Origin of the sequence: Pseudomonas sp. SM4, assembly GCF_051913165.1 — a bacterium.
GTDB lineage: Bacteria > Pseudomonadota > Gammaproteobacteria > Pseudomonadales > Pseudomonadaceae > Aquipseudomonas.
Genome location: NZ_JBODOE010000017.1, coordinates 57,090 through 112,807, shown reverse-complemented (window position 1 = coordinate 112,807; position 55,718 = coordinate 57,090). Strand labels below are relative to the sequence as shown.

The 55,718-nt window shown below is 59.2% G+C and carries 55 protein-coding genes and 4 tRNA genes (2 of these 59 cut by a window edge); 24 read left to right on the top strand and 35 right to left on the bottom strand.

Translation table 11 applies throughout. The features are described from left to right. The 3 genes from ACQ4MY_RS26015 to ACQ4MY_RS26005 form a co-directional block, all read left to right on the top strand. On the top strand, positions 1–74 hold the end of the coding sequence (locus ACQ4MY_RS26015) for a class I SAM-dependent rRNA methyltransferase (RefSeq protein WP_440096919.1). 943 nt of this gene lie to the left of the window's left edge; the window shows 74 of its 1,017 coding nt (coding positions 944–1,017); its start codon lies off the left edge, out of view; the stop codon is at positions 72–74. A gap of 198 nt (positions 75–272) precedes the next feature. Then, positions 273–3,224, top strand: coding sequence for a DUF748 domain-containing protein (locus ACQ4MY_RS26010; protein ID WP_440096918.1), 2,952 nt, complete (start codon positions 273–275; stop codon positions 3,222–3,224). Beyond that, complete coding sequence (locus ACQ4MY_RS26005) at positions 3,224–3,520, top strand: DUF2845 domain-containing protein (protein ID WP_158831281.1); 297 nt, start codon at positions 3,224–3,226, stop codon at positions 3,518–3,520. Before ACQ4MY_RS26010 ends, ACQ4MY_RS26005 begins: the two co-directional genes overlap by 1 nt. Positions 3,521–3,965: 445 nt before the next feature. Here ACQ4MY_RS26005 and ACQ4MY_RS26000 read toward each other — a convergent pair whose 3' ends face one another. Together ACQ4MY_RS26000 and ACQ4MY_RS25995 are read right to left on the bottom strand one after the other, a co-directional pair. Next, entirely contained in the window at positions 3,966–4,316 is a 351-nt protein-coding gene (locus ACQ4MY_RS26000) for a BON domain-containing protein (RefSeq protein ID WP_008078478.1), read from the bottom strand. 309 nt (positions 4,317–4,625) lie between these two features. Beyond that, positions 4,626–5,042 (bottom strand): pilin, encoded by a 417-nt coding sequence (locus ACQ4MY_RS25995; protein WP_008078482.1) that lies wholly within the window; start codon positions 5,040–5,042, stop codon positions 4,626–4,628. A gap of 225 nt (positions 5,043–5,267) precedes the next feature. Here ACQ4MY_RS25995 and pilB point away from each other — a divergent pair, with 225 nt between their 5' ends. The 5 genes from pilB to yacG are packed head-to-tail and all read left to right on the top strand — an operon-like array spanning position 5,268 to position 9,879. After that, a complete protein-coding gene (gene pilB, locus ACQ4MY_RS25990; protein ID WP_008078484.1) occupies positions 5,268–6,968 on the top strand; it encodes a type IV-A pilus assembly ATPase PilB in 1,701 nt (566 codons plus the stop codon). A 2-nt stretch (positions 6,969–6,970) separates the two neighbouring features. Further along, positions 6,971–8,188: a type II secretion system F family protein gene (locus tag ACQ4MY_RS25985; RefSeq protein WP_440096917.1), complete on the top strand. Its 1,218-nt coding sequence runs from the start codon at positions 6,971–6,973 to the stop codon at positions 8,186–8,188. A gap of 1 nt (position 8,189) precedes the next feature. Next, positions 8,190–9,062, top strand: coding sequence for a prepilin peptidase (locus ACQ4MY_RS25980; RefSeq protein ID WP_440096916.1), 873 nt, complete (start codon positions 8,190–8,192; stop codon positions 9,060–9,062). Next, the gene (gene coaE / locus ACQ4MY_RS25975) at positions 9,059–9,682 is read left to right on the top strand and encodes a dephospho-CoA kinase (RefSeq protein ID WP_158829410.1); all 624 of its coding nucleotides are present in this window, start codon (positions 9,059–9,061) and stop codon (positions 9,680–9,682) included. The genes ACQ4MY_RS25980 and coaE overlap by 4 nt, the downstream gene beginning before the upstream one ends. After that, positions 9,679–9,879 (top strand): DNA gyrase inhibitor YacG, encoded by a 201-nt coding sequence (gene yacG, locus ACQ4MY_RS25970; RefSeq protein WP_007909902.1) that lies wholly within the window; start codon positions 9,679–9,681, stop codon positions 9,877–9,879. The genes coaE and yacG overlap by 4 nt, the downstream gene beginning before the upstream one ends. Before the next feature lie 6 nt (positions 9,880–9,885). Here the strand turns inward: yacG and ACQ4MY_RS25965 are convergent, their stop codons facing one another. Both ACQ4MY_RS25965 and ACQ4MY_RS25960 read right to left on the bottom strand, forming a co-directional pair. Beyond that, complete coding sequence (locus tag ACQ4MY_RS25965) at positions 9,886–10,101, bottom strand: hypothetical protein (protein ID WP_440096914.1); 216 nt, start codon at positions 10,099–10,101, stop codon at positions 9,886–9,888. A 65-nt stretch (positions 10,102–10,166) separates the two neighbouring features. Then, positions 10,167–10,856, bottom strand: a complete 690-nt coding sequence (locus tag ACQ4MY_RS25960; RefSeq protein ID WP_045122962.1) for an energy-coupling factor ABC transporter permease — start codon at positions 10,854–10,856, stop codon at positions 10,167–10,169. 179 nt (positions 10,857–11,035) lie between these two features. Here ACQ4MY_RS25960 and ACQ4MY_RS25955 point away from each other — a divergent pair, with 179 nt between their 5' ends. The 4 genes from ACQ4MY_RS25955 to ACQ4MY_RS25940 all read left to right on the top strand — a co-directional run bounded on the left by ACQ4MY_RS25955 (position 11,036) and on the right by ACQ4MY_RS25940 (position 13,773). Next, positions 11,036–11,662, top strand: a complete 627-nt coding sequence (locus ACQ4MY_RS25955; protein ID WP_008078503.1) for a DUF1780 domain-containing protein — start codon at positions 11,036–11,038, stop codon at positions 11,660–11,662. Beyond that, on the top strand, positions 11,659–12,186 hold the full coding sequence (locus ACQ4MY_RS25950) for an MOSC domain-containing protein (protein ID WP_440096913.1): 528 nt from the start codon (positions 11,659–11,661) through the stop codon (positions 12,184–12,186). The genes ACQ4MY_RS25955 and ACQ4MY_RS25950 overlap by 4 nt, the downstream gene beginning before the upstream one ends. A 51-nt stretch (positions 12,187–12,237) precedes the next feature. Beyond that, a complete protein-coding gene (locus ACQ4MY_RS25945; RefSeq protein WP_122599719.1) occupies positions 12,238–12,411 on the top strand; it encodes a DUF3094 domain-containing protein in 174 nt (57 codons plus the stop codon). A gap of 63 nt (positions 12,412–12,474) precedes the next feature. Then, positions 12,475–13,773 (top strand): NAD(P)/FAD-dependent oxidoreductase, encoded by a 1,299-nt coding sequence (locus tag ACQ4MY_RS25940; protein ID WP_159815266.1) that lies wholly within the window; start codon positions 12,475–12,477, stop codon positions 13,771–13,773. Between the two features lie 179 nt (positions 13,774–13,952). Here the strand turns inward: ACQ4MY_RS25940 and ACQ4MY_RS25935 are convergent, their stop codons facing one another. From ACQ4MY_RS25935 to rluD, 8 genes are all read right to left on the bottom strand, one after another. Beyond that, complete coding sequence (locus tag ACQ4MY_RS25935; RefSeq protein ID WP_440096912.1) at positions 13,953–15,578, bottom strand: methyl-accepting chemotaxis protein; 1,626 nt, start codon at positions 15,576–15,578, stop codon at positions 13,953–13,955. 163 nt (positions 15,579–15,741) lie between these two features. After that, positions 15,742–15,818, bottom strand: a tRNA-Pro gene (locus ACQ4MY_RS25930). Positions 15,819–15,915: 97 nt separating this feature from the next. Continuing rightward, positions 15,916–15,991 (bottom strand) — tRNA-Lys (locus ACQ4MY_RS25925). 5 nt (positions 15,992–15,996) lie between these two features. Further along, a tRNA-Pro gene (locus ACQ4MY_RS25920) sits at positions 15,997–16,073 on the bottom strand. A 9-nt stretch (positions 16,074–16,082) separates the two neighbouring features. Further along, positions 16,083–16,158 (bottom strand) — tRNA-Asn (locus ACQ4MY_RS25915). Positions 16,159–16,455: 297 nt separating this feature from the next. Then, the gene (gene clpB / locus ACQ4MY_RS25910; RefSeq protein WP_440096911.1) at positions 16,456–19,020 is read right to left on the bottom strand and encodes an ATP-dependent chaperone ClpB; all 2,565 of its coding nucleotides are present in this window, start codon (positions 19,018–19,020) and stop codon (positions 16,456–16,458) included. Between the two features lie 129 nt (positions 19,021–19,149). Next, complete coding sequence (gene pgeF, locus ACQ4MY_RS25905; RefSeq protein WP_440096910.1) at positions 19,150–19,872, bottom strand: peptidoglycan editing factor PgeF; 723 nt, start codon at positions 19,870–19,872, stop codon at positions 19,150–19,152. Next, a complete protein-coding gene (gene rluD / locus ACQ4MY_RS25900) occupies positions 19,869–20,831 on the bottom strand; it encodes a 23S rRNA pseudouridine(1911/1915/1917) synthase RluD (protein ID WP_008078515.1) in 963 nt (320 codons plus the stop codon). The genes pgeF and rluD overlap by 4 nt, the downstream gene beginning before the upstream one ends. 151 nt (positions 20,832–20,982) lie before the next feature. On the opposite strand from rluD, the gene ACQ4MY_RS25895 reads away from it, so the two are divergent. The 4 genes from ACQ4MY_RS25895 (at position 20,983) to ACQ4MY_RS25880 (ending at position 25,287) form a co-directional block, all read left to right on the top strand. After that, a complete protein-coding gene (locus tag ACQ4MY_RS25895) occupies positions 20,983–21,999 on the top strand; it encodes an outer membrane protein assembly factor BamD (protein WP_008078517.1) in 1,017 nt (338 codons plus the stop codon). A 126-nt stretch (positions 22,000–22,125) separates the two neighbouring features. Further along, on the top strand, positions 22,126–22,368 hold the full coding sequence (locus ACQ4MY_RS25890) for a PP0621 family protein (protein WP_440096909.1): 243 nt from the start codon (positions 22,126–22,128) through the stop codon (positions 22,366–22,368). Continuing rightward, complete coding sequence (locus tag ACQ4MY_RS25885; RefSeq protein WP_440096908.1) at positions 22,358–23,944, top strand: sensor histidine kinase; 1,587 nt, start codon at positions 22,358–22,360, stop codon at positions 23,942–23,944. The genes ACQ4MY_RS25890 and ACQ4MY_RS25885 overlap by 11 nt, the downstream gene beginning before the upstream one ends. Next, positions 23,941–25,287, top strand: coding sequence for a sigma-54-dependent transcriptional regulator (locus ACQ4MY_RS25880; RefSeq protein ID WP_440096907.1), 1,347 nt, complete (start codon positions 23,941–23,943; stop codon positions 25,285–25,287). The genes ACQ4MY_RS25885 and ACQ4MY_RS25880 overlap by 4 nt, the downstream gene beginning before the upstream one ends. Positions 25,288–25,376: 89 nt before the next feature. Here the strand turns inward: ACQ4MY_RS25880 and thiO are convergent, their stop codons facing one another. From thiO to ACQ4MY_RS25845, 7 genes are read right to left on the bottom strand one after another with little or no spacing between them, the layout of a single operon-like run. After that, positions 25,377–26,477, bottom strand: coding sequence for a glycine oxidase ThiO (gene thiO, locus ACQ4MY_RS25875; protein ID WP_440096906.1), 1,101 nt, complete (start codon positions 26,475–26,477; stop codon positions 25,377–25,379). Positions 26,478–26,534: 57 nt separating this feature from the next. After that, positions 26,535–26,936 carry a type IV pilin protein gene (locus tag ACQ4MY_RS25870; RefSeq protein WP_158829396.1) on the bottom strand — a complete coding sequence of 134 codons (402 nt, stop codon included), beginning with the start codon at positions 26,934–26,936 and terminating at the stop codon, positions 26,535–26,537. A 15-nt stretch (positions 26,937–26,951) separates the two neighbouring features. After that, entirely contained in the window at positions 26,952–30,035 is a 3,084-nt protein-coding gene (locus tag ACQ4MY_RS25865; RefSeq protein ID WP_440096905.1) for a pilus assembly protein, read from the bottom strand. Continuing rightward, a complete protein-coding gene (locus tag ACQ4MY_RS25860) occupies positions 30,022–30,498 on the bottom strand; it encodes a pilus assembly PilX family protein (protein ID WP_008078532.1) in 477 nt (158 codons plus the stop codon). Before ACQ4MY_RS25860 ends, ACQ4MY_RS25865 begins: the two co-directional genes overlap by 14 nt. A 10-nt stretch (positions 30,499–30,508) precedes the next feature. Then, positions 30,509–31,222 carry a PilW family protein gene (locus tag ACQ4MY_RS25855; protein WP_440096904.1) on the bottom strand — a complete coding sequence of 238 codons (714 nt, stop codon included), beginning with the start codon at positions 31,220–31,222 and terminating at the stop codon, positions 30,509–30,511. After that, on the bottom strand, positions 31,219–31,668 hold the full coding sequence (gene pilV / locus ACQ4MY_RS25850) for a type IV pilus modification protein PilV (RefSeq protein WP_440096903.1): 450 nt from the start codon (positions 31,666–31,668) through the stop codon (positions 31,219–31,221). Before pilV ends, ACQ4MY_RS25855 begins: the two co-directional genes overlap by 4 nt. After that, complete coding sequence (locus tag ACQ4MY_RS25845) at positions 31,665–32,135, bottom strand: GspH/FimT family pseudopilin (protein WP_440096902.1); 471 nt, start codon at positions 32,133–32,135, stop codon at positions 31,665–31,667. Before ACQ4MY_RS25845 ends, pilV begins: the two co-directional genes overlap by 4 nt. A 130-nt stretch (positions 32,136–32,265) precedes the next feature. Here ACQ4MY_RS25845 and ACQ4MY_RS25840 point away from each other — a divergent pair, with 130 nt between their 5' ends. Further along, a complete protein-coding gene (locus ACQ4MY_RS25840; protein ID WP_008078536.1) occupies positions 32,266–32,820 on the top strand; it encodes a GspH/FimT family pseudopilin in 555 nt (184 codons plus the stop codon). Here the strand turns inward: ACQ4MY_RS25840 and ispH are convergent. The 6 genes from ispH to murJ form a co-directional block, all read right to left on the bottom strand. Then, positions 32,792–33,736, bottom strand: coding sequence for a 4-hydroxy-3-methylbut-2-enyl diphosphate reductase (ispH, locus tag ACQ4MY_RS25835; RefSeq protein WP_440096900.1), 945 nt, complete (start codon positions 33,734–33,736; stop codon positions 32,792–32,794). The two genes, ACQ4MY_RS25840 and ispH, sit on opposite strands and share 29 nt — an antisense overlap. 206 nt (positions 33,737–33,942) lie before the next feature. Further along, complete coding sequence (fkpB, locus tag ACQ4MY_RS25830; RefSeq protein ID WP_174245140.1) at positions 33,943–34,380, bottom strand: FKBP-type peptidyl-prolyl cis-trans isomerase; 438 nt, start codon at positions 34,378–34,380, stop codon at positions 33,943–33,945. Positions 34,381–34,387: 7 nt separating this feature from the next. Continuing rightward, the gene (lspA, locus tag ACQ4MY_RS25825; protein WP_007909836.1) at positions 34,388–34,900 is read right to left on the bottom strand and encodes a signal peptidase II; all 513 of its coding nucleotides are present in this window, start codon (positions 34,898–34,900) and stop codon (positions 34,388–34,390) included. Next, positions 34,893–37,724 carry an isoleucine--tRNA ligase gene (gene ileS / locus ACQ4MY_RS25820; protein ID WP_440096899.1) on the bottom strand — a complete coding sequence of 944 codons (2,832 nt, stop codon included), beginning with the start codon at positions 37,722–37,724 and terminating at the stop codon, positions 34,893–34,895. Before ileS ends, lspA begins: the two co-directional genes overlap by 8 nt. Before the next feature lie 13 nt (positions 37,725–37,737). Further along, on the bottom strand, positions 37,738–38,676 hold the full coding sequence (gene ribF / locus ACQ4MY_RS25815) for a bifunctional riboflavin kinase/FAD synthetase (RefSeq protein WP_008078544.1): 939 nt from the start codon (positions 38,674–38,676) through the stop codon (positions 37,738–37,740). A 129-nt stretch (positions 38,677–38,805) separates the two neighbouring features. Beyond that, entirely contained in the window at positions 38,806–40,344 is a 1,539-nt protein-coding gene (murJ, locus tag ACQ4MY_RS25810; protein ID WP_008078545.1) for a murein biosynthesis integral membrane protein MurJ, read from the bottom strand. 252 nt (positions 40,345–40,596) lie between these two features. On the opposite strand from murJ, the gene rpsT reads away from it, so the two are divergent. Beyond that, positions 40,597–40,869 (top strand): 30S ribosomal protein S20, encoded by a 273-nt coding sequence (rpsT, locus tag ACQ4MY_RS25805; RefSeq protein ID WP_003228351.1) that lies wholly within the window; start codon positions 40,597–40,599, stop codon positions 40,867–40,869. A 211-nt stretch (positions 40,870–41,080) separates the two neighbouring features. Here rpsT and ACQ4MY_RS25800 read toward each other — a convergent pair whose 3' ends face one another. The 5 genes from ACQ4MY_RS25800 to rplU form a co-directional block, all read right to left on the bottom strand. Further along, positions 41,081–41,548: a CreA family protein gene (locus ACQ4MY_RS25800; RefSeq protein ID WP_008078546.1), complete on the bottom strand. Its 468-nt coding sequence runs from the start codon at positions 41,546–41,548 to the stop codon at positions 41,081–41,083. Between the two features lie 10 nt (positions 41,549–41,558). Next, positions 41,559–42,677 carry a glutamate 5-kinase gene (proB, locus tag ACQ4MY_RS25795; protein WP_053123978.1) on the bottom strand — a complete coding sequence of 373 codons (1,119 nt, stop codon included), beginning with the start codon at positions 42,675–42,677 and terminating at the stop codon, positions 41,559–41,561. A gap of 123 nt (positions 42,678–42,800) precedes the next feature. Continuing rightward, positions 42,801–44,024, bottom strand: coding sequence for an Obg family GTPase CgtA (cgtA, locus tag ACQ4MY_RS25790; RefSeq protein WP_008078548.1), 1,224 nt, complete (start codon positions 44,022–44,024; stop codon positions 42,801–42,803). A gap of 193 nt (positions 44,025–44,217) precedes the next feature. Beyond that, complete coding sequence (gene rpmA / locus ACQ4MY_RS25785) at positions 44,218–44,475, bottom strand: 50S ribosomal protein L27 (protein ID WP_003176049.1); 258 nt, start codon at positions 44,473–44,475, stop codon at positions 44,218–44,220. 34 nt (positions 44,476–44,509) lie between these two features. After that, on the bottom strand, positions 44,510–44,824 hold the full coding sequence (gene rplU, locus ACQ4MY_RS25780; RefSeq protein WP_003176051.1) for a 50S ribosomal protein L21: 315 nt from the start codon (positions 44,822–44,824) through the stop codon (positions 44,510–44,512). Between the two features lie 239 nt (positions 44,825–45,063). Between rplU and ACQ4MY_RS25775 the strand changes: the two genes are divergently transcribed. From ACQ4MY_RS25775 to ACQ4MY_RS25765, 3 genes are all read left to right on the top strand, one after another. Further along, a complete protein-coding gene (locus tag ACQ4MY_RS25775; RefSeq protein WP_007909817.1) occupies positions 45,064–46,032 on the top strand; it encodes a polyprenyl synthetase family protein in 969 nt (322 codons plus the stop codon). A gap of 145 nt (positions 46,033–46,177) precedes the next feature. Further along, positions 46,178–46,519 carry a zinc ribbon domain-containing protein YjdM gene (locus ACQ4MY_RS25770; protein ID WP_008078556.1) on the top strand — a complete coding sequence of 114 codons (342 nt, stop codon included), beginning with the start codon at positions 46,178–46,180 and terminating at the stop codon, positions 46,517–46,519. 207 nt (positions 46,520–46,726) lie between these two features. Then, complete coding sequence (locus ACQ4MY_RS25765; protein ID WP_008078558.1) at positions 46,727–46,984, top strand: PA4570 family protein; 258 nt, start codon at positions 46,727–46,729, stop codon at positions 46,982–46,984. Between the two features lie 119 nt (positions 46,985–47,103). On the opposite strand, the gene ACQ4MY_RS25760 is transcribed toward ACQ4MY_RS25765, so the two are convergent. The 3 genes from ACQ4MY_RS25760 to ACQ4MY_RS25750 form a co-directional block, all read right to left on the bottom strand. Further along, positions 47,104–47,721, bottom strand: coding sequence for an FKBP-type peptidyl-prolyl cis-trans isomerase (locus tag ACQ4MY_RS25760; protein WP_008078561.1), 618 nt, complete (start codon positions 47,719–47,721; stop codon positions 47,104–47,106). A gap of 122 nt (positions 47,722–47,843) precedes the next feature. Further along, the gene (locus tag ACQ4MY_RS25755; RefSeq protein WP_008078563.1) at positions 47,844–48,149 is read right to left on the bottom strand and encodes a DUF6482 family protein; all 306 of its coding nucleotides are present in this window, start codon (positions 48,147–48,149) and stop codon (positions 47,844–47,846) included. 134 nt (positions 48,150–48,283) lie between these two features. Next, a complete protein-coding gene (locus ACQ4MY_RS25750; RefSeq protein WP_008078565.1) occupies positions 48,284–48,772 on the bottom strand; it encodes a TIGR00645 family protein in 489 nt (162 codons plus the stop codon). Positions 48,773–48,935: 163 nt separating this feature from the next. Between ACQ4MY_RS25750 and ACQ4MY_RS25745 the strand changes: the two genes are divergently transcribed. Continuing rightward, positions 48,936–50,765, top strand: a complete 1,830-nt coding sequence (locus ACQ4MY_RS25745) for a hypothetical protein (protein WP_440096897.1) — start codon at positions 48,936–48,938, stop codon at positions 50,763–50,765. A 51-nt stretch (positions 50,766–50,816) separates the two neighbouring features. Here the strand turns inward: ACQ4MY_RS25745 and ACQ4MY_RS25740 are convergent, their stop codons facing one another. Continuing rightward, positions 50,817–51,134 carry a PA4575 family protein gene (locus ACQ4MY_RS25740; RefSeq protein WP_008078570.1) on the bottom strand — a complete coding sequence of 106 codons (318 nt, stop codon included), beginning with the start codon at positions 51,132–51,134 and terminating at the stop codon, positions 50,817–50,819. A 309-nt stretch (positions 51,135–51,443) separates the two neighbouring features. Next, positions 51,444–53,882, bottom strand: coding sequence for a Lon protease family protein (locus ACQ4MY_RS25735; protein WP_008078572.1), 2,439 nt, complete (start codon positions 53,880–53,882; stop codon positions 51,444–51,446). Between the two features lie 301 nt (positions 53,883–54,183). Here ACQ4MY_RS25735 and ACQ4MY_RS25730 point away from each other — a divergent pair, with 301 nt between their 5' ends. Continuing rightward, positions 54,184–54,672, top strand: coding sequence for a DUF3015 domain-containing protein (locus tag ACQ4MY_RS25730; RefSeq protein WP_007909797.1), 489 nt, complete (start codon positions 54,184–54,186; stop codon positions 54,670–54,672). A 264-nt stretch (positions 54,673–54,936) separates the two neighbouring features. After that, on the top strand, positions 54,937–55,718 hold the 5' portion of the coding sequence (locus ACQ4MY_RS25725) for an Lnb N-terminal periplasmic domain-containing protein (protein WP_440096896.1). Its footprint extends 1,072 nt past the window's final position; only the first 782 of its 1,854 coding nucleotides appear in the window; the start codon lies at positions 54,937–54,939; its stop codon lies beyond the right edge, outside the window.

The window sequence follows — 55,718 nt, the reverse complement described above, 5'->3', positions numbered from 1 at the left end:
TGATGACCCCAGGCGCCGACTTCCCGTCGAAGGATCAGCAACCACCGCTGAAAACCCTGATCCTGCAGCTATAACTACCCTGTGGGAGCTGGCTTGCCAGCGATTGCGGTGGGTCAGTCAACAAAGTCGTCGACTGGTATGCCCTCATCGCTGGCAAGCCAGCTCCCACATGGGTTCTGTGTTTTGAGAAGAATCTGAACAATCCTGCAGCACGGCTGTTACTTCGGAACCAGAATCGCGTGCCATACTCCAAGGCACTCCGATTCAGACAGATGAAGCCGCACATGCCCAAAGGATTGATTCGCGCGATTGGCGCCTTGTTGACTGCTCTGGCCCTCTACAGCCTGCTGGGGTTTCTGATTTTGCCGGGCATTGCCCTGCGCTTGGCCAACCAGCAACTGGCCAACTACGCGACCGTGCCTGCGCATATCCAGCGCATCGAGCTCAACCCGTTCAGCCTTGAGGTCACCCTGTGGGGTCTGGTCATTGGCGAGCCGGGCAAGGAACAGGTCGGCTTCGATCGTCTGTACGCCGACTTGCAAATCGACAGTCTGTGGACCAAAGCCCTGCATCTGGCCAACATCGAACTGGACAAACCCAAGAGCGAGATCCTTTTCGCCAAAGACGGCAAGCTCAATCTGCTCGGCCTGTTCAAGGTTCCGGCCAGCGAGCCCGTTCCCGCCGACCCGAACGCCAAGCCCTTCCCGCTGCGCATCGACAACATCAAACTGGCCGGCGGCGTCGTGCATTTTCAAGATGTACGTCCCAGCGAGCCCATCGAATTCCTTTACGACGACTTGAGCTTCGAGCTGAAAAACCTCAGCACCCTGCCCGAAGACAGCGCCGACATGACCCTGGTCGCCATCGGCCCGGCCGGCGGCCGAATCGACTGGAGCGGTAATTTCAGCCTGATCCCGTTCACCTCCGAAGGCACCCTGAAAGTCACCGACGGCAAGATGAAAGCCTTCTGGCCGTACGTGCGTGACTCGGTGCCGCTGGTTCTCGAAGACGGCGTGATCAGTCTCAGCACCGAATACAAACTCAATCTGTCGAAAGAAACCGAACTGCTGCTCAACAACGTCGCCGTCAGCATCGCGCCGTTCGCTATCAAGGCCCCAGACGGGCGGCCGTTGGCGAAACTCGAACGCCTGGACGTCAGCGAAACCTCCGTGGACCTGGCCAAACAGCAAGTGGTAGTCGGCAAGATCCGCAGCCAGAAACTCGAAACCTGGGCCGCACTGGAAGCCGACGGGCAACTGGACTGGCAGAAACTCTTCGCCAGCCAGCCATCGAAACCGGCGGCCAAAGCCGCTGCCGAACCGGCCAGCACACCGGCAGCCGCGGACTCGCCGAAGGCTGAACCGAACGCCCCGAGCAAACCTTGGCAGGTGCTGCTCAAAGACGTGCAATTGCGCAACTACACCGTCCATTTGGCTGATCGCTCGGCGAATCCGCCTGTGGCGCTGGATATCACGCCGCTGAACGTCGATCTGGAGGGTTTCGACAGCCTCAACGGCTCGCCCTTCAAGCTCAAGCTCGACAGCGGGCTGGGCAAGCAAGGCAAGATCAGCGCCGACGGCACGGTCAACCTCGCCCCGGTCAACGCTCAGCTCAACGTGAAAACCCAGGACATCGACCTGCGTGTCGCGCAGTCCTACATCAACCCGTTCATTCGCCTCGAACTGCGCAGCGGCATGCTCGGCAGTGACTTGAAGGTCAACCTCAAGAGCACCGAGCCACTGGCCCTCAGCGTTACCGGGCGGGCGCAGATCGATCAACTGCACACCCTCGACACCCTGAAAACCCGCGACTTCCTCAAGTGGCAGCAAGTGGTGGTCGAAGGCCTGAACTATCAACACGGCGACAGCCTGTCGATCGACAAGGTCAATCTGTTCCAGCCGTATGTGCGGTTCATGATCAACGATGACCGCACCACCAACATCGACGACTTGCTGATCCCGCAACCGGCCGACAGCGGTGCGAAAACCACGGCGGCAAAACCGGTCAGCAACGACAAACCGCTGGGCATTCACATCGGCGGCATCGCGATCAATGACGGCTCGGCCAACTTCGCCGACTTCAGCCTGACACCGAATTTCGCCACCGCCGTGCAGCAACTCAACGGTCAGATCGGCACCATCGACAGCCGTCAGGCAAAACCGGCCAGCGTCGACATCAAGGGCAAGGTTGACCGTTATGCGCCCGTGACCATCAAGGGTGCGGTCAATCCGTTCGATCCGATGGCCAGCCTCGACATCGCCACCAGTTTCAAACGCGTCGAGCTGACCACCCTGACCCCGTATTCCGGCAAGTTTGCCGGTTACCGCATCCGCAAGGGCCGGCTCAACCTCGACCTGCATTACCTGATCACCAAAGGCCAGCTCAAGGCCGAGAACAAAGTGGTGGTCGAGCAATTGCAGCTCGGCGAAAAAGTCGACAGCCCGGATGCCGTGAGCCTGCCGCTGAAACTGGCGATTGCCCTGCTCAAGGATGTCGACGGCAAGATCTCCATCGAACTGCCGGTGACCGGCGACTTGAACAATCCGCAGTTCAGCGTGATGCCGATTGTCTGGCAGACCCTGCGCAACCTCATCGTCAAAGCCGCTGCCGCCCCTTTCAAAATGATTGGCGGACTGATCAGTGGCGGTGGGTCGGAAGACCTTGGCACCGTGTCGTTTGCCCCGGGCTCCAGTGAACTGAGCAAGGATGCCGAAGCCGCGCTGGTCAAACTGTCCCAGGCACTCAAGGAGCGTCCGGCGCTGCGCCTGGAAATCGAAGGCACCGCCGCCAAGAGCAGCGACGGCCCATTGCTCGCCGAGCAACGTCTGGAGCGTGAATACCAGTACAACTACTACAAAATGCTCCAGCGCCGCGGCGACAAAGTGCCGGCTCAGGCGTCCCTGATTGAAGTGCCGGACAGCGAGAAAGGTCCGCTGCTTGAAGGCATCTACCGCACCCGCCTGAAAACCCAGCCACCGGCCGAATGGAAGGATCTGGGCAAGGAGGAACGCACGGCGAAGATGCGCGAAGGCGTGATCCAGTTCTGGAGCAGCAGCGATGTGTTGTTACGTCAGTTGGGTCAGGACCGTGCCAGCAGCATCAAGGATTATCTGGTCGACAAAGGCCAATTGGCAGACGACCGCGTGTACTTCATCGACGCCAACCTTGGCGAGGCCGAAAGCGATGGCCGCGTGGTGACGCAAATGCATCTGGATGCCGAATGATGAAACGCCATTGGCTGGCCGCGCTGACACTGACCTTCGCTACCGGCCATGCCGTGGCGTCCGACACGCTGCGCTGTGGCAGCCAATTGATCAGCCTCGGCGATCGCTCCAGCGAAGTCCTGCAAAAGTGTGGCGAACCGGTCAGCCGCGATGTGTTGGGCTACAAGCGCAGCGCCAATCGCCGCGAGGAGTTCCAGGTCGAGGAATGGACGTACGGGCCGAGTAACGGCATGTACCAATACCTGCGCTTTGAAGGCAATCGCCTGCGGCAGATCAACAGCAAACGCGGTCACTGAAAAGATCAAATATCGCAGCCTGCGGCAGCTCCTACAGGGAAACGCATTCCAATGTAGGAGCTGCCGAAGGCTGCGATCTTTTGCTTCTGAAATAGAACAGGCCCCGACACAAGTTCCGGGGCCCGTAATGTGGACGTACGGGCCTAGCAACTGCATGTACCAATACCTGCGCTTTGAAGGCAATCGCCTGCGGCAGAAACGCGGTCACTGAAAAGATCAAAAGATCGCAGCCTGCGGCAGCTCCTACAGGAAACGTATTCCAATGTAGGAGCTGCCGCAGGCTGCGATCTTTTGCTTTTAAGAAATAGAACAGGCCCCGACACAAGTGCCGGGGCCCGTAATGGTCACATCCGTGTGACCGTTCGCATGAACTCTAAAGTTGCGGCAGACGTATGGCTCGGCCCGTCTGTCGCACCTTCTCCCGGTCCAGGCGAGAAGTCATGCCTTACTCGGCTTTCAGGCCATCAGCGGAGACCGCTTTGACGCCTTTGATTTTCTTGGCGATCGCAACAGCTACGTCTTTCTGCGAATCGGTAACTGCAGTAGTCGACGACAGCGACACAACGCCTTTGTTGGTTTCTACTTTAATGTCGGTGCCTGGAATGCCTTTTTCGGTAACCAGGTCAGCTTTGACTTTGGTGGTGATCCAGGTATCGGAAGTAGCTTCTTTAGCTTGGGTAACTTCACCAGCAGCCAAAGTCATTGGAGCAGTCTGAGTGGTTTGGGCGAATGCGCCGGAAGCCATGGTCAGGGTCAGCGCGGTAGCAGCAGCGGCAGTGATAGCGAACTTCTTCATACGAGTAACTCCTGTTTTTCTGGAAAGTCTGCTGCGTGTCTTGTCAGCAGGGTTACCAAGGTAGTTGCGAACGCTGTGCCAACTTTTGAAAATCGATAATTACCTTATAAATCAATAAGATATGAATTAGTTAAATTTTCGAAATCATGCATTTTGCATGACCTCCGGTTTATCTACATGCAAGTTACGGTTTTTTGGAAAGTTCCTAACACGCTGAAAATATTGAAGCTTTTGTGAAGCACCAGACAATAGAAAATGCCCCGACAGTGCGGGGCATTTTTTCTACAGCTACAGACTGCCGCCGTGTGGTTACACCCCAGGGCAACTGGTGGTTGTGTAGTCCTTGGAGCCGGAGAACTTGCAAGTCCAGCCGGTGGTGGCGCTACGGGTCAGGGTGACGGTTTGACCCAATACCGGCGCTGGCGCGTTGAGCAAGGTACAGGTAATGGTGCCCGTCCCATCGGCGACCTTCCCGGCTGCGGTCAAGGTGCAATTCTGTGTCGCGGCGGTCCCGGCGTTGACGTTGGTGAGGCTCGGATCGGTCGACCCGGCATTGATGACGTCCTCGAAATTGACTTTGAGCGCCGACGCCTCGGCGATCCCTGCGGTGACCTTGGCCCGCGCCTGATACTTGGAATACTGCGGCAAGGCGATGGTCGCCAGAATACCGATGATCGCCACAACGATCAGCAGCTCGATCAGAGTAAAACCTTGTTGTTTTTTCATAGACACGCTCCATGCATGAGTCGAAATCTCATGATCTGCAAAGGACGCAGCATAGCCCATGCCAATGCCTTCAGGCCCCAGTCATTGGGCGCCCACCCGCTGCCGCGCCCTTTCCTACAACCTCTAACCGCACTATCTGACACTTTTTGTCACCTGCACCCGACGTGTTTGGCGCTGTCACTTGACTAGGCTATAAGTCATGAACTGCAAGCGTGCGGAATCCCCATGAATGACATCGCTCTGAGCGGTCTGGCCAAGCAATTGGTGCAGGCCGAACTGCTCACGGAAAAAAGTGCCCAGCAAGCCTGGCAGCAAGCCCAGCGCAATCGCCTGTCGCTGGTCAGTTACCTGGTGCAGAACAAGCTGGTGAAAGGCTGGCAGGTGGCCGAGATCGCGTCGGAGCATTTCGGCATGGCGTTTCTCGACCTCAACTGCCTCGACAAAGAAACCCAGCCCAAAGGCCTGGTCAGCGAAAAACTTGTGCGCCAGCACCACGCGCTACCTCTGTGGCGGCGTGGCAACAAACTGTTCGTGGGGATTTCCGACCCGAGCAATCATCAAGCGATCAACGACATCCAGTTCAGCACCGGCCTGAGCACCGAAGCCATTCTGGTGGAGGACGACAAACTCACCGATGCCATCGAAAAATTCTTCGACACCCACGCCTCCGGCATCGAAGACATGGCCGATGTCGACCTCGACGGCCTCGATGTCGAATCCATCGACGACAGCAAACAGGACGCCATTGGCGGACTCGACGCCGACGATGCGCCGGTGGTGCGCTTCGTTCACAAGATGCTGCTGGATGCGATCAAGAGCGGCTCGTCCGACCTGCACTTCGAACCCTACGAAAAAAACTACCGGGTGCGGATGCGCACCGACGGCATCTTGCGCGAAGTGGCCAAGCCACCGGTGCAGTTGGCAGGACGCATCGCCGCGCGCCTGAAAGTCATGGCCAGCCTCGACATCTCGGAACGGCGCAAGCCCCAGGACGGGCGGATCAAGATGCGCCTGTCGAAGAGCAAGTCGATCGATTTCCGGGTCAACACGCTGCCTACGCTGTGGGGCGAAAAAGTGGTGATCCGGATTCTCGACCCGTCCAGCGCGCAGATCGGCATTGACGCCCTCGGTTATGAGCCGGCACAAAAAGACTTATACATGGCCGCGCTCAAGCAGCCGCAGGGCATGATTCTGGTCACCGGCCCCACGGGCTCGGGTAAAACCGTGTCGCTGTACACCGGCCTGAATATCCTCAACACCGTCGACATCAATATCTCCACCGCCGAAGACCCGGTGGAGATCAACATGGAAGGCATCAACCAGGTCAACGTCAATCCCAAGCAAGGGCTCGACTTTGCCCAGGCCCTGCGCTCGTTTCTGCGACAGGACCCGGACGTGATCATGGTCGGTGAGATCCGCGATCTGGAGACCGCCGAGATCGCGATAAAGGCAGCGCAAACCGGTCACCTCGTGCTCTCGACCCTGCACACCAACAGCGCGGCGGAAACCCTCACACGCTTGCATAACATGGGCATTCCCGGGTTCAACATCGCCACTTCGGTCAGCCTGATCATTGCCCAACGGCTGGCGCGCAAACTCTGCAGCCATTGCAAAAGGCCGATCGAGATCCCCCGGGAAACCCTGATCAAAGAAGGCTTCCCCGAGGAACGCATCGGCCATTTCACGATCTACGAGCCGGTCGGTTGCGATCATTGCAACGGCGGATACAAGGGTCGCGTGGGGATTTATGAAGTGGTGAAAAACACACCTGAGCTGCAACGGCTGATCATGGCCGAAGGCAACTCGCTGGAAATCGATAGTCAAATGCGCCGCGACGGCTTTGATGACCTGCGCACCTCCGGCTTGCACAAGGCCATGCAAGGCATCACCAGCCTTGAAGAAATCAACCGGGTCACCAAGGACTGAACATGGCGGTCAAGGCAGCGAAAATGAATGTCTATGCCTGGGAAGGCACGGACAGGAAAGGCAGCAAAATCACCGGTGAGTTGAGCGGGCAGAACCCCGCACTGGTCAAGGCGCAACTGCGCAAACAGGGGATCAACCCGGGCAAGGTGCGCAAGAAATCGGTGTCCTTGCTGAGTCTCGGCAAACGCATCAAGGCCCAGGACATCGCCCTGTTCACCCGGCAGATGGCGACCATGATGAAGGCCGGCGTGCCGTTGTTGCAGTCGTTCGACATCATTGGCGAAGGCTTCGAAAACCCGGCCATGCGCAAACTGGTGGACGAAGTGAAACAGGAGGTCGCTGCCGGTAACAGCTTCGCCACGGCGCTGCGCAAGAAGCCGCAGTACTTCGACGAGTTGTACTGCAATCTGGTCGATGCCGGCGAACAATCCGGCGCCCTCGATACCTTGCTGGAGCGTGTCGCCACCTATAAGGAAAAAAGCGAACGGCTCAAGACCAAGATCAAGAAAGCCATGACCTACCCCACGGCCGTGGTATTGGTGGCAGCAGTCGTCACCGGGATTCTGCTGGTCAAAGTGGTGCCGCAGTTCCAGTCGGTGTTCAAAGGTTTCGGCGCCGAGTTGCCGGCCTTCACGCTGATGGTCATCAGCCTTTCGGAATTCATGCAGCAATGGTGGTGGGCACTGCTCGGGCTGATGGTGGTGGTGATTTTTGGCACCCGCCATGGACTTAAGAAATCCCAGGCTTTGCGCGACCGTCGCGACACCTGGCTGTTGAAGTTGCCGCTGGTGGGCACGCTGATGTACAAGTCCGCCGTCGCCCGTTTCGCCCGGACCCTGTCGACTACCTTCGCTGCCGGGGTGCCATTGGTGGAGGCGCTCGACTCGGTGGCCGGCGCCACCGGCAATGTGGTGTTCAAACGCGCGGTACTGCGGATTCGTCAGGATGTCGCCACCGGCATGCAGCTGAATTTCGCCATGCGCACCACCGGGGTGTTCCCGAACATGGCGGTGCAGATGACCGCCATCGGCGAGGAGTCCGGCGCACTCGACGAGATGCTCGACAAGGTCGCAGGGTTCTATGAGGAAGAAGTGGATAACATGGTCGACAACCTCACCAGCCTCATGGAGCCATACATCATGGTCGTGCTGGGGGTGATCGTCGGCGGGCTGGTGGTGGCCATGTACCTGCCGATCTTCCAACTCGGCTCAGCGATCTGACATGCCTATCGACGAACTGTTTGCCCTGTACCCGCTGGCCTTTGTCTGCACCGCGCTGCTGTTGGGGCTGGTGGTCGGCAGCTTTCTCAATGTGTTGATCTGGCGCTTGCCGAAAATGCTCGAGCGCGATTGGCGCCAGCAGGCTCACGACGTGCTCGGCCTGCCCGGCGAAACGCCGCTACCGACCTACAACCTGATGCTGCCGCACTCCGAATGCCCGCACTGCGCGCACCGCATCCGCCCGTGGGAGAACATTCCGCTGCTCAGTTATCTGTGGCTGCGCGGGCGCTGTTCGGCCTGCGCGGCACCGATCAGCAAACGTTACCCGCTGACCGAGCTGGCGTGTGGGCTGCTCTCGGCCTTCATCGCCTGGCATTTCGGTTTTGGCTGGCCGGCGTGCCTGCTGATCTTCCTCACTTGGGGCTTGCTGGCGATGAGCCTGATCGACACCGCGCATCAATTGCTGCCCGATGTGTTGGTGCTGCCGTTGCTGTGGCTGGGATTGATCGTCAACAGTTTCGGGCTGTTCGTGCCGTTGCACGATGCTCTGTGGGGCGCGGTGGCCGGTTACATGGCGCTGTGGTCGGTGTTCTGGCTGTTCAAGTTGCTGACCGGCAAGGACGGCATCGGCCATGGTGACTTCAAGCTGCTGGCATTGCTTGGCGCGTGGGGCGGCTGGCAGATTCTGCCGCTGACCATCCTGCTGTCGTCGCTGGTGGGGGCGATCATCGGCGTGATTCTGTTGCGTTTGCGCAAGCAGGAAACCTCGACACCGATCCCCTTCGGCCCCTATCTGGCAATTGCCGGCTGGATTGCCTTGCTCTGGGGTGGTCAAATAACCGACTTCTATTGGCAGTTTGTCGGTTTGAAATGAATACCCCTGTGGAAAAACCCTGGATTCTCGGCCTGACCGGCGGCATCGGCAGCGGCAAGAGCGCAGCCGCCCAGCACTTTATCGACCTCGGCATTCATGTCGTGGATGCCGATCACGCGGCGCGTTGGGTGGTCGAGCCTGGCCGCCCGGCGCTGGCAAAGATTGCCGAGCATTTCGGCCCCGGCGTGTTACAAGCTGACGGCACGCTGGACCGTGCGGCCCTGCGCAAACTGATCTTCGAGATTGCAGAGCAGCGGCGTTGGCTCGAAGCCTTGCTGCATCCGTTGATCGCCGAGGAAATCGCTCATCACCTGGCACTGGCAAAATCGCCTTATGCGATTCTGGTGTCGCCGCTGTTGATCGAATCCGGGCAATACGCGATGACCCAGCGCATCCTGGTGATCGACGCCCCGCAACAATTGCAGATCGAACGTACCTTGCAACGTGACCAGACCAGCGAGCAGCAGGTTCAGGCGATCCTCAAGGCCCAGTCGAGCCGTGAAGACCGCGTGAGCCGCGCCGACGACGTGGTGGTCAACGACCGCGACCTCGCCTGGCTGCACAGCGAAGTCGAGCGTCTGCATCACTTTTACCTGACTTTATCCGGAGGCCAAGCATGAGCCAGATTCCTACCGTTGAATGCCCAACCTGCGGCGCGCCCGTTGAGTTCACCGCTGAAAACAAGTTTCGCCCGTTCTGTTCCGATCGCTGCAAACTAATCGATCTCGGCGCCTGGGCGTCGGAAGAACACAAGATTCCGGTCGCACCGGATGCGGAAGACGAACTGTTTTCCGGCGACTTCGATCCGCGCCACTGATCGCGGTCAGGGCCGCATAAAGGCGTAGTCCTGATCGTCGTCGAGATTTTCCGCGAGAAAACGCAACTCGTCAGCCAGGTCTTCGGCATTGCGCACCGTCTTGCTCTGCTGCACCACTGCACTGAGCAAGGCGCGCAAGCTCAAACCGGGGTCAAACCCGACCTCTTGCGCCATGTCCAGACTCTGCCGGGTTTCCTGCCTCGCCCACTCGTACACACTCATGCCGCAGCTCCTGAAGGGATTTGACTGAGCATGAGATTTTGTCTGCGTGGTCGGTTTGATGTGGATCAAGGCTTGGGATCGTCGTCCTTCCACGGTGCCGAAAGGTAGCGCGTGCGGTTGAAGGTCTCCAGCCATTCCGGGCAGAACACCACCAGCGCGCTGATGACCATGCCGTTGATGAACGCCTCAGGGAAAATGATCAGCCACAGGTAACCGATGAAATCCTCCAGCCATTCCGGCATGGCGAAGATGCCGTCGTACCAGAGCAACGTCAGGCTCAGCAGCAGGCAAAGCAATGCCGACAACGCGGCAGCCAGAAACCCCGAACAGAAGATATAAACGAAAGGATTACGCGGTTGCGCACGCTCAACCAGAATCGCCACGCACTCGGTGATCAGCACCGGCAACAGAATAAACAGCGAACCGTTGACCCCAAGTGCCAGCAGATCCTGGCGCCCGAGCAGCACCAGACCGAGTTGCGCGACCAGGCCGCCGACAATCGCCAACGGCCAGTCCAGTAGCAAGGTCACGGCGGTCATGCCGATGAAGTGATAAGACACGCCAGTGTCGAAATCCCTGCGCACCAGCCACAGCAGAAACAACGCGAACACCGTGCCGAACAAAAGATGCTGACGACGGCTGTCACTGAACAGCTCGACCCACGGCGCCCGCACGACCGCCCAAAGCAGCACCGGCAAGTAAATCAGCCAACCGAATGTCAGACTTGCCGTCGAAAGCAGTTCAGCCCCAATCATGACTCCCTCACCCTCCATCGACATCCCCCCGTAGGAGCTGCCGAAGGCTGCGATCTTTTGATCTTGTTCTTTTTACAGTCAAAAGATCGCAGCCTTCGGCAGCTCCTACAAGGGTGAGGTGAACGGGCGGTGCAAGCAAAGCTTTCTGCTTGTCGCATTTGAACGCTAAGCTTGGGCCTATGGATGACTCAGATTATTTACGCCTGCTGACCATCGCGGCCGAGCAAGCCAACGCGTTCCTGTCCAATGCCCGCAAATGGGAGCGTGAGCGTTGGGTCTGCCAGCGCCTGCTGCAAGGCCTGAACATTCCCTACCGCGCCGACGAATTCGCGCCGGCCGGCGAGCCGCCGGACGTATTGTTTCGTGATGCCAATTTCGAAGTGTTTTTCGTCCTCGATGAAGGACGTCGCCTCAACGACGAATGGCGCGACGAACTGCAGCGCCGGCGCAGCGCTTTTTCGCTCAGCCAACTGGTGCGCCGTGAAGCCAAGCCCAAGCGCATCCCGGCTAATGAATTCCTTATGCGACTGGCGCCGACTTTGCGCAAAAAAGCCCACAACTACAAAGAGCGCGGCATGGATCTGGGCGAACTGGACATCATTGCCTTCGCCAGCCTTAAACGCGAAGTGCTCGACTTGAACAGCCACTTCCCGCCGCCCACCGAATATTTGCGTCAGGGCTGGCGCTCGCTGTCGCTGGTCGGCCCGACCTTCGCCCGCGTGCTGTTCGCCCACCCGGATGCGCCGGATTTTCTGCGCAGCAACCTCGGCCGCAGCATCGTCTTCGACGTCGGGATCAGCCTGTGACGCCGCTTCAGCAGCTGATTGCCGACGTACCGCAGACCGGCCGTGTGCGCTGGATCGGTGTGCGCCCCGAATCCCGTGGGCCGATGATCGAGCTGGACGCCGTCGAGGCGCGGCTCGAAGCCGGGCTGACCGGCGATCACGCCCGGCCCGGCGTGCGTAACGCGCGGCAGGTGACGCTGATTCAGTTCGAACACCTCGCGGTGATCAGCGCGTTGATGGGCCGTGCCGACAATCAACCGGTCAGGCCTGAAGATCTGCGGCGCAATCTCGTTATCAGCGGTATCAATTTGTTTAGCCTGAAGGGCCGGCGCTTTCGCATCGGCCAGGCCATCTTCGAAACCACCGGTTGGTGTCAGCCCTGCGCACGCTTGCAGAACAACCTCGGCCCCGGCACGTTTCAAGCCGTGCGCGGGCATGGCGGAATTACCGCGCGGGTGTTACAAAGCGGGATCATTCGCCTCGATGATGGCGTGTCTGTCGAGCCGGTTCCGGGCAGCGGCTATGCTCCGTTCAACCCCGGATAAAAACCGCTGTAGCTTGTTCACATTCAGCAACGTCTACCTGACGAGGCCATTATGACCAGCCGCCTGAACCCCGAAGACCAAAAGCATGTCGAAGAGTACCTGCAACTGTCCCAACACCAAGTCGAGCGCCGGCCTTTCCGGCCGTGGATGCTCCTGGTGCTGGTGCTGGCAGTGACCATTGGTCTGGGCCTGTTGAGCCGATTTATCAGTTACCTGACGCTATGAGCAGCTTGGCGCTCGCTTGGGTAACCGCACCGATTTCCTTTAAAAACCTTGCGAGTTATCCCTATGTCTCATCGTATTGTTATTGTCGGCGGCGGCGCCGGCGGTCTGGAGTTGGCTACCCGTCTGGGTAAGACCCTGGGCAAGCGCGGCACCGCCAGCGTGATGCTGGTCGACGCCAACCTCACGCACATCTGGAAACCACTGTTGCACGAAGTGGCCGCCGGATCGCTGAACTCCTCCGAAGACGAACTCAACTATGTTGCCCAGGCAAAATGGAACCACTTCGAGTTCCAGCTGGGGCGCATGAGCGGGCTCGATCGCGCACAGAAAAAAATCCAGTTGGCCGCCACCTACGACGAAAACGGCGTCGAACTGGTGCCCGCGCGGGAAGTGCAGTACGACTCGCTGGTGATCAGCGTCGGCAGCACCACCAACGATTTCGGCACCCAGGGCGCGGCGCAGCACTGCCTGTTCCTCGACACCCGCAAACAGGCCGAGCGTTTCCACCAGCAACTGCTCAATCACTATCTGCGGGCACACGCCGGGCAAACCGATGTGGTCGAGCAGATCAGCGTCGCGATCGTCGGCGCGGGCGCCACTGGCGTTGAGCTGGCGGCAGAGCTGCACAACGCCGCGCATGAGCTGGCGGCGTATGGTCTGGATCGAATCAAACCGGAAAACATGCACATCACCCTGATCGAAGCCGGGCCACGGGTGCTGCCTGCCCTGCCGGAGCGTATCAGCGGGCCGGTACACAAGACCCTGGAGAAACTCGGGGTCAATGTGATGACCAACGCGTCGGTCAGCGAAGTGACCGCCGACAGCCTGATCACCGCCGACGGTAACGAGATCAAGGCCAGCCTGAAAGTCTGGGCCGCCGGTATTCGTGCGCCGGGTTTCCTCAAGGACATCGATGGCCTGGAAACCAACCGCATCAATCAACTGCAAGTGCTGCCGACGCTGCAAACCACTCGCGATGAAAACATCTTCGCCTTCGGTGACTGCGCGGCCTGCCCGCAACCGGGCAGCGATCGCAACGTGCCGCCGCGTGCACAAGCGGCGCACCAACAGGCGTCATTGCTGGCCAAGTCGCTGAAGCTGCGCATCGAAGGCAAGACCCTGCCGGAGTACAAGTACACCGACTACGGCTCGCTGATCTCGCTGTCGCGTTTCTCGGCTGTGGGTAACTTGATGGGCAACCTCACCGGCAGCGTGATGCTCGAAGGCTGGCTGGCGCGGATGTTTTACGTGTCGCTGTACCGCATGCACCAGATGGCGCTGTACGGGCCGTTCCGCACGGCGATGCTGATGCTGGGGAGCAAGATTGGTCGCGGGACTGAGCCACGCCTGAAACTGCACTAAAACAAAAACTGTGGGAGCTGCTTGCTCCCACAGTTTTTTGTGCTGCCCACATAATCAGCAGACAAGCGCAATAAATGTAGGAGTGAGCCTGCTCGCGATAGCGTTCTGTCAGTCACATCTTCAGTGACTGAACCACCGCTATCGCGAGCAGGCTCACTCCTACAATGGATCCCCACTTATCAGAGCTGGAAGCGCCGCACCATGCCTTGCAGCGCGTTGGCCAGTTGCGACAGTTCATGGCTCGACGCGCTGGTCTGATCGGCGCCTGCCGCCGAACGCACTGACAGATCACGTATGTTCACCAGATTGCGATCCACTTCGCGTGCGACCTGTGCCTGTTCTTCCGCCGCACTGGCGATCACCAGATTGCGCTCGTGAATCTCGTGCACCGACGCCGTGATGGTCAACAACGCTTCTCCCGCACGTTCAGCGAGCACCAAGGTACTGGCGGCACGCGAGGCACTGGCCTGCATCGAATCCAACGCCAGGCTCGAACCACTGCGCATGCCCTGCACCATCTGCTCGATCTCCTGCGTCGATTGCTGCGTGCGATAAGCCAACGCTCGCACCTCATCGGCGACCACCGCAAAGCCTCTACCACTCTCCCCCGCTCGCGCCGCTTCAATCGCCGCATTGAGCGCCAGCAGGTTGGTCTGCTCGGCGATCGCCCGGATCACATCCAGCACTTTGCCAATGTCCTGCGACTGATTGGCCAGTGATTGCACCAATGCGCCGGTGTGTCGCACATCGTTGCTCAGCGCGCTGATCGCGCTGGCGGTTTCGTTGACGCGTTCCTGCCCCAAATGCGCCGATTCGCTGGACTGCCGCGTGGCATCGGACGTGGACACGGCATTGCGCGCCACCTCTTCCACGGCTGTGGTCATCTCGTTGACGGCGGTGGCCGCCTGTTCGATTTCATTGTTCTGCTGTTGCAGGCCCTGCGTGCTGTCGAGGGTCACGGCACTGAGCTCGTCAGCTGCAGTGGCCAGTTGCGTGGCCGAACCGCTGATGCCTTGCAGTGTGTCGCGCAAATTCTGCTGCATGGTCGCCAAGGCCTTGAGCAAACGGCTGACTTCATCGTTGCCATGGGTTTCGATCGGCCGGGTCAGGTCGCCTTGGGCCACGCTTTCAGCAGCGCTTACTGCACTGCTCAACGGGCGGACGATACTGCGCGTGAGCAACATCGCCAGCGCCACCGTGGCCAACGCCGCCAGTGCGATGAACAGGCTGACGATGGTGCGCGACGTCTGATAATGATCGGCAGACTTCTGGCTTTCAGCGGCGACCTGTTTGGCGAACAGATCCGCCAGGTCATTGAGTTGCTTGCCGGAACCGTCGACGACGGTTTTCATGTCGACCAGCAACAGCTTGGTCAACTCGTCGCGCTTGCCCTGCTGGGCGAGGGTGAAGGACTGCGCGATACCGGTCCGATAAGCCGCAAAGGTTGTTTTGAATTGGTCATAGAGCTGCTGGCCTTCCGGAGTGGTGACCAGTTTGTCGTAAGCGGCGATTTTCTCGCTCAGCTCCTTGTCGCGAGTATCCATCTGGCTGCGGTAGGTGGCGATATTGTTCGGATCCTGATCCAACGCCATGCGCAACGAGATGGTGCGGATGCGCAGCATGATCTCGCGAATTTCGTCGCCGCCACGAATGCTCGGCAGCCACTGATTTTCTACCGCGACCTCACTGTCGCGAATACTCGACATCTGCCCCAGCGCAAACACGCCGAGCAAGGCAACCAACACCGCAATAAGGGCGAATCCCAGGGCAGCCCGGGGAGCAATATTCAACTGACGAAGCAACATGACGAACGCCCTTATTCTTGTATTGGCCAGATTCAAGGGGCGAAGCAGTGGCAGTCCCCTCTCGTTAGCGGGCTATCGGCAGGTTGTATGATGACTTGAAGGGAAATGAGTTTTTGTCGGACAAAAAAAATCCCCGTATCTTTCGATACGAGGATTTTTAATATGGTCGGGGTAAGGGGATTCGAACTCCTGACATCCTGCTCCCAAAGCAGGCGCGCTACCGGACTGCGCTATACCCCGGTAAAAAAAAGGCGACCTTTCAAAGATCGCCTTCTTCGATCAGCGCTTTTGGCCTCTGATCTTAAGATTCGATCCCAGCGCTAACTGGTTTCAAAAATGGTGGGTCGTGTGGGATTCGAACCTACGACCAATTGGTTAAAAGCCAACTGCTCTACCAACTGAGCTAACGACCCAAAAATGGTCGGGGTAAGGGGATTCGAACTCCTGACATCCTGCTCCCAAAGCAGGCGCGCTACCGGACTGCGCTATACCCCGGCTTGAAATTGGCTCCGTGACCAGGACTCGAACCTGGGACCCAATGATTAACAGTCATTTGCTCTACCGACTGAGCTATCACGGAACTACATATTTCAATTTACAACGGTGAAACTTACTGCTTCCAGTCACTCGTTCGCATCGCTGCGTTCGTGTGTCTGAGGCGCGCTATTCTACAACCTAGAACACCTCTGTCAACCCCCTAAATTGCTTTCAAGTTAATGATTTGCAACTTATTTCAGATTTCAGCTCAGTGAGTTGAAACCGTCTTGGCGACTGACTGCGGGGCGCACTTTACAAGCCTTTTCCTTTGAGTTCAACAGCCTAACGAAAAAAAAGGCCCCACAAGGTGGGGCCTGCCAATTTTCATTGGCCTTTGGGCTTAGTTGAAAACGATTTCGTCGTTCTCGACCACACCCGTTGCCGTGTCGCCTGGCATGAAATGACCCGAGAGGATCAATTGCGCCAGCGGGTTTTCGATCCAGCGCTGAATCGCACGCTTCAAAGGACGTGCGCCATACACCGGGTCGTAGCCGACAGCGATCAGCTTGTCCATCGCTTCCGGGCTGAGTTCCAGCTTCAGCTCACGCTCGGCCAGACGCGTACGCAGACGACCCAACTGGATCTCGGTGATGCCTGCGATCTGATCCCGCGCCAGCGGCTCGAAGATCACCACTTCGTCGACCCGGTTGATGAACTCCGGACGGAAGTGCGACGTCAGTGCATCCATTACCGCAGCACGCTGCGCTTCACGATCACCGACCAGTTCCTGGATCTGTACCGACCCCAGGTTCGAAGTCATCACGATCACCGTGTTGCGGAAGTCCACCGTACGGCCGTGGCTGTCGGTCAGGCGACCATCCTCAAGCACTTGCAGCAGGATGTTGAACACATCCGGGTGCGCCTTCTCGACTTCATCCAGCAGGATCACCGAATAAGGCTTGCGACGCACCGCCTCGGTCAGGTAACCACCTTCTTCATAGCCAACATATCCCGGTGGCGCACCGATCAGACGCGCCACGGAATGTTTCTCCATGAACTCGGACATGTCGATCCGCACCATCGCCTCTTCCGTATCAAAGAGGAATTCGGCCAGCGCCTTGCACAGCTCGGTTTTACCGACACCGGTCGGGCCGAGGAACATGAACGAGCCGCTTGGGCGATTCGGGTCGGACAACCCGGCGCGCGAACGCCGTACTGCGTTAGCGACGGCAACCACCGCTTCTTCCTGGCCGATCACCCGTTTGTGCAACAGGCTTTCCATCTTCATCAGCTTGTCGCGCTCGCCTTCGAGCATTTTCGACACGGGGATGCCGGTCCACTTCGACACGACCTCAGCGATCTCTTCCTCAGTCACCTTGCTGCGCAACAACTGGTTTTCGCTCTTGCCGTGCTGATCGACCATTTGCAGGCTGCGCTCCAGATCCGGGATCACCCCGTACTGCAACTCGGCCATGCGGTTCAGGTCGCCTTTACGGCGTGCCGCTTCCAGTTCCTGACGCGACTGTTCAATCTTCTGCTGAATCTGCGCAGAACCCTGCACCTCGGCTTTTTCCGAGTTCCAGATTTCTTCCAGATCGGAATACTCGCGTTCGAGACGGACGATTTCTTCCTGGAGTTTCTCCAGACGTTTCATCGCCGCTTCATCGCTTTCTTTCTTCAGCGCCTGGGATTCCACCTTCAACTGAATCAGGCGACGTTCCAGACGATCGAGCACTTCCGGCTTGGAGTCGATTTCCATGCGGATGCGGCTCGCGGCCTCGTCGATCAGGTCGATGGCCTTGTCCGGTAGCTGCCGATCAGTGATGTAACGATGGCTGAGCTTCGCCGCCGCAATGATCGCGCCGTCGGTGATCGCTACCTTGTGGTGAACCTCGTAGCGCTCCTTGAGGCCGCGCAGGATGGCGATGGTGTCTTCTTCGCTCGGCTCATCCACCAGGACTTTCTGGAAGCGTCGTTCGAGCGCCGCGTCCTTCTCTATATATTGGCGGTACTCGTTGAGCGTGGTCGCGCCAACGCAGTGCAACTCGCCGCGCGCCAGTGCAGGCTTGAGCATGTTGCCGGCGTCCATCGAGCCTTCGCCTTTACCGGCACCGACCATGGTGTGCAATTCGTCGATGAACAGAATGATCTGCCCTTCCTGCTTCGACAGCTCGTTGAGCAGTGATTTCAGGCGCTCTTCGAACTCACCGCGATACTTGGCACCGGCAATCAGCGCGCCCATATCGAGCGAGAGCAGACGCTTGCCTTTGAGGCCGTCCGGCACTTCGCCGTTGATGATGCGCTGCGCCAGACCTTCGGCGATCGCGGTTTTACCCACACCAGGTTCACCGATCAGCACCGGGTTGTTCTTGGTGCGGCGTTGCAGAACCTGAATGGTGCGACGAATTTCGTCATCACGACCGATCACCGGATCGAGCTTGCCGTCTTCGGCGCGCTTGGTCAGGTCGACAGTGTATTTATCCAGCGCCTGACGCGATTCCTCGTGGTTGGCGTCATTCACCGCTTCGCCGCCACGCAGGTTGTTGATCGCGTTTTCCAGGGCTTTCTTGCTCACGCCCTGGCCGAGCAGCAATTTGCCGAGTTTGCTGTTCTCGTCCATTGCCGCGAGCAGCACCAGTTCGCTGGAGATGAACTGGTCGCCCTTCTGCTGGGCCAGACGATCGGCCTGGTTGAGCAGGCGCGCCAGATCCTGCGACATGTTGACGTCGCCGGTCGGGTTCTGGATTTTCGGTAATTGGTCGAGCTCTTTGGCCAGCTCTTTGCGCAAGCTGTTGACGTCGAAGCCCACCTGCATCAGCAGAGGTTTGATCGAACCACCCTGCTGTTCAAGCATGGCTTGCATCAAGTGCGCCGGCTCAATCGCCGGATGATCGTGGCCGACTGCCAACGACTGCGCGTCGGACAAGGCCAACTGTAATTTGCTGGTTAAACGGTCTATTCGCATAAGTCACCTTCCTTTTGAGCAGGCCGGACCTAAAAACCATCCTGAATAAAGAAACCTGCCAGATACCGCTATAGATGCGGTCGATTCTGCAAGATTCAAGCGTCAGGCAGTTGATGCAGATCAGACAGTCTAGCGGGTGAGCCAGATGAGGGAGGCGAAGCGACCGGTGCGCGAGGCACGGCGATAGGAGAAGAAGCGCGGATCGGTCACGGTGCAGAAACCGCCACCATAAACAGCAGTGACACCGCGCTCAGCCAGACGCAGGCGCGCCAGCTTATAGATGTCAGCCATGAACTTGCCGGCATTGGGGCTCGGTACAAAGGCGTCTGCCGCTGCGGGCAATTGGTTAATGAAGACTTCGCGCACTTCCGCGCCAACTTCAAAGGCTTGCGGGCCGATGGCCGGGCCGAGCCAGACCAGAACATCTTTGGGCGGAACATCAAGGCTATCGAGCGTCGCTTCAAGTACACCCGCCGCCAGACCACGCCAACCGGCATGGGCCGCCGCGACACGGGTGCCGGCACGATCGCAGAACAATGCTGGCAAACAATCGGCTGTCATCGCCGCACAGGCAATACCGGGCGTCGCCGTCCAACTGGCGTCGGCGGTCGCAACAATGCCCGGATCAGCATGCGCCACGGCAATCCCGTGCACTTGCTGCAACCAGGCAGGCTGTATAGAGAAATGATCGGTCAGACGCCGACGGTTCTCGGCAACAGCCTCAGGACGATCATCGACATGATCGCCCAGATTGAGGCTGTCGAACGGCGCCTCGCTGACACCGCCCTCGCGGGTGGTGACGCAGGCGTTGACGCTGGCCGGCGCGGGCCAGTCCGGCGTCAGCCAGTTCATCCGATGAAGGCCTCGCGATCCTGCTTGAGCAGTGTCAGCAGCCAGACGAAATCTTCTGGCAGCGGCGATTCCCAGCTCATGCGTATACCGGTCGTCGGATGATCCAGTTCAAGGAAGCGCGCGTGCAGGGCCTGACGCGGGAAATGCTTGAGCGATTCAACCATGGTCGGGTTAGCGGCTGGCGGAATGCGGAAACGACCGCCGTACGCTGGATCGCCGACCAACGGGAAGTTGATGTGCGACATGTGTACGCGAATCTGGTGAGTACGACCGGTTTCCAGCTTCACCCGTACGTGGGTGTGCGAACGGAAACGCTCCAGCACGCGGTAGTGGCTGACGGCAGGCTTGCCGCCTTCCATCACCGCCATGCGCTGGCGCTGCTGGCCGTGACGACCGATCGGGGCATTGATCTTGCCACCGGCGGTGACCACACCAATCACGATGCACTCATAGATGCGGCTGACGCTGCGACTCTGCAATTGAGTAACAAGCTTTGTCTGCGCCTGAATGGTCTTGGCCACCACCATCAGACCGGTGGTGTCCTTGTCCAGGCGATGCACGATGCCGGCGCGCGGAACATTGATGATGTCCGGCACATGGTGCAGCAAGGCATTGAGCAAAGTGCCATCGGCGTGACCGGCAGCCGGGTGCACCACCAGGCCCGCAGGCTTGTTGATCACCAGAATGTCGTCGTCTTCGTAGACGATGTCGAGCTCGATGTCCTGGGCGATCCACTCGCCCTGGGCTTCCTGCTCGGCAGTCAGCTCAAGGATGGCACCGCCGTGCACGATGTCGCGAGGGCGGATGACCGCCCCGTCCACAGTCAGGCGACCTTCTTTGATCCAGGCGGAAAGGCGCGAGCGAGAGTGCTCAGCGAAGAGTTGGGCAGCGACTTGATCGAGGCGTTGGCCGCCCAATTCGGACGGCACCTCTGCGCGAAGTTCAATTTTATCGGACATGCTCTGACTGTGCGTCGGCACAGCTTTTGGTTTCGGCTGCGCGCTTGTGGTTAAATACGGCGTCTTTTGCCCCGAGGCTTTTCAACGGGGCGCTCATCATAACAGGACGGCCCCGCCCAAGACAGCGGCCGTCATAGGGACGCAAGCCGCCATGCAAGTGAAACACCTGCTGCTGATCGCCATCCTCGCATTGACCGCTGCTTGCTCATCGAAGGAAGTCGTAGACGAAAACCTCAGCGAAGCCGAGCTGTATCAGCAGGCTCAGACTGACCTGGACAACAACAGCTACACCAGCGCCACAGCCAAGCTGAAGGCTCTGGAGTCGCGTTATCCGTTCGGTCGCTACGCCGATCAGGCACAGCTGGAGCTGATCTACGCCAACTATAAGAACGCCGAGCCGGAAGCTGCAAAATCCGCCGCCGAGCGTTTCATTCGTTTGCATCCGCAGCACCCGAACGTGGATTACGCGTACTACTTGAAAGGTCTGACTTCTTTCGACCAGGACGTTGGCCTGCTGGCGCGCTTCCTGCCGCTGGACATGACCAAGCGTGACCCGGGCGCCGCGCGCGACTCGTACAACGAGTTCGCCCAGCTGACCAGCCGCTACCCGAACAGCCGCTACGCGCCGGACGCCAAGCAGCGCATGATCTACCTGCGCAACCTGCTGGCAGCCTACGAAATCCACGTGGCCGACTACTACCTGACCCGTCAGGCGTATGTCGCTGCTGCCAACCGTGGCCGCTATGTAGTGGAAAACTTCCAGGAAACCCCATCGGTCGGTGACGGCCTGGCGGTAATGACTGAGGCTTACCAGCGTCTGCACCTGGACGAACTGGCCAACACCAGTCTGGAAACCCTGAAGCTCAACTACCCGAATCACCCGAACCTGCAAGACGGCCAGTTCGTGCCACGGGTTGCCGAAGCCGACAACCGTTCGTTCCTGAGCAAGGCAACCCTCGGTCTGATCGAGTCGCGTCCACCGCTGCCACCAGGCGAGACCCGCGCCAACCAGGACGTGCAGAAGCAGTTCCAGGACGCGAAAGACGCGATCCCGAACGAGCTCAAGCCTAAAGACGAAAACGGCGACGTGATCGAAGAGCCTGAGCCTGAGTCGAGCGACACTGACCGTTCGTGGTTCAGCTACATGACCTTCGGCGTGTTCGACTGATCACACCGGCAGTACAGAAAAGGGAGATCTGCGGATCTCCCTTTTTCATTTCCGCGCTTTAATCCGCTGTGCGCTGCTCGGGTCCTTGGCTAAACTGCCGGATCATCAGTCGAAAAGCCGCTCATCATGCTTCGTTTATTGTTCTGGATCGCCGTGATCTTCGCCGCCATTTGGCTGTGGCGTAAATTCAAGACACCTGCCGCGCCCTCTCAATCCAATCGTGCCCCTCGCGAGCAGGACGCATCGCCGATGGTGCGCTGCGCCCACTGCGGTGTGCATTTGCCGCGCGACCGCGCACTCGGCGTTCAACAACAGTGGTATTGCAGCCAGGCTCACCTCGAGCAAGGCCCGGGCGCCAGTGATCGCTGAGGCCACTCACGCCGACAGCAAACAGGCGCAGCGGCTGCTGCGCCTTTATCATCTCTACCGATTAAGCGTCGGCATCACCCTGGTGTTGCTGATCTCCAGCAACATGGACAACCGCCTGCTGACGTCGATCGACGACGACTTGCTGCGCAGCGGCAGTTGGCTGTACCTGGTGCTGAACATTTTGCTGGTGGTGTTTCTCGAGAACACCCGGCGCCCGGCGCAGCTGTTCAGCCTGGCGCTGGTCGATGTCCTGCTGCTGTGCGGCCTGTTCTACGCCGCCGGCGGTGTCGCCAGCGCGATTGGCAACCTGCTGATCGTTTCGGTCGCGATCAGCAACACCCTGCTGCGCCGACGCATTGGCTTGCTGATCGCCGCCATTGGCGCCCTCGGCATTGTCGGTTCAAGCTTTCTGCTGGGTTTCAGCCACCCGTTGAGTGCCAACGATTACTTGCAGGCCGGCACGCTCGGCGCCTTATGCTTTGCCGCATCGCTGCTGGTGCAAGGGCTGATCCGTCGCCTCGAAGTCAGCGAAACACTGGCCGAGCAGCGCGCCAGCGAGGTGGTCGGCCTGGAAGCACTGAACGCACTGATCCTGCAACGCATGCGCACCGGCATTCTGGTGCTCGACGCAGAACGACGGGTGCAACTGGCCAACCACAGCGCCCAGACCTTGCTCGCGCAAACGCACCTTCAGGGTCACTTGATCGACGACTACGCACCGGCGCTGGTCGATCGCCTGCAACTGTGGATGAACAACCCGACCCTACGCCCGCAAAGCCTGAAGATCCCCGGTAACGGCCTCGAACTGCAACCGAACTTCATTGCTCTGGAACAGAGCCCGAACCAGCAGACCCTGGTGTTCCTCGAAGACCTCGCGCAAGTCGCCCAGCAAGCCCAGCAATTGAAGCTTGCCGCGCTCGGGCGCCTGACTGCCGGCATCTCCCATGAAATTCGCAATCCACTGGGCGCCATCAGTCATGCCGCGCAGCTATTGGGTGAGTCCGAGGAACTCGACAGCGCCGATCGGCGTCTGACGCAGATCATTCAAGATCACTCCCAGCGCATGAATCGAGTCATCGAAAACGTCCTGCAACTGTCCCGCCGTCAGCAAAGTGCACCGCAACGGCTGGATCTCAAGCCGTGGCTGGAAAACTTCGTCGTCGAAAGCCGCGAACAGGCCACCGAGCGCCAGCAGATCCATCTGCGGATCAACTCGGGTGAATTCGCCACGCTGATGGACCCCAACCAGCTCACGCAAATTCTCGACAATCTGTTGCGCAACGGCTGGCGCCACAGCGCCCTGCTGCACGATCAGGCTGAGGTCTGGTTGTCCCTGTTCGTCGATACCGACAGCCAGTTGGCGGTACTTGAAGTGCAGGACAATGGCCCCGGCGTACCTGCCGCAGAACAGGCCCATCTGTTCGAACCGTTCTTCACTACCAGCAGCCAGGGCACCGGCCTTGGGCTTTATCTGTCCCGTGAGCTGTGCGAAAGCAACCAAGCGCGCCTAGACTTTCAATCACGCCAAGGCGGCTGCTTTCGCATCACCTTTGCTCACGGACGGAAACAAAGTTGAATACGAGCCCACGGCAAAAAATCCTTATCGTCGACGACGAACCCGATATCCGCGAACTCCTGGAAATCACCCTGGGCCGGATGAAACTCGACACCTACAGCGCCCGCAATCTGGCGGAGGCTCAAGCGCTGTTGCACCGTGAGTCATTCGACCTGTGCCTGACCGACATGCGCCTGCCCGACGGCACGGGGCTGGAACTGGTGCAGCACATTCAGCAGCGTTATCCACAATTGCCCGTGGCGATGATCACCGCGTACGGCAGCCTGGAAACGGCGATCAACGCACTCAAGGCCGGGGCGTTCGACTTCCTTACCAAACCGGTGGACCTCACGCGCCTGCGCGAACTGGTCGGCGCTGCCCTGCGCATGCCGGCCGTGGGCGGGGTTTGCACCTCGATTGATCGACGGCTGCTGGGCGATTCACAGCCGATGCGTAACCTGCGCAAACAGATCGACAAACTCGCCCGCAGTCAGGCACCGGTTTACATCAGCGGCGAGTCCGGCAGCGGCAAAGAACTGGTCGCTCGGCTGATCCACGAACAAGGTCCACGTGCCAGCCAACCGTTCGTACCGGTGAACTGCGGGGCGATTCCCTCGGAGCTGATGGAAAGCGAATTCTTCGGCCACCGCAAAGGCAGTTTCACTGGCGCGGTCGAAGACAAACCGGGGCTATTCCAGGCCGCGCACGGCGGCACGTTGTTTCTCGATGAAGTGGCGGACTTGCCGCTGTCGATGCAGGTGAAACTGCTGCGCGCGATCCAGGAAAAAGCCGTGCGCAGCGTCGGCGGGCAGCAGGAAAGCGTGGTCGATGTGCGGATTCTTTGCGCCACGCACAAGGACCTCGACGCCGAAGTGGCGGCCGAGCGTTTTCGCCAGGACCTCTATTACCGCTTGAACGTGATCGAACTGCGCGTGCCGTCGTTGCGTGAGCGCCGTGATGACATCGAAGTGCTGGCGGCGCATATGCTCAAGCGTTTGGCCAAGGACAGCGGCCAAGCGGCCGCGCGCCTGCACCCACAGGCGCTGGAAGCGTTGAAAAATTATCGCTTTCCCGGAAATGTGCGCGAGCTGGAGAACGTGCTTGAACGGGCACATACCCTGTGTGAAAACCGCACGATCGAGGCGCAGGATCTGCGCTTGAGCGAGGGCAATTGCGCGGCGGAAGGTGGCATTGCCGATCTGACGCAGATCGATAACCTGGAAGATTATCTGGAGAACGTCGAACGCAAACTGATTCTGCAGGCGCTGGAAGAAACCCGCTGGAATCGTACGGCGGCCGCGCAGCGGTTGAGTCTTTCGTTTCGGTCGATGCGCTACAGGTTGAAAAAACTCGGCCTGGATTAAATCGCAAAAGATCGCAGCCTTCGGCAGCTCCTACAGGAAACGCATTCCAATGTAGGAGCTGCCGAAGGCTGCGATCTTTTGATCCTTCTTTAGATGCGGCCTTCAGGCGCATACGGCGCCGGATCAATGATCGGCGTGCGCCCCAGCATCACATCAGCAAACAACTGGCACGACGCCGGCGCCAGCACCAGCCCGTTGCGGTAATGCCCGCAGTTCAGCCACAACCCGGCAAACCCCGGCACCCGGCCGATGTACGGAATTCCCTCGGGAGAGCCCGGACGCAACCCCGCCCAATGCCCGACGACTTCTGCATCGGCCAACGCTGGCAGCAATTCGATTGCCGAAGCCTTGAGACTTTCCAGCGCCACCTCGGTCGGCGTCTTGTCGTAGCCTTCGTGCTCCAGCGTACTGCCGATCAGGATATGCCCGTCGCGGCGCGGGATCGCATAACGCCCTTTGGCCAATACCATGCTCGGCAAAAAGTCCGCTGCACATTTGTAGAGAATCATCTGGCCTTTGACCGGTTCGACCGGCAGCTCCAGATCCAGCGTCTTGAGCAGATCACCGCTCCACGCGCCAGCGGTCAGCACCACCTGATCGCCCTCGATCACACCCGCAGACGTCTGCACGCCGACCACCCGCGCACCCTCGTGGACAAACCCGCTGACTTCGCACTGTTCATGAATGGTCACGTTCGGCAAGGCCTGCAGCGCCGCCTTCAGCGATTTTACCAGCCGTGGATTGCGCACATTGGCCACATCAGCCATGTAGATAGCCCGGGAGAAACCGCCGCCAAGCACCGGCACCGCATCATGTACCGCCGAGATATCCACAGCCCGCAGCGGACGGTTTTCCCGCTCGGCCCAGGCCAGCGCCTCGGCTTCATCGTCCAGGTCCAGCCAGTACAAGCCAGTGGTGTGCACTTCTGGATCAACCCCAGTGTCGGCAAACAGGCGCGCGCCGAGCTGTGGATAAAAATCCTGCGACCAGTGCGCCAACGCCGTAACGGCTGGGCTATACCGCCACGGGTACAACGGCGAAACGATACCGCCACCCGCCCAGGACGATTCCTGGCCGAGATTCGAACGATCGAGCAGCACCACGCTGCGCACTTCGGAGGCTAGATTGTAGGCAGTCAGCAGGCCAATCACCCCGCCACCGACAATCACCACTTGCTGTTGCCTGGTCATGTTTGATCCAACCGTAAAAAAGACAGTGGGCGCAAAAGGCGCCCGAAAGAAAGCGCCTCAGCGGCCCCAGCAATCCTTGGTGGTCAGCCCGGTGGTCGCGTTGTTCATGCTTCGGACACCGGTATTGGTCAGGGTGAAATCCCCGCACTTGTCGGTGGCCATGGCCGAGCCGGCCTTGCGCGTGGCCGTCAGCAGATAGGTCTGGTCAGTGATCGTCGGGGTGATGGTGTAAAAATCGCTCCCTGTGCTGAGCCCAGTGATGCCGGTGTAGACATTGTTCTTGGTGTAAAACCGTTCGAGGGTTTGTGCCTGCTCCGAGAGCATCGATACCACTTCGGCACGGCGACCCTTTTTCACGTACTCGGTGAGGCTTGGATAGCCGATGGTGATAACGATGCCGATGATCGCAACGACGATCATGATTTCGATCAGGGTAAAACCTCGGTTGGATCTGCGCATGCCTCAAACTCTCGCTTACTGTATTTGTCGCCACATGATACGACGGCTGCCGCCGCCGGGTTTCTCCACCAGCGTGGTAATGCCACCGCTGGAATCGTTGACAATCTTGCGCGTGGCGCCGTTGACGATCGCATTCAGGGTCGGAATGCCACCGGTAAACACCACGCCGCTGGAAATCGTATCGTTGCTGTCGACCACGCCATCGGCGTTGGTATCGAGCACCGCGTAGTTGAGCATCTTACCGCTGAACGCATCCAGTTCGACCAGTTTGCCGGTGCCGAAGCTGGAACACGGATCGGTGGTGTCGACGCTCGCCGTGGTGAAAACGATCCGGCCGAGTACCAGGCTGGCCTGATTGATCACCCGCTCGCCAGTCAGCGCGTTGTTATACACCAGTGGCAGATACCAGCCCTTTTCTGCCGGGTACGTCGTGTCATTTTGCGTGGTGGTGATGAACTGTCCGGAGCTGCCAGAAAACACCCCGGTGACCGCCTGCGCCTGCAAACTGCTGACAGTGATCTGCCCCGTGCCGCCGTCGGCGTCCCACACTGAATAAAATGCCTGCAGATCCTTGTTGGTCTTGTCCGCCGTTTCGTTGAATTTGCCAGTGCCGATGAAGATCTGCTTGCCGCCGAGTGAGTTGTCCGCCAACAACGGTTGTGCAGTGATCGGCTGAGTCGCGCCGCCCGCCGTGGTGAACAAGGGTTTACCGGAAAACGCCACGCCCCAGCTGTCCGTCGATGTGGCACTGAGGTCAAACTTCCACAGACGCCCCTTCAAATCGCCACCATAAGCGGCCTGCACCACATTCTGCGAATTGACCTTGAGCTTCACTGACGACAGGCCATTGGTGGTTTCCGTGCTGTCGATAACGATTTTCCTGATCAGCGAACCGTCGCGCACATCCAGTACGTATAACGCCGCGACTCCGGAGTTGCTGCCGTAGCCATTGGCAATGAACGCCGCCCAGCGACCGTCCGACAAGCGTGCCACTTCCGGTCGCGCATAGGCATAACCCAGATCATTGAAAGGGTTGGCCGTGCTGGCAGTGGCCGGCGCGCTGACGTCCCAGAGCGCACGTAATACGTTGCCTGCCGAAGCATCGAACAGTTGCAGCGCGTAGAAGGACTTGCCGCCGGCGCCAGTACCGCCGATGGCCAGGGTCTTCCAGGCGCTGTTGAGCTGGGCATCAAACACGCCGACCTGACCGTCGACGAGAAACTTGTGGCTGACGCCGTTGATATAGGTCGGATCGGCGATCAACCGCAACGACGGCAACACACTGGAAGGCATGTAGGCATAACGCCGGGTGCCATTGGCCGCGTTGATCACGTTGACGAAACCGTCATTGGCATTCACCACCAGGCTTGCATTCATGTTTGCCGCTTTGGTGGTCAGGTAAGCGCTGTACGTGCTGTCGCCGGACAGGTCGGAAGCGGTCTTGTCCGTGGGCGACGCCAGCACCAGTGGCGAATTGATGATGTCGCCGAGCAACACGCTGCGCACCTTGAGCCCAGCCTTATTGGTGCCTTTGCTCCACTCCACCAGATCAATCCCGCTGATGCCTGTGGGCAAGCCCTGACTCAGCGTGGTCTGCTGCGCAGCGGAAAAGTTGCCGTAGGCCAAGGTGACTGCGGCGTTACTGGTGGTGTTCCACGATTGATAAGTCGGTGCCGTGGCGCCGGGCACTATGGTGGTGTCCGTCGTCCAGAGCGCCGCCGAGGTATTCACCGCACCCGCCGCCGTAAAACCGAAGGATTTAATCGTGCCGCGCCAGTCCTTGGGATCGTAACTGGTCTGAAAGTAACTGGTGCCGCTGGCCAGTGTCGTGCCGCTGGTCACGCCGCTGCCGCCAGAGCCGGCCTTGGAGGTGATGTCGCTCAATGCCGAAGACAATGCGGCATTGAGCCCGGTGCTGTCGGTCGCCTGGTAGTACTTGCCCTGCCCGTAGCTGGCGGCGTCGGAAAGCATGTCGTTGGCGGCGGTGAACCCGACGCTGTAGGTGTTCATGTTCTGCTTGGGAAAATCCACTGCGTTCCAGCTCTTGCCGGCGGCATCGGTACCGGTCGAACGCATGTCGATGTCGAAGGCGAACTTGGCGATGTCGTCCAGGTAAAGAGTATCGCCCTCGTTGTCACCGTTGAGGTTGTTGCCGTCATTGTTGATGCCGTCCCAGTTCGGCAAGCGACTGCCACCCAGCGGATCGTTGCTCGGGAAAGTGCGGTCGAACGTCGGCAAGCCGTCGGTGATCACTACGCCGTAATTTTTCTGGCAGCGATACTGAATCGGGCTGGTATAGGTCGCGGGCGTGCTGTTGTAGTACGGCGCCATGCCGCGCATGTAGCGGGTAATCTCGTAATAGGTTTCCGCCAACGGCGTATTGGCCACGGCGCTCAAACCGTTGATCGATGAGATCAGTGCGTTGTAGTTGGTATCAGCCTGCGCCTGAGTGACGCTGCCGGAGACGGGCGCCAGATCGCTGATCGCGCGGGCAATGTAGCCGCCATTACCGGAGTTGTTGCTGGTGACCGGATTGAACGTCGACAGACCGATGCGCAAGGTACGGTTGCTGGTGACCAGCGCTGTCGACACGTTGCGCGCGACGTTAATCCGATAATCATTGGGGATCGCCCCGGTGGTGAAATCGCGGGTGCCATTGTTGATGGCCAGGCTGACGACGTAGGCAATGTAATCGCCTGAATAACGCGTGTTACCGCTGCCGACCGGGTCCGGCAGTTTCAGACACAGCGGCGCGAGGCTGTTGTTGTAGAAAGCATAGGCACCGCCGGAACATCCTGATGTCGGCAGGCTGGAGAGAAATATCGAATCGCCGGTGATCGTCGACGAACTCAGGCACAACCCGAGCAGCGCGTTGCATTGCCGGGCCGGGGTGCGGTCGACGGCCGGATCGAATCCGGCGGCATAGATGATGCTGTTCATACTCCCCGAGTCGTCGATCAGCAGCATCACGTTCGGTGCCACTGCGGCCGCACTCAACAAGGGCGAGTCAGACGGTGTGAACGCATACGCCGGCGCCGCCAGATAGAGGCACGCCAGCAGGCCGATCAGCAGCGCCCGGCAGTGCTCAATACTTCGCATAGACACTCTCCACCACACTACGCGAAGTGCCGGCGATGCCGACAGCGGTTACCCGATACAGCGTCGCCGAGGTGTTGCTCGGCACGTTGACGGCGGTCAGCGTGGTGCCGATGTTCTGTACACCGTAGAAGCCATTGGCGGTAGCGATCCAGGTCACGCCCGAGGTTGAATTGAACCCCGCAGCGCTGACCACCGAAGACTCTGCCGGCGGCGCACATTGCGTGGTGCCGCTGCACACCGCCAGCGAATAACCGTCGAGTTGCACAGCGCTTTCACCGACTCGCAACGCCGCCTCGGCGGTCTGGAACGACTGGTTGCGCAGGCTGACGCTGCCGGCCATTTTTTCCTGCATGTTGGCGCTTTGCATCGACGACAGACCGATCAGGGTCAGCAACAACAGAAACACCAGACACACCAACAACGCCATGCCGTGCTGCGCCCGGTGATGGAGTGGAATCCTCATCGGCCCGCCCTCACTGCAAGCGGTTGCGCAAAGCGGCAACCACATTGAAGGTTTGATTGGCCACCCGATTGTTCGGGTCGGTGAGGGTCAGGCTCAGGCGGACGCTGCGAATGCGCGCCGGATCGCTGGGGTTGGCGCTGTAGGTCGATGCCGCCACATCCGTTGCGGAACTGGCGAGGCCGAACATCACACTGAAAGCACTGACATTGTTGACCAGCACCTGCTGCGCGGGCGCGCCGCTGCCGGTGCCCATGAGAATCTGGTTGTTGCTGTAGCTGTAGATTAAGCGGCGAATCGGAAAGGCAATCTGCCCGCTCGCCGCCGCGCGCAGTCCGGTATAGGCGGTTGCATTGTTGCGGCAATCGGAGACCACCGTCCAGGTCGGTGTACCGCCACTGCTGCCGATATCAGCGGTGACCAGGGTCAGTTTGAGATTGGCGTTGTCCCAACTGATCGGCGTGAGCTGGGAGGCATTGAAGTCCCCTGCCGAACTGGAATCGGTAATCGTACCGAGACAGCCGAACATGCCGACCATACGGATTTCCTGAATCATCTTGCTCAACACGAAACGCGCGTCTTCCTGCATCGCGGCGGCGCTGTTCTGGCTGACATAAGTGTTTTTTGCAGCGATGAAAATCTGCACGACGGCCAGCACCACAATCAGCCCAAGCGCCAGTGCGATCAACAATTCGATCAGGCCAAATCCCCGGTTACAACGCTTCATGGCGTGGCCACCGGATCAACCGCCGCGCGGCTACTGAGGACAAAGCTGCGTTGGGCGCTGGCGGTGTTGGCCGCTCGCGCATCGCTCCAGGTAATGGTGATGGTGTACACGCGCTGATTGAGGGTAATGCTGCCAGTGGCGGTCGGGCCGCCGAAACCGGCGATGTTGCTGGTGAAGTCGTAGAGGTCCTGATCGCGGGCGACGCTGAGGTTGCCCGAGGTCGGCGGTGTGACGGTGTAATCGGCGCCGGAGTTGGCGCGAATGCGATCCATCATGTCGTAGGCGATGAAGCTCGCCTGGCTGGTCATCCGCGAGCTGTCGGTGTACTTCAGCGCATTCAGTTGCACCGCCGCCGCGCCCAGCAGCCCGACCGTAAGAATCAGCAACGCCACCAGCACTTCGATCAGTGTCATGCCCTCCTGTGCCCTGCCACTCCCTGCCCTCATCCGCACATTCCACCCAATTGAATTCGTCCGTTCAAACACACGTTCAGCGTCCTGCTTTGCGTACCCAGCGTGTAAGTGATAACCACCGCCGTCGCAGCCGACAGCCCCCCGAGGCTGTTGAAATCCAGCGCGGTCACTCCCAAGGTTAGCGCCAGAGTGGCGCCGCTGCTCATCGCCGGAACAACCCGCAATACATTCGCCGGAGTGCCAGCACTGTCGTAGACCGACAACTCGCCGGTCCATGCGCTGCCGCCGGCAGTGGGTCGCAGCCGGATAGTGGTGCCACGGTCGATCGCCTCCAGACGAGCGAAATTGATTGCCCGTTGCAGGTCACCCATTTCGGTATCGGCCTTGCTGCTCTGTATCGAACGCGTGAACGTCGGCACGGCCAGGGTGATCAGGATCAGAAACACCGCGAGCGCGACCATCAGCTCGATCAGCGTGAAACCTTTTGTACGAAGATCCATCGGTGCCCTCCGTTGCCCTCGGCTATACCTGCTTCTACAAACTAGAACATTCAACCGGCCGGCGTCGGTTGATTTGCCCTGCCCGGCGCACGGATTGCGCCGTTCATCACGCTCCACGGAGGGAGATTTCATGCCGCAACAGGGGTTCAGCCTGATTGAACTGCTTATGGGACTGGCGATTGGCGCGATTGTTCTGCTGCTGGTCAGTCCGACGTTTGCTGCGCTGCGCGAATCGAACCATCGCGATCAAGCCGCACAGGGGCTGCTCGACGGTATTCGCAGTGCGCGCACGCTGGCCATCACGCGCAATCAAAGCGTGGTGATTCACGGGATCAACGGCGATTGGGGTCAGGGCTGGCGGATCATTCTGGACGTCAGCGGCAAAGGGCCGGAAGACGCCAACAACCCGCTGCTGGTCGAGCGTGCGAGCGAGGCGAAGGTGCCGATTGTCGGCAATTGGTCGGTCAGTCGTTACATCAGGTTCAGCAGCCTGGGGCAACCGCTGATGCCCGGACGGACATTTCAGGCAGGGACTTTACATATTTGCTCGGCCCGTGAGCCGGTCAGCCAGCGCCAGGTGGTGCTGGCTGCGAGCGGTCGCGTGCGCCTGGCCAGCCAGGAAGCTGGACAGGCGCTGTGCGAGCAGGGGAAAAACCTCAGATCGAACGGACGCGCAGCTCTTTAGGCATCGAGAACGTAATGTTCTCTTCGCGTCCAGACAGCTCATCGGCGCCTGTTGCGCCCCAGGCCTGCAGTTGCTGAATCACGCCGCGCACCAATACTTCCGGCGCGGAAGCGCCGGCGGTGATGCCGATCCGCTCGACACCGTCGAACCAGCTCTTTTGCAGGTCTTCGGCGCCGTCGATCAGGTAGGCCGGCGTGGCCATGCGTTCGGCCAGCTCACGCAAGCGGTTGGAGTTGGAGCTGTTCGGGCTGCCGACCACCAACACCACGTCGCATTCGTCGGCCAGTTGCTTGACCGCGTCCTGACGATTTTGCGTGGCGTAGCAGATGTCGTCCTTGCGTGGCCCACCGATGGCCGGGAAACGCGTACGCAGCGCATCGATGACGCGACTGGTGTCGTCCATCGACAGTGTGGTCTGGGTGACGAAGGCGAGTTTTTCCGGGTTGTGCACCTGCAGTTCGGCGACGTCTTTCTCGTCTTCGACGAGGTAGATCGCGCCGCCATTGCTGGCGTCGTACTGGCCCATGGTACCTTCGACTTCCGGGTGACCGGCGTGGCCGATGAGAATGCACTCACGACCGTCGCGGCTGTATTTCGCCACTTCGATGTGCACCTTGGTCACTAGCGGGCAGGTGGCATCGAAGACTTTCAGGCCACGGCCAGCGGCTTCGGTACGCACGGCCTGGGAAACGCCGTGGGCACTGAAAATGACGATAACGTCGTCCGGCACCTGATCCAGTTCTTCGACGAAGATCGCCCCGCGACTGCGCAGGTCTTCAACGACGAACTTGTTGTGCACCACTTCATGACGCACGTAGATCGGCGGCCCGAAAACTTCCAGGGCGCGGTTGACGATTTCGATCGCCCGGTCCACGCCGGCGCAGAAGCCACGGGGGTTGGCGAGTTTGATTTGCATGCTGTGCCTCGTGTCTTGCGCGCGAAAACAATGAAAAACCATTGTAGGGATCAGCTCTCTGTGGCGAGGGGATTTATCCCCGTTCGGCTGCGTAGCAGTCGCCGACCTTTCAGCGCATTCATTCAGAATTGCGGTGCCTGGTTCGGGGGCGCTTCGCACCCCAACGGGGATAAACCCCCTCGCCACAAAGGCTCACTCCTACATTTTTACAGCGCTTTGACGTTGATGATCTCGACGTCAAAGGTCAGCGTCTTGCCCGCCAGCGGGTGGTTGAAGTCGATGGTCACTTGCGTGTCGTCGAACTCTTTCACCACGCCCGGCAGCTCAGTATTGGCCGCATCGTTGAAGATCACCAGTAAACCCGGTGACAGCTCCATATCGACGAACTGCGAACGCGGGATGATCTGTACGTTCTGCGGGTTCGGCTGGCCGAAGGCGTTTTCCGGCTCGACGGTCAGCGTGCGCTTGTCGCCGGCCTTGAAGCCGAACAGCGCCGCTTCGAAACCCGGCAGCAGGTTGCCGTCGCCGACCTTGAAGGTCGCCGGGGCTTTGTCGAACGTGCTGTCGACGGTGTCGCCGTTCTCCAGGCGCAATGCAAAGTGCAAAGTGACTTCCGTGTTCTGGCCGATGCGTTGCTCAGCCAATACCTGTTCAGTCATGAACGGCTTCTCCGGTCTTTTTACTTTTGAACATATCCAGTGCAAGCATCACCGCACCAACGGTAATGGCGCTGTCGGCGAAGTTGAACGCCGGGAAGTACCAGCGGTTCTGCCAGTGCACCAGAATGAAATCGATCACATGGCCCAGGGCAATGCGGTCATACAGATTGCCCAGCGCGCCACCCAGCACCAGCGCCAAAGCGACGGCCAGCCAGGTTTCGTTGCGGCCCAGACGCTTGAGCCAGACCACCAGCACCGCGCTGACCACGATCGCGATCAGGGCAAACAGCCAGCGCTGCCAGCCGGAGCTGTCAGCGAGGAAGCTGAAGGCAGCGCCAGTGTTGTAGGCCAGGGTCCAGCTGAAGTAATCGGGAATGATCACGATCTGCTGGAACATTTCGAGCTTGCCTTCGAAGTAGAACTTGCTGGCCTGGTCGATGACCAGAACCAGCAAACTCAACCAGAGCCAGCTCAACCGTCCAAAACGGCCAACGGCATTAGGCATAGTGACGAACCTCGCCAGCGCCGCTGATGTTGTCGACGCAACGACCGCAGATTTCCGGATGCTCAGGGTTCACGCCAACGTCTTCACGGCAGTGCCAGCAACGGGCGCACTTCGGGAAAGCCGATTTGACGATCTTCAGCTTCAGGCCGCTGACTTCAGTGGTTACCGCATCCGCAGGCGCCTGAACAAAAGGCGCAACGCTGGCGGTCGAGGTGATCAAGACGAAGCGCAGTTCGTTGCTCAGCTTGGCCAGGTCGGCGCTCAGGGCGTCTTCGGCGTACAGCGTCACTTCGGCTTGCAGGTTGCCACCGACGGCTTTCGCCGCGCGCTGGATTTCCATTTCCTTGTTCACCGCTACTTTGACCGCCATGACGCGTTCCCAGTAGTCGCGACCCAGTTCAACGTCGGCCGGCAGTTCGGTCAGACCTTCGTACCAGGTGTTGAGCATCACCGACTCGTTACGCTCGCCCGGCAGGTATTCCCACAGTTCGTCGGCGGTGAAGGCGAGGATCGGCGCGATCCAGCGCACCAGCGCTTCGGAGATATGGAACAGCGCGGTTTGCGCCGAACGGCGGGCCTTGCTGTTGGCGCCAGTGGTGTACTGACGGTCCTTGATGATGTCGAGGTAGAAACCGCCCAGCTCCTGCACGCAGAAGTTGTGGATCTTCGAGTAGACGTTCCAGAAACGGTATTCGCCGTAGTGCTCTTGCAGCTCGCGTTGCAGCAGCAAGGTGCGGTCCACCGCCCAACGATCCAGCGCGAGCATTTCTTCAGCCGGCAAGATGTCGGTGGCCGGGTTGAAACCGCTCAGGTTCGAGAGCAGGAAGCGCGCAGTGTTACGAATACGACGATAGGCGTCCGCACTGCGTTGCAGGATCTGGTCGGAAACCGCCATTTCACCCGAGTAGTCAGTCGACGCGACCCACAGACGCATGATGTCGGCGCCCAGAGTGTCGTTGACCTTCTGCGGCGCGATCACGTTGCCCAGCGACTTGGACATCTTGCGGCCGGCTTCGTCGACGGTGAAACCGTGGGTCAGCAGTTCGCGGTACGGCGCGTGGTTGTCGATGGCGCAACCGGTCAGCAGCGACGAGTGGAACCAGCCGCGGTGTTGGTCGGAACCTTCCAGGTACAGGTCGGCACGCGGGCCGCTCTCGTGACCCATCGGGTGCGAACCGCGCAGGACGTGCCAGTGCGTGGTGCCCGAATCGAACCAGACGTCGAGGGTGTCGCTGATCTTGTCGTACAGTGGCGCTTCGTCGCCGAGCAACTCGGCAGCGTCCATCTTGAACCAGGCTTCGATGCCTTCGACTTCAACGCGTTTGGCGACTTCTTCCATCAGCTCAACGGTGCGTGGGTGCAGTTCGCCGCTTTCCTTGTGCAGGAAGAACGGGATCGGCACGCCCCAGTTACGTTGACGCGAGATGCACCAGTCCGGACGGTTGGCGATCATCGAGTGCAGACGCGCCTGGCCCCAGGCCGGGACGAACTTGGTGTTTTCGATGGCTTTGAGCGAGCGCACACGCAGGGTGTCGCCGCTGGTTGGCTCTTTGTCCATGCCGATGAACCACTGCGCGGTCGCGCGGTAGATCAGCGGGGTCTTGTGACGCCAGCAGTGCATGTAGCTGTGTTCGATGACGGTGGTGTGCATCAGCGCACCGACTTCGGTCAGCTTGTCGACGATGGCCGGGTTGGCCTTCCAGATGAACTGGCCGCCGAAGAATTCCAGCGACGGCACGTAAACGCCGTTGCTTTGTACTGGATTGAGGATGTCGTCGTTGACCATGCCGTATTTCTTGCAGGTCACGAAGTCGTCCACGCCGTAGGCCGGAGCGGAGTGAACCACGCCGGTGCCAGCGCCCAGTTCAACGTAGTCAGCCAGGTACACCGGCGACAGACGGTCGTAGAACGGATGACGGAAGTTGATCAGTTCCAGCTCTTTACCGGTGGTGGTAGCGATAACCGAACCTTCGATGCCGTAGCGCGTCAGGCAGGCTTCAACCAGCTCTTCAGCCAGCACCAGCAACTTGTCGCCGACATCAACCAGCGCGTAGTTGAATTCCGGGTGAACGTTCAAAGCCTGGTTGGCCGGGATGGTCCACGGGGTGGTGGTCCAGATCACGATCGAGGCAGGCTTGCTCAACGATGGCAGACCGAACGCGGCAGCCAGTTTGGCTTCGTCGGCGATCGGGAAGGCGACGTCGATGGTCGAGGATTTCTTGTTCTCGTACTCGACTTCCGCTTCAGCCAGGGCCGAACCGCAGTCGAAGCACCAGTTCACTGGCTTGAGGCCCTTGAACACGAAACCACCCTTGACGATTTCAGCCAAGGCGCGGATTTCACCGGCCTCGTTTTTGAAGTCCATGGTCTTGTACGGATTGGCCCAGTCGCCGAGCACGCCGAGACGGATGAATTCGGACTTCTGCCCTTCGATCTGCTCGGTGGCGTAGGCACGGCACAGTTCGCGGGTCTTGTCCGCGCCCAGGTTCTTGCCGTGGGTCACTTCAACCTTGTGCTCGATCGGCAGGCCATGGCAGTCCCAACCCGGAACATACGGCGCGTCGAAACCCGACAGGGTCTTCGAGCGGATGATCATGTCCTTGAGAATCTTGTTCAGTGCGTGACCGATGTGGATCGTGCCGTTGGCATACGGAGGGCCGTCATGCAGAACGAACTTCGGACGATCCTTGCCAATCTCGCGCAACTTTCCGTACAGGCCAATACTGTCCCAGCGCTGCAGGATCTGCGGTTCGCGCTGTGGCAGGCCGGCCTTCATTGGGAAGGCGGTGTCCGGAAGGTTAAGCGTGGCTTTATAGTCGGTCATTTAAGGCTCTTCATTAGCGATGGGCGCTAGGTGCGGCTAGTGCACGGGCGGTGGCGACATCCGCATTGATCGCCGTTTTCAATGCCTCCAGGGAGGCGAAGCGCTGCTCTTCACGCAGCTTTTGGTGGAAAACCACCGTCAAACGCCGGTCATACAGATCGCCGGCAAAATCTAAAAGATGGACTTCAAGGTGGGCCTTGCCATCACCTTGTACCGTGGGCCGTACGCCGATATTGGCGACACCGGGCCAGGTCTTGCCGTCGATGTCGACATCCACCAGGTAGACACCGGTGAACGGCACTCGGCGACGCTTGAGTTGAATGTTGGCAGTGGGCGTACCCAGTTGCCGGGCCAGTTTCTGCCCGTGCAACACGCGACCGGCGATGCGGTACGGGCGGCCGAGCAAACGTTCGGCCAAGGCAAAATCGGCGGCGGCCAAGGCGTTGCGCACTTGCGTGCTGCTGACGCGAATGCCGTCCAGCTCGACGGTTTGCGCCGCTTCAACGGTAAAACCGTGCATCTGCCCGGCCTGCAACAGGAAGTCGAAATCACCGAGGCGGTCGCAACCGAAGCGGAAATCATCACCGACTTCCAGATGCTGCACACCGAGGCCATCGACGAGGATGGTGTCGACGAACTCACTGGCGCTGAGTTTGCTCAAGCGCTGATTGAACGCCAGACACAACACCCGGTCGACGCCTTCGGCGGCCAGCAGTTGCAGCTTGTCGCGCAACCTTGCCAGACGTGCCGGCGCGGTCTCGGGGGCAAAGAATTCCCGTGGCTGCGGCTCGAAAATCACCACGCAGCTGGGTACGCCCAACTCGAGCGCACGCTCACGCAGTCGGGCCAGGATAGCCTGGTGACCACGGTGAACACCGTCAAAGTTGCCAATAGTGGCGACGCAGCCCCGATGCTGGGGGCGCAAGTTGTGGAGGCCTCGAACCAGCTGCATAACGCGCTTCTTGCTCATAAAGTGGTCGATTATAACCACACCCGACGGTCGACGACAGGCAACACCGTAACGCAAAGTGAACGAGCCGACAAAACTGCCGGCCCGCGCCCATCCATAAAGGGTAAAACCTCAGCTCAAGGCCTTGCGATTGAAGTCGCGCAGGCGGAAACCGAGCAGCAGCAACATACCGAAATAGGACACCACGCCCGCCGCGACCAAGGCGCCCAGACGCAGGAAACGCTCAAGCATGTGCCCTTGATCCCATGGCGGCATGAAATGCATGCCGATCAACAGCACCACGGACATCACCGCCACCGCGACCACCAGTTTGAAAGCGAACTTGGCCCAACCCGGCTGCGGCTGGTACATCTGCTGCTTGCGCAGTTGATAGAACAGCAGTCCGGCGTTGAGGCAGGCACCGGCACTGATCGCCAAGGCCAGACCGGCGTGAGCCAGGGGGCCGATCAGCACCAAGTTGAACAACTGAGTAACCACCAGCGTGAAGATTGCGATTTTTACCGGGGTTCTGATGTTCTGTTGCGCATAAAAGCCCGGCGCCAACACTTTGATCACGATAATCCCGAGCAGGCCGACAGAATAAGCAATCAGCGCACGCTGAGTCATTTCTGCGTCGAAGCCACTGAACTGACCGTACTGGAACAGCGAAACGGTCAGCGGCTCGGCGAGAATCCCCAGCGCCAGCGAGCACGGCAGCACCAACACAAAGCACAGGCGCAGACCCCAATCGAGAATCCGCGAGTATTCATGGCGATCCTTGCTCGCGTAGGTTTTTGCCAGCGTCGGCAGCAAAATCGTGCCCAACGCCACGCCCAGTACGCCGGACGGCAATTCCATCAAGCGGTCGGCGTAATACATCCACGACACTGAGCCCGCCACCAGAAACGAGGCGAAAATGGTGTTGATGATCAACGAAATCTGGCTGACCGACACGCCAAGAATCGCCGGCAGCATTTGCTTCATCACCCGCCACACGCCGGTATCGCGCAGGTTCAGACGCGGCAGCACCAGCATGCCGATCTTTTTCAGGTGCGGCAGTTGATAGAGCAGTTGCGCCAGACCACCGACCAATACCGCCCAGCCAAGCGCCATGACCGGAGGATCGAAGTACGGCGTCAGAAACAGCGAAAACACGATCATGCTGACGTTGAGCAGGGTCGGCACGAACGCCGGCACCGAGAAGCGGTTCCAGGTATTAAGGATCGCGCCCGCCAGCGACGACAGCGAGATCAGCAATATATAAGGGAACGTCACACGCAACAGATCAGAGGTGAGCTGGAATTTTTCCGGCGTATCGGTAAAACCGGGGGCCGTGGCCCAGATCACCCAAGGCGCGGCAATCATGCCCAGCGCGGTAACGATCGCCAGCACCAGCGTCAGCAGGCCCGATACGTAGGCAATGAAGGTACGGGTCGCCTCTTCGCCCTGCTGACTTTTGTATTCGGCCAGAATCGGCACGAATGCTTGGGAGAAAGCGCCCTCAGCAAAAATTCTTCGCAGCAGATTGGGCAGTTTGAAGGCGATAAAGAAGGCGTCTGTCGCCATCCCGGCGCCGAATGTGCGGGCGATAAGCGTGTCACGAACAAAACCCAGAATCCGGGAAAGCATCGTGATAGAGCTGACGGCGGCCAACGATTTGAGCAGATTCATTGAGGGAATTTGTGCCTGTCGATAAACAGCAGGCGAATTAAGCGCCTACTTATGCGATACTCCGCGCCGCAGCAGCACAGAGCCAAAGCTCGCGAGTTTACAGGTCAAGCGCCGGAAATAAATATCCCGCCTCTTTATACCTACCACTTAGCGGAACGTTTCAAGTGCCCTTGACAAGACTTCAACTCATCGGCATGATTCGCGGCCTATTTTGTTTGCTATTTCCTAAAAAGTCTTTCGAGGAGCTCGACGGTGGCCAACTCACCTTCCGCCAAAAAACGTGCAAAACAGGCTGAGAAGCGTCGCAGCCACAACGCCAGCCTGCGTTCCATGGTTCGCACCTACATCAAGAATGTAGTTAAAGCCATTGACGCAAAAGACGCTGAAAAAGCTCAAGCTGCATACGTTCTGGCTGTGCCAGTTATCGACCGTATGGCCGATAAAGGCATCATCCACAAGAACAAGGCTGCTCGTCATAAGAGCCGTCTGAATGGCCACGTCAAAGCGCTGAAAGAAGCTGCTTAATCGACGTAGTCATTAAAAAACCGACCTTAGGGTCGGTTTTTTATTGCCTGTGATTTAGTAAATCCAGCGCAAAAAAAATGTAGGAGTGAGCCTGCTCCGGGAGGCGATCCGACGATAGCAGTGTGTCAGTCGATGCAATTATTGACTGTTACACCGCTATCGTCGGAACGCCGCCCGGAGCAGGCTCACTCCTACAGTTGGTTTCGCGGGGTTATTGCTGGACGGGCACCCATGGCAGAATCGGAATCGCCGTCACCGCGTTCTGCGGGCTACCCTCAATCACGCGATCGCTGTAGACCAGGTAAACCAGGGTGTTGCGCTTCTTGTCGAGGAAACGCACCACCTGCATGGTCTTGAACACCAGCGATGTGCGCTCCTTGAACACCTCATCGCCGTCCTTCAGCTCACCCCTGAACTTGATCTCGCCCACCTGCCGACAGGCAATGGAGGCTTCAGCTCGATCTTCGGCCAAGCCCAAGCCACCTTTCACGCCGCCAGTCTTGGCGCGCGACAGATAGCAGGTCACGCCCTCGACCTTGGGGTCATCAAAAGCCTCGACCACGATCCGGTCGTTTGGCCCGACCAGCTTGAACACTGTCGACACTTGACCGATTTCCTCGGCCGAGGCCAGCAATGGCAACGCCATCAACAAGCCCAACAATCCTTTTGCTACACGCATCAAGTTTTCCTTAAACCAGGATCAGGTTGTCACGGTGAACCAGCTCAGGCTCAGCCATGTAACCCAGCAAACCGACAATCGCATCCGACGACTGACCGATGATTTTTTGTGCTTCCAGCGCGCTGTAGTTGGCCAGGCCTCGGGCGATCTCACGACCGTCCGGCGCCACGCAGACCACCATTTCACCGCGACGGAAACTGCCCTGCACCAGCTTCACACCCACCGGCAGCAGACTTTTGTTGCCTTTGGACAGCGCCGACACCGCACCGTCATCCAGCACCAGCGTACCGCGCGTTTGCAGATGCCCGGCCAGCCACTGCTTGCGCGCCGCGAGCATGCCGCGCTCGGGCGACAGCAAGGTGCCGATGCGCTCGCCCGCTTTCAGGCGATCAAGCACGCGCTCAAGACGCCCACCAACGATGATGGTGTGCGCACCGGAACGCGCCGCCAGACGCGCCGCGCGCAGCTTGGTCTGCATGCCACCGCGCCCCAACGCGCCACCGGTACCGCCCGCCACCGCATCCAGGCTCGGATCATCGGCGCGCGCTTCGTAAATCAGTTGCGCATCAGGGTTGTTGCGCGGATCAGCATCGAACATGCCGTCGCGGTCGGTCAGGATTACCAGCAGATCCGCCTCGACCAGGTTGGCCACCAGCGCCGCCAGCGTATCGTTGTCGCCGAAACGGATTTCGTCGGTGACCACGGTGTCGTTTTCGTTGATGACCGGGATGACTTTCAGCTCGACCAATGCACGCAGAGTACTGCGAGCATTGAGGTAGCGCTTGCGGTCGGACAGATCGTCGTGAGTCAGGAGAATCTGCGCCGTGTGCCGGCCATGCTCGGCGAAGCTCGATTCCCACGCCTGCACCAAGCCCATCTGGCCGATCGCCGCAGCCGCCTGGAGCTCGTGCATCGCACTGGGTCGTGCGGTCCAGCCCAAACGGCTCATGCCAGCCGCCACCGCCCCGGAGGACACCAGCACCAATTCGACGCCAGCCTCATGCAAGGCCACCATCTGCTCGACCCAGACACTCATTGCCGCGCGATCCAGCCCTTTGCCATCAGCTGTCAGCAAAGCGCTGCCGATCTTCACGACCCAACGCTGCGCACCTGTCACCTTGCTCCGCATCATCTTCAACCTTAGCTTGAGGGCAGCGCGACCCAGCGCCGCCCATGACGTTATTTGTGACTTGCGATTTCCAGATACTAAAACGCCGCTCGATTGAGCGGCGTTCAAGTTTATCGCAACGAATCAGTCACGCACGTAAATGATTTCCGGACCGTCTTCGTCATCCACATCTTCTTCGTCCCAATCATCGTCGCCGATGTCATGGACCGACTTCACGCCGCTGCGACGCAGCGCACGCTTGTCATCCAGCGCCTGCAGTTGCGCGCGGGCTTCGTCTTCGATGCGCTGATCGAGATCAGCCAGCTCTTCCTTGTAAGCCGGGTCATTGGCCAGGCGATCAGCACGGTCTTCCATGTAACGCATGATGTCGTGGCACAGGCGCTCGGTACCGATCTTGGCGATGGCCGAGATCACGTAGACCGGACCCGTCCATTCCAGGCGATCAACGATTTCCTTGACGCGCTCATCGTGCTCTTCTTCAAGGATCTGGTCGCACTTGTTCAGCACCAACCAACGATCACGCTCCGCCAGGGACGGGCTGAACTTGATCAGCTCGTTGACGATCACCTCAGCCGCATCCGGTGCGCTGGTGTCATCCAGCGGCGCCATATCGACGAGATGCAGCAGCAGACGCGTACGCGCCAAGTGCTTGAGGAAGCGGATACCCAGGCCGGCACCGTCGGAAGCACCTTCGATCAGACCCGGAATGTCGGCAATGACGAAGCTCTTCCAGCGGTCGACGCTGACCACACCGAGGTTCGGCACCAACGTGGTGAACGGGTAGTCGGCAACTTTCGGCTTGGCGGCCGATACCGAACGGATAAAGGTACTTTTACCGGCGTTCGGCAAGCCCAGCAGACCGACGTCAGCCAGCACTTTCATTTCCAGTTTCAGGTCACGCTGCTCACCCGGCTTGCCCGGCGTGGTCTGGCGCGGTGCACGGTTGGTACTGGATTTGAAACGGGTGTTGCCCAGACCGTGCCAGCCGCCCTGCACAACCATCAACTTCTGACCAGCCTTGGTCAGGTCGCCGATGACTTCCTGGGTAGCGGAGTCGATCACCGTGGTACCGACCGGCACGCGCAGGATCAGGTCTTCGCCTTTTTTACCGGTGCAGTCGGTGCTGCCGCCGTTGGAACCACGCTCGGCATCGAAGTGCCGGGTGTAACGGTAGTCGACCAGGGTGTTGAGGTTTTCGTCGGCCATCATGTAAATGGAACCGCCATCACCGCCATCACCGCCGTTCGGGCCACCGTTTTCGATGAATTTTTCCCGACGGAAACTCATGGCGCCATTGCCGCCATCACCAGCCTTTACGCGAATCGATACTTCATCAACAAACTTCATAACCAACGCCTCTCGCCATACGGACGAGCCGAAAAACAATCAAGACATAAGACTCTTGCAAAAATGAGCGCAGCGACCCCAAAACACGACCTGCATCGCACGCCGACAGCCCATACAAACAGTTTTGCAAGAGACTCACCCCACAAACGAAAAAGCCCCGTCGCGAGACAGGGCTTTTCCAGCGATCGCGCAATTAAGCTGCGACAACGCTCACGTAACGGCGGTTGAACGCGCCTTTTACTTCAAACTTGATCACGCCTTCGATTTTCGCGAAGAGGGTGTGATCCTTACCCATGCCAACGCCGTAGCCAGCGTGGAATTGGGTGCCGCGCTGACGCACGATGATGTTGCCCGGAATGATTTTCTGGCCGCCATACATCTTAACGCCAAGGCGTTTGGCTTCTGAGTCGCGACCGTTACGGGTACTACCACCAGCTTTTTTGTGTGCCATGAGTCAATTCTCCTAGTGAGGAATTAGGCTGAAATTAAGCCTGAATACCGGTGATTTTGATCTCGGTGTACCACTGGCGGTGGCCCATACGCTTCATGTGGTGCTTACGGCGACGGAACTTGATGATGCGGACTTTATCGTGACGACCTTGGGAGATCACTTCAGCCACAACGGTAGCGCCAGCAACAACTGGAGCGCCGATATTCACGTCGTCGCCATTGGCAACCAACAGAACGCGATCAAAGGTAACGGATTCGCCGGTAGCGATTTCCAGTTTTTCGATCTTCAGGTATTCACCTGGGGCGACTTTGTACTGCTTGCCGCCAGTAACGATTACTGCATAAGACATGGTATTTCTCCGATAATCCTGCTCACCCAGCTCTTTATAAGAAGAGGTATTGGCTGGCATGGCTGCATAAGGCTGGAAGGCCCGTTGCAATTGCGTAAGGCAGGTGCTGCCCAGGAAGTTCAGGGTGCGCGATTGTACGCAAGGCGCCGCAGGCTTGCAAGTAGCCGTCCATCGCGCCTTGACAGGTCCGGATGGGGGTCCTAGCATGCCGCGCAACCCTTCTGGAGCGACTCTCGCTGATGCAACCCCAAGCTTTCTACCGCGCGGTGGCGGACGATTTTAGCGCCGTCGACGGCATCATCAAGAAGCAGCTGACTTCCCGAGTACCGCTGGTATCGAAAATCGGCGATTACATCACCTCGGCCGGCGGCAAGCGTCTGCGTCCTTTATTAGTGTTGTTGTGTGGCAAGGCACTGGGTCGCGAAGGCGACGACATGCGTCTTTTAGCCGCCACCATCGAATTCCTGCACACCGCGACCCTGCTGCATGACGACGTCGTCGACATGTCCGGCATGCGCCGTGGCCGCTCGACTGCCAACGCCATGTGGGGCAACGCCCCGAGCGTGCTGGTCGGCGACTTCCTGTACTCGCGCTCGTTCGAAATGATGGTCGAACTGGGCTCGATGCCGGTGATGAAGATTCTGTCCCAGGCCACGCGCATCATCGCTGAAGGCGAAGTGCTGCAACTGTCCAAGGTGCGCGACGCCAGCACCACTGAAGAAACCTACATGGAAGTCATCCGCGGCAAAACCGCGATGCTCTTCGAGGCTTCGACCCACAGTGCTGCGGCGCTGGCCGGTGCTACCGCCGAGCAGAGCGAAGCGCTGCGCACGTTCGGTGATCACCTCGGCGTGGCATTCCAGCTGGTCGACGACCTGCTCGACTACAAGGGCGACGCCGAAACCCTGGGCAAGAACGTCGGCGACGATCTGGCTGAAGGCAAGCCGACCCTGCCGCTGATCTACACCATGCGTGAAGGCACGCCGGAACAGGCTGCACTGGTGCGCCAGGCGATCCAGAAAGGCGGGATCGAAGACCTGGAAAGCATCCGTATTGCCGTGGAGGCCTCCGGTTCGCTGGAGTACACCGCGCAACTCGCCCGTGATTACGTGGCCCGTGCGATCAAGTGTCTTGAGGCGCTGCCGGCCAGTGAATATCGGGATGCGCTGGTTGAACTGAGTGAGTTTGCGGTCGCGCGTACGCACTGATAGCGCTGAAGCAAGATCGAGAGATCGCAGCCTTCGGCAGCTCCTACAAGGGCTGCCGGGCTGCGATTTTTTGCTTTTGGCGCCACCAACGGATAAACCCTATATAATGTGCGACTTTTAGCGACCCGCACCCCAAGGAGCCTTAGTGAGCACGTTGCCACCCTGCCCGAAATGCAATTCCGAATACACCTACGAAGACGGTACCCAACTGGTATGCCCGGAGTGCGCCCACGAGTGGTCCGCCAGTGGCGAAGCCGAAGTGGCCGCCGATGACACCGTAAAGAAAGATTCGGTCGGCAACGTCCTGCAGGACGGCGACACCATCACCGTGATCAAGGACCTCAAGGTCAAGGGCACCTCGCTGGTGGTCAAGGTCGGCACCAAGGTCAAGAACATCCGCCTGTGCGATGGCGACCACGACATCGACTGCAAGATCGACGGCATCGGCCCGATGAAACTCAAATCCGAGTTCGTCAGAAAAGTCTGATTCTGCTGTCATCCATCCCGCGCCAGCCGTGGGATGGAGTTCCACCCTCCCCCGCCGTACCTCGATAAATCCAAGCAATAGCCAAACGCCAGCCGTTTTGACCTTACGCAATCTTTACCCTGAAAAAATCACAATCTGCCAATAGGCGCTTGCTATTTCGATAATAAGAATTATTCTCATCAAACACCTTCAATGGAGATGAGAACCATGACTTATCTGATCGACGCCTGGCTGGATCGTCCACACCCTTACCTCAGAATCCTCCATCGGGAGACCGGTGAAGTCTGTGCGGTGCTTGAAGAAGAAGCCTTGCATGAGCTGCAGGATCAAGGGGATCTGGACGTCAGCAGCCTGAATTCCAGCGAGCCACTGGTGCTCAAGGAGTTGGTGCGCAATCTGTTCCTGTTCTGCTATGCCCGGGCATTGCGCCCGACCCATGAACTGCATCACAAGATAGAAATATGAGAAACGCCACAAACCCTGTAGGAGCAGAGCTTGCTCGCGATAGCGGTCTTTCATTCAACATTGATGTCGATTGACCGGACGCCTTCGCGGGCAAGCCTTGCTCCTACACGATCACGGGATTACAGAACGTCCAGCAGCTCGACGTCGAATACCAGAACACTGTGCGGCGGGATGCTGCCAACGCCTTGAGCGCCGTAAGCCAGTTCGCTCGGCACGTACAGACGCCATTTGCTGCCGGCATTCATCAGTTGCAGGGCTTCGGTCCAGCCGGCGATCACGCCGCCAACCGGGAATTCTGCTGGCTGGCCACGCTCGTAGGAGCTGTCGAACACAGTGCCGTCGATCAGCGTGCCGTGGTAGTGCGTACGCACTTGATCTTCACGGGTCGGCTTGGCGCCTTCGCCCTGAGTCAGCACTTCGAATTGCAGGCCGGAAGCCAGGGTGGTGATGCCGTCACGCTTGGCGTTTTCCGCCAGGAAGGCCAGACCTTCACCAGCAGCGGCTTCAGCTTTGGCAGCCGCTTCGGCTTGCATGATTTCGCGGATAACCTTGAAGCTGGCGGACATTTCTTCCTGACCCACACGGCTTTCCTTACCGGCGAAGGCGTCGGTCAGGCCGGCCAGGATGGCGTCCAGACTAACACCCGGTGGCGGGTTGTCGCGCAGCTGGTCACCCAGCTGACGGCCGATGCCGTAGCTGACGCGGGTTTCGTCGGTGGACAGATTTACTTCGGACATGACACTGCTCCGCTGTGCGGACGGCCACAAGACTTGCCGTGCGTGCACAGCGCGTCCCGGCGCGCCCGGAACCAAAAGGGCGAGCAGACTAGCACAGATGCTCAGACGATGGCGCGCAAGGCCTACAGGGCCGATCGCCAGGCCAGCGGCACTTTCAGGCTTTCTTCGCCACTAGCGCCCAGGCCACACATTTCATCGTGTACCGAAGTGTGTACGAGGTTGAACGGCAGCACCGGGAAGGCATGCAGCAAATCCCGCGCATGCTCGACCGAACGCAGCGTCAGCATGTTGCCCTTGAGATCACTCAACGGATACGCCGCTCCGTGCATCCGTGCTTCGAGCAGATATATCCCGCCTTCCATGGAGATCAGGTTCAGCTCATCGACCTTGCGGGCGATGGCAAACGCATTCAACTCTTGCAGATTCATGAACGCACCTCACGCAGTGGCGAGCCAGGACCTCTACAGGGATATGCCTGCGCACGCCAAAGCACAAGCCACAAACGACACCGCCCGTCTGTTTCGCAACAGACGGGCGGTGGTTTGCAGCGATCAGGCAGTGATCAGTGCTTGGTGACCTTGTCCAGATAACCCATTGCGCAGGCCGAGAGCACGAAGGTCATGTGGATGATCACGTACCACTTCAGGTGCTCGGGATCGACGTTCTTGGCATCCATGAAGATGCGCAGCAAGTGGATCGAAGAAATCGCCACGATCGAGGCCGCCACTTTCATCTTCAGCGACGAAGAGTCCATGGTGCCCAGCCAGCTGAGCTTTTCCTTGTCTTCATCGATGTCCAGTTGGGAGACGAAGTTCTCGTAGCCGGAGATCATCACCATCACCAGCAAACCACCCACCAGCGCCATGTCGATCAGCGACAACAGCACCAGAATCAGATCGGATTCGGCGATCGAGAACACATTGGGGATGACGTGGAACACTTCCTGGAAGAATTTCAGCGCCAGCGCCAGCAACCCGAGGGACAGCCCGAAATAGATCGGCGCCAGCAGCCAGCGCGAGGCGTACATTGCGTTTTCGATAAAGCGTTCCATTGAATCTCACACAAGAGGGGGGCGGAAATGGCGGCGAGTATACCAGCCCCTCGTGACAGCCAGAAACCGTCGGCAAATCCGCCACCTGCGTGTGTATGTGATTTTTTTTCTGCTAGTGTCCAAAGCATTGACAGCCCAGCGACAGTGGACAGGACGAGTGGAAATGGATGTGCGATTGCCGATAACGACAGCCGGAATCTGCTTGGCCTTGTTGCTGGGCGCTTGCTCGCCCGGCGATGAGAAACACGCACTGAGCCTTGAAGAAAAGACCGCGCAGTTTGAGCAATCGCTGGACGCCATCAGCGATCCGAAGCTCAAGGACGCCATCACCGAGCTCGGCGGCTCGCTGCTGTTACTGGAGCGCGCCCAATTCAAACTCGACGACAATCCGCCGCGCACCGAGTACGGCGAAGACGCCCTCGCCGTGCTCAAGCACTACCCTGCCCCGCAGGCGCTGGTCGATACCTTCGTCAACGGTCTGTTCGTCCTGCACAAGGACGCCAGCTCGGACTACCTCACCGATCTGCAGCCGGTGTTTCCGTTCAACCTGAACATTCCCGGCGGGTTCCTGTTTCCCCACGGGGTGGAATGGCAATCGGTGACGTTGAGCAACAAACGTGTCATCGCTTATCAGCCGGAATGGTCGGAAACCGACCCCGGCATTCAGCTCAGCCCGTCCAGCTCCAACGTGACCAACCCCGACGACCTGACCGTGACCTACCCGTTCATCGATGGCCTGAACGTCGACAAGAAAACCCTGCCGCAACCGGTCAGCCTGCAAGGCCAGGTCGAGGTCATCGCGCCACGACGCCTGTACAGCTTCGACCTGACAAAAAAGGATGTCGGCCAGACCCGCACCAACGACAACCTCAGCGTCAAACTGCTGAAGCTGGAAAAGAACTACGCCGAAGTCGAATTCAGCAACAGCCTGGCACTGGCCCCGGAAGTCGCCGGCGCGCAACTTAATCCAATGATCGTGCAGGCCCGCGACACGACCGGGCAATACCTGATTCGCGCCGGTTCAATCAACGAGAGCCCTGAGCAGGTGGCGTTCTACGAGAAACAACTGGCGCAATTACAGCAACAGAAAACCTGGAGCGATACGCTGGAAAAACAGCTGAGCGACGACCAGCAGACGTTTGAGCAACAACACCCGAAACGCTACAACAAGGTTTACTTCAACGGACCGATCGAGACGCTGGAGGTCAGCGTACTGGATTTCTCCTCCGTCACCGTGACCCGTAAAACCCTGGATCTGCCGATCCGCGCCTTCAACCAGCACACCACCGAAAAAGCCATTCAACCGCTGGATCCGGCGGTGGTGGTGTACGACGATCAAGCCGCGAGCTGGCTCAAGGGTGCGGCGCTGACCGAGGAGCAACTGAAGGCCGGCATTCGTATCCACCAATCGGTGGAGGATCCGAGCGCCGCGCGTATCGAGTTCTCTCACCGCCGCACCTTCAATGATGAATTGCTCGGCGACGACTTCAATCCCGGCGAGAGTCCGGTGACGTTCTTCACCGAAAAACATAACGGCAAACTCGACGAGCCGATAGAACTGCCGCCCGAGGCTTATCAGGTCGATCCGTTGCGCGCGACCATCACTTACGACCTGAATCTTTTTCCGGAAACCCCGGCGATTGCCGTCGGTTCAATGCCGTTGTTTCTCGCGACGGTGGCCAAACAAGCCTACGACGCCAAGGCGTTGCCCAAAGGCCTGGAGATCCGGAACAACATGCTGGTGGTCGATCTGAAGGTGTTTCCGCCCAACGAATGGCGGTTCTTCGTCAAGGATGACAGCGGCCATTACCTCAAGCAGATTCTTTCGGTCAGCCACGACGCGAGCGCAGAAGGCCCGGCGTTGTTCGGCGTGCATTACTTCTACGGCCGTCCGACTCACGTGGAAACCTATCAGCGAACCGACCTCGCCACCGTGCAATACGGCTTTGAGGTCAAACTCGATAAGGCGCAGGTGTCTGATACAGCTCCTTGAAGAGCAAGATCAACAGATCGCAGCCTGCGGCAGCTCCTACATCGGCAGGTATTAATTGAGGGCGCGGCTGCGGCCTCCGTTGATTTGCCGTAATTGGGCTTGCAGGTGCAGGCTCCAGATCTGCGGATCGTCGGCCAGTTCGTAGCCGTGCAAAGTCAGGCTTTCAACGATGGTGTCGAGAATCGACTCCGCCGCTACGGGGCCGTGGAACGGGCCTTGGGCTTTGATCGCGGAAGGTTGTTCGCCGGCCATGCCGGCGGCGAAGAGCAGCGTCCACATGCCGTTATCGCCGGCCAACGGCTTGATGGCGCATTCGATACGGGTCACCAGACCCAGGCACTGACGGGTGAGACAGAGGTTGCGCGACATGGCGGCGACCCTCGGTGAAGCCGGTATTCAGCCCCCACGGGGGGACTGGCTCGATCCAGTGATACTGTCGATATCCTTGAGCTGAGAATAGAAGAAAAGTGCGCTGCGCAAGCTGGATAGAACCAGAAGGCGCCGAATGGTCATTGTGTGAATATTGACGCCAGAGTTGTGGCGAGCTCCCTGCAGATCACCACAAAGCAAATGTAGGAGTGAGCCTGCTCGCGATGGCGGTGTGTCAGGCAACTCATTCGCCGACTGACACTCCGCTATCGCGAGCAGGCTCACTCCTACAGTTTGACCGCGCCAGGGTTACGCGGGTTTGGCTTCGGCTAATGCCTCTTGGGCCAACTCTTTCTCGGCTTCCTTGAGGTCTTCCTCGCTGATCATCTCGGCGATGTCGCGCAAGCGCTCGACCACCCGTGCGTTGATACTGCCTTCCGGGAATTCACCGTCGGCGTTCGGCTCACCGGCCGGTTCGCCGACCAGCAGGCTCAACGCTTCATCCGCCTGACGCACCGCGTAAACATGGAACTGCCCGGCACGCACCGCCGCCAGCACTTTCTCATCGAGCATCAACGTCGCCACGTTGGCCTGCGGAATGATTGCGCCCTGCTCGCCCGTCAGCCCGCGCGCCTCACAGAGACGGAAGAAGCCTTCGATCTTCTCGTTGACCCCACCGACCGCTTGCACTTCACCAAACTGGTTGATCGAACCGGTGATCGCGAAGCACTGCTTGAGCGGAGTTTTCGACAGCGCCGAAATCAGCGTGCACGCCTCGCCCAGCGACGCACTGTCGCCATCGACATAACCGTAGGATTGTTCCAGCGCGATGCTCGCGGAAATCGCCAGCGGGAACTCCTGCGCGTAACGGCTGCCCAGATACCCGGTGAGGATCATCACGCCTTTGGAGTGGATCGGCTGGCCGAGATTAACCTCGCGCTCAATGTCGACGATGCCACTGCCGCCTGGGTACACCGTGGCGGAAATCCGCGCCGGCACACCGAACGCCGAGTCGCCGACTTCGAGCACGGTCAGACCGTTGCACTTGCCGACTGCCGCGCCATCGGTGTCGATGAGGATGATCCCGGCGAGCATGTCGTCGAGAATCCGCGCCGACACGCGACCAGTGCGCGTGGCTTTGGCTTTCAGCGCACGCTCGATGTGGCCGGCATCGGTCATTTCATCGCCGGCCAGATGGCGGATGAAATCCGCTTCGCTGACCAGTTGGAACAGGTCGCCGATACGCGCCGACAAACGCCCTTGGTGCTCGGCCAGCCGTGCGCTGTAAGTCGCCAGACGCGCCACCGCGTCGGCGGTCAGCGGCGCCATGCCTTCTTCCGATGTGCGGGTTTTCAACAACTGGGCGAATTGCTCCAGGCTCTCGTCGACCATCGGGATGTCTTCGTCGAAATCAACCAGAACGCGGAACATCTCCTGGAAGTCCGGATCGAGGTCTTGCAGCGTGTAATACAGCGACCGCGCACCGATGATGATGACTTTGACCTGCAACGGAATGTGCTGCGGGTTGAGGGTCACGGTGGCGAAACGGCCCATCTCGCCCAGCGGCGATTCCATTTTCAGCTTGCGCGATTGCAGGGCGCGTTTCAGCGCGTCCCATACGAACGGCTCGCTGAGCATTTTTTCCGCTTCAAGAATCAGGAAACCGCCGTTGGCGCGGTGCAAGGCACCCGGACGCAACTGGCGATATGTGGTGTAGAGCGCGCCCTGATCGGTGGTGTATTCGATACGGCCGAAGAGGTTTTCGTAAGTCGGGTGCGGTTCGAACACCACTGGCGCACCGCCGCTCACCGGATGACCGACCACCAGACTTGGCGCGTATTGCTCTTCCAGCAGCTTGCGCGCCACGGCGTCGGTCTTGCTGTCGTCAACCAGTTGCTCGACCACGGTTTTCAGCAGGTACACCTGCATCGCTTGCAGGTAACCGCACACCGCAGCGTTCTCGGCGTACTTCTCCGACAGCGGCGAAAGCAATGGCTGCAAAGCCAGGGTAATGGTTTCTTCGTTAAGCGCACGCAGCTGATTGTTCGACTCACGCTTCCATTGCGGCAGGCTGGCGAGTTCTTCGTTCAGACGCTCTTCGAGGCCGGAGATGTCTTCGTGGAAACGCTCACGATCAGCTTCCGGCAACTGGGCGAATTCAGCTTCGTCCAGCGCTTTACCGTCGAGCATCGGCGTGAAGGCGATGTTGCTGCTGTCGCGATAGAGGGCGACGTCTTTTTCCAGCGCCAGGCGTTCGATGATGTCGAGGGCCTTATCGTAGCGCTGGTTGAAGGCGCGATCGATGGCGCTTTTCTTTTGCTGGTAGGACGGATGCTCGAAGACTGCAGGAAACGTCGCCAGCAGGTTGTCGATCAAACCGTTGATGTCACCGATGAACGAAGCAGCGGTGCCGGACGGCAACTCCAGCGCGCGGGGTTCGCGCGGCTCATCGAAATTGTTCACATAGACCCAGTCCGCCGGGGTCTGCAGGCGTTTGCCTTCGGCCTTCAGGTAGCGTTTGACGAACGAGAACCGGCCGGTGCCGGGCTCGCCCATGACAAAGACGTTGTAACCGGGGCGTGGCATCGCCACACCGAACTGCAAGGCTTCGACCGCGCGTTCCTGGCCGAGCACACCGCGAAAGGGCTCCAGATCATTGGTGGTAGTGAAGCTGAACTGTTCAGCGGAAAACGGACGGGTCAGCGCTTCGGGCGCAAGACGCAAGCTGGCAGCAACAGGATCAGGCATCGGGCTTCCTTAACAATCAGGCGGGGCAGATAGCGGCATTCTGGCGCTGCCCGTGCCCCACTGGCAAGGCGCGCCATGTGACAAAGCATAGACAACCGGCCAACCCTGCGGCGCGCCCCCGCAAACCGGGGTTTATTCCAAATATTTTGCAAAAAACCACGGAAACCCTGGAACGTGCCTAAACTCCAAACTGCGCGGCTGGAACTAATACCGGCCCACTGGCTTCGTTTTGATCTGTTTCGTACAGAGCTTGGGGGGCCAGAACCCTGTCCATTGGTATGCACATAAAGAGATAAAAGCTATGAAACGGATTCTTCTCGGTACTCTCTTCACCGCTGTATCCATCAACGCAATGGCGCAAGCTCCAGGCGGCCCGGATTGCGGTTGGGGCAACATGCTGTTCGAAGGTCAGCGTGGCACCCCGGCACACTTCCTCGCTTCCACCACCAACGGCACTTCCGGTAACGCCACGTTTGGTATGACTTCCGGCACCAACGGTTGCTCGACCAACGCGTCGCTGACCTACGGCGGCAAATCCTGGTTTGCCATGAATGGCATGATGAACGAGCTGTCCGAAGACATGGCCAAAGGCAACGGCGAAGCGCTGACGACTTACGCCGTGGTACTGGGCGTGGCGCCGGAAGATCGCGCGCATTTCGCTGCCGTGACTCACGAGCACTTCCAGCAGATCTTCAGCAAGGCTGACGTGACCGCTGAAGACGTGCATACCAACACCCTGGCCGTACTGAAATCGGATCCTCGTCTGGCCAAGTACGCAACTCAGGCATAAGCTCGACCTCTGCCCGCTTCCTTCGGGGAGCGGGTTTTATTTTTATGCAGTGATTCCACCGTGACGCTGAACCTGTGGTGAGGGGATTTATCCCCGATCGGCTGCGCAGCAGTCGTGAAACCTGTGCATGCGGTATAGCTGGTGCATTGGGGATACAGGTTTTGGGGCCGCTTCGCTGCCCAACGGGGATAAATCCCCTCGCCACAGGGTGGAGTGTTGACCCCCGATTCGGGTTTTATTTTCTTTCGACTTAAGTTGCCACTTATGCTCAAACGCCTTGCCTGGCTGGCGCTCTGTGTCTGCGCCCCGCTGTCCGCCGCGCCACATATCGACCCTCAACGTTTGCAGCAACTGGCCAACGACCGCTTCTGGATTTCCCTCGGTCACTACGAAACCGCCAAACTCGGCGGCTGGCGCAGCTATGTCAGCGACAAGAAATTCTTTCTTGCGCCCGATGGCAATGAACATCCCGATCACGAACTGGCGGCCACCGTGCAAGCGCTGTACGCGCCGGCCAGTCTCGGCGAGCAGCATGCGCAATGCGTTTACCCGGCGCGCACTCGCTGGCTGAAAGCGCAGCTCAAGCTGAATGATCTGCCGACACCTGAGTGCGCCGAGTACAAAAAATGGATCAAGGACGTCTCGCCGCACAGCGCGGTGATGATCTTCCCGGCGGCTTATTTGAACAGTCCGTCATCGATGTTCGGCCACACCCTGTTGCGCATCGACCAGGCCGATGTGCAGGCCGACAAAACGTCGCTGCTCAGTTACGCGATCAACTTCGGCGCCTACATCGAAGGTTCGGACAACAGCATTCTTTACGCCTGGAAAGGCTTGATGGGCGGCTATCCGGGCCTGTTCGCACTGGTGCCGTATCAGGAAAAACTCTCCGAATACCGCAGCCTGGAAAACCGCGATCTGTGGGAATACCGGCTCAATCTGACGCAAGAAGAAACCGCGCGCATGGTCGAGCATGTGTGGGAGCTGAAGCAGATTCAGTTCGACTATTTCTTCTTCGATGAAAACTGCTCGTACCGTTTGCTCGA

What these genes read in the sequence shown, in the direction of transcription:
- ACQ4MY_RS25775 (WP_007909817.1), top strand. Translation starts at nt 45,064, where the DNA reads ATGCAACCCCAAGCTTTCTACCGCGCGGTGGCGGACGATTTTAGCGCC.
- proB (WP_053123978.1), bottom strand. Translation starts at nt 42,677, where the DNA reads ATGCGGAGCAAGGTGACAGGTGCGCAGCGTTGGGTCGTGAAGATCGGC.
- ACQ4MY_RS25730 (WP_007909797.1), top strand. Translation starts at nt 54,184, where the DNA reads ATGAAACGGATTCTTCTCGGTACTCTCTTCACCGCTGTATCCATCAAC.
- ACQ4MY_RS25760 (WP_008078561.1), bottom strand. Translation starts at nt 47,721, where the DNA reads ATGTCCGAAGTAAATCTGTCCACCGACGAAACCCGCGTCAGCTACGGC.
- ACQ4MY_RS25935 (WP_440096912.1), bottom strand. Translation starts at nt 15,578, where the DNA reads ATGTTGCTTCGTCAGTTGAATATTGCTCCCCGGGCTGCCCTGGGATTC.
- ACQ4MY_RS26000 (WP_008078478.1), bottom strand. Translation starts at nt 4,316, where the DNA reads ATGAAGAAGTTCGCTATCACTGCCGCTGCTGCTACCGCGCTGACCCTG.
- ACQ4MY_RS25890 (WP_440096909.1), top strand. Translation starts at nt 22,126, where the DNA reads ATGCTTCGTTTATTGTTCTGGATCGCCGTGATCTTCGCCGCCATTTGG.
- ACQ4MY_RS25995 (WP_008078482.1), bottom strand. Translation starts at nt 5,042, where the DNA reads ATGAAAAAACAACAAGGTTTTACTCTGATCGAGCTGCTGATCGTTGTG.
- ACQ4MY_RS25840 (WP_008078536.1), top strand. Translation starts at nt 32,266, where the DNA reads ATGCCGCAACAGGGGTTCAGCCTGATTGAACTGCTTATGGGACTGGCG.
- murJ (WP_008078545.1), bottom strand. Translation starts at nt 40,344, where the DNA reads ATGAATCTGCTCAAATCGTTGGCCGCCGTCAGCTCTATCACGATGCTT.
- ACQ4MY_RS25740 (WP_008078570.1), bottom strand. Translation starts at nt 51,134, where the DNA reads ATGTCGCGCAACCTCTGTCTCACCCGTCAGTGCCTGGGTCTGGTGACC.
- ileS (WP_440096899.1), bottom strand. Translation starts at nt 37,724, where the DNA reads ATGACCGACTATAAAGCCACGCTTAACCTTCCGGACACCGCCTTCCCA.
- ACQ4MY_RS25845 (WP_440096902.1), bottom strand. Translation starts at nt 32,135, where the DNA reads ATGGATCTTCGTACAAAAGGTTTCACGCTGATCGAGCTGATGGTCGCG.
- rplU (WP_003176051.1), bottom strand. Translation starts at nt 44,824, where the DNA reads ATGTCTTATGCAGTAATCGTTACTGGCGGCAAGCAGTACAAAGTCGCC.
- ACQ4MY_RS25870 (WP_158829396.1), bottom strand. Translation starts at nt 26,936, where the DNA reads ATGCGCAGATCCAACCGAGGTTTTACCCTGATCGAAATCATGATCGTC.
- ribF (WP_008078544.1), bottom strand. Translation starts at nt 38,676, where the DNA reads ATGCAGCTGGTTCGAGGCCTCCACAACTTGCGCCCCCAGCATCGGGGC.
- pilB (WP_008078484.1), top strand. Translation starts at nt 5,268, where the DNA reads ATGAATGACATCGCTCTGAGCGGTCTGGCCAAGCAATTGGTGCAGGCC.
- ACQ4MY_RS25865 (WP_440096905.1), bottom strand. Translation starts at nt 30,035, where the DNA reads ATGCGAAGTATTGAGCACTGCCGGGCGCTGCTGATCGGCCTGCTGGCG.
- rluD (WP_008078515.1), bottom strand. Translation starts at nt 20,831, where the DNA reads ATGTCCGATAAAATTGAACTTCGCGCAGAGGTGCCGTCCGAATTGGGC.
- ispH (WP_440096900.1), bottom strand. Translation starts at nt 33,736, where the DNA reads ATGCAAATCAAACTCGCCAACCCCCGTGGCTTCTGCGCCGGCGTGGAC.
- lspA (WP_007909836.1), bottom strand. Translation starts at nt 34,900, where the DNA reads ATGCCTAATGCCGTTGGCCGTTTTGGACGGTTGAGCTGGCTCTGGTTG.
- ACQ4MY_RS25980 (WP_440096916.1), top strand. Translation starts at nt 8,190, where the DNA reads ATGCCTATCGACGAACTGTTTGCCCTGTACCCGCTGGCCTTTGTCTGC.
- ACQ4MY_RS26005 (WP_158831281.1), top strand. Translation starts at nt 3,224, where the DNA reads ATGAAACGCCATTGGCTGGCCGCGCTGACACTGACCTTCGCTACCGGC.
- ACQ4MY_RS25860 (WP_008078532.1), bottom strand. Translation starts at nt 30,498, where the DNA reads ATGAGGATTCCACTCCATCACCGGGCGCAGCACGGCATGGCGTTGTTG.
- ACQ4MY_RS25955 (WP_008078503.1), top strand. Translation starts at nt 11,036, where the DNA reads ATGGATGACTCAGATTATTTACGCCTGCTGACCATCGCGGCCGAGCAA.
- ACQ4MY_RS25945 (WP_122599719.1), top strand. Translation starts at nt 12,238, where the DNA reads ATGACCAGCCGCCTGAACCCCGAAGACCAAAAGCATGTCGAAGAGTAC.
- ACQ4MY_RS25985 (WP_440096917.1), top strand. Translation starts at nt 6,971, where the DNA reads ATGGCGGTCAAGGCAGCGAAAATGAATGTCTATGCCTGGGAAGGCACG.
- ACQ4MY_RS25750 (WP_008078565.1), bottom strand. Translation starts at nt 48,772, where the DNA reads ATGGAACGCTTTATCGAAAACGCAATGTACGCCTCGCGCTGGCTGCTG.
- ACQ4MY_RS26010 (WP_440096918.1), top strand. Translation starts at nt 273, where the DNA reads ATGAAGCCGCACATGCCCAAAGGATTGATTCGCGCGATTGGCGCCTTG.
- ACQ4MY_RS25940 (WP_159815266.1), top strand. Translation starts at nt 12,475, where the DNA reads ATGTCTCATCGTATTGTTATTGTCGGCGGCGGCGCCGGCGGTCTGGAG.
- ACQ4MY_RS25745 (WP_440096897.1), top strand. Translation starts at nt 48,936, where the DNA reads ATGGATGTGCGATTGCCGATAACGACAGCCGGAATCTGCTTGGCCTTG.
- pilV (WP_440096903.1), bottom strand. Translation starts at nt 31,668, where the DNA reads ATGAGGGCAGGGAGTGGCAGGGCACAGGAGGGCATGACACTGATCGAA.
- ACQ4MY_RS25735 (WP_008078572.1), bottom strand. Translation starts at nt 53,882, where the DNA reads ATGCCTGATCCTGTTGCTGCCAGCTTGCGTCTTGCGCCCGAAGCGCTG.
- ACQ4MY_RS25960 (WP_045122962.1), bottom strand. Translation starts at nt 10,856, where the DNA reads ATGATTGGGGCTGAACTGCTTTCGACGGCAAGTCTGACATTCGGTTGG.
- ACQ4MY_RS25895 (WP_008078517.1), top strand. Translation starts at nt 20,983, where the DNA reads ATGCAAGTGAAACACCTGCTGCTGATCGCCATCCTCGCATTGACCGCT.
- ACQ4MY_RS25965 (WP_440096914.1), bottom strand. Translation starts at nt 10,101, where the DNA reads ATGAGTGTGTACGAGTGGGCGAGGCAGGAAACCCGGCAGAGTCTGGAC.
- coaE (WP_158829410.1), top strand. Translation starts at nt 9,059, where the DNA reads ATGAATACCCCTGTGGAAAAACCCTGGATTCTCGGCCTGACCGGCGGC.
- pgeF (WP_440096910.1), bottom strand. Translation starts at nt 19,872, where the DNA reads ATGAACTGGCTGACGCCGGACTGGCCCGCGCCGGCCAGCGTCAACGCC.
- ACQ4MY_RS25765 (WP_008078558.1), top strand. Translation starts at nt 46,727, where the DNA reads ATGACTTATCTGATCGACGCCTGGCTGGATCGTCCACACCCTTACCTC.
- yacG (WP_007909902.1), top strand. Translation starts at nt 9,679, where the DNA reads ATGAGCCAGATTCCTACCGTTGAATGCCCAACCTGCGGCGCGCCCGTT.
- rpmA (WP_003176049.1), bottom strand. Translation starts at nt 44,475, where the DNA reads ATGGCACACAAAAAAGCTGGTGGTAGTACCCGTAACGGTCGCGACTCA.
- ACQ4MY_RS25800 (WP_008078546.1), bottom strand. Translation starts at nt 41,548, where the DNA reads ATGCGTGTAGCAAAAGGATTGTTGGGCTTGTTGATGGCGTTGCCATTG.
- ACQ4MY_RS25855 (WP_440096904.1), bottom strand. Translation starts at nt 31,222, where the DNA reads ATGAAGCGTTGTAACCGGGGATTTGGCCTGATCGAATTGTTGATCGCA.
- thiO (WP_440096906.1), bottom strand. Translation starts at nt 26,477, where the DNA reads ATGACCAGGCAACAGCAAGTGGTGATTGTCGGTGGCGGGGTGATTGGC.
- clpB (WP_440096911.1), bottom strand. Translation starts at nt 19,020, where the DNA reads ATGCGAATAGACCGTTTAACCAGCAAATTACAGTTGGCCTTGTCCGAC.
- ACQ4MY_RS25755 (WP_008078563.1), bottom strand. Translation starts at nt 48,149, where the DNA reads ATGAATCTGCAAGAGTTGAATGCGTTTGCCATCGCCCGCAAGGTCGAT.
- cgtA (WP_008078548.1), bottom strand. Translation starts at nt 44,024, where the DNA reads ATGAAGTTTGTTGATGAAGTATCGATTCGCGTAAAGGCTGGTGATGGC.